This is a genomic window from Clostridium neuense (assembly GCF_045310695.1).
GTDB lineage: Bacteria > Bacillota > Clostridia > Clostridiales > Clostridiaceae > Clostridium_S > Clostridium_S neuense.
Window position 1 is genome coordinate 1 of the sequence record NZ_JBJIAA010000001.1, and the last position, 57,671, is coordinate 57,671.

Annotated in this window: 52 protein-coding genes; 13 read left to right on the plus strand and 39 right to left on the minus strand. The window is 30.7% G+C overall.

Annotated features, from left to right (window positions below; all coding sequences use genetic code 11):
- Nucleotides 1-229: 229 nt before the first annotated feature.
- Together ACJDT4_RS00005 and ACJDT4_RS00010 are read right to left on the minus strand one after the other, a co-directional pair.
- Nucleotides 230-1,144: a carbon-nitrogen hydrolase family protein gene (locus ACJDT4_RS00005; protein WP_406785469.1), complete on the minus strand. Its 915-nt coding sequence runs from the start codon at nucleotides 1,142-1,144 to the stop codon at nucleotides 230-232.
- Between the two features lie 217 nt (nucleotides 1,145-1,361).
- Nucleotides 1,362-1,844, minus strand: a complete 483-nt coding sequence (locus ACJDT4_RS00010) for a flavodoxin domain-containing protein (protein ID WP_406785470.1) — start codon at nucleotides 1,842-1,844, stop codon at nucleotides 1,362-1,364.
- A gap of 257 nt (nucleotides 1,845-2,101) precedes the next feature.
- Here ACJDT4_RS00010 and ACJDT4_RS00015 point away from each other — a divergent pair, with 257 nt between their 5' ends.
- The gene (locus ACJDT4_RS00015; protein WP_406785471.1) at nucleotides 2,102-2,941 is read left to right on the plus strand and encodes a flagellin N-terminal helical domain-containing protein; all 840 of its coding nucleotides are present in this window, start codon (nucleotides 2,102-2,104) and stop codon (nucleotides 2,939-2,941) included.
- 14 nt (nucleotides 2,942-2,955) lie between these two features.
- On the opposite strand, the gene ACJDT4_RS00020 is transcribed toward ACJDT4_RS00015, so the two are convergent.
- The 5 genes from ACJDT4_RS00020 to ACJDT4_RS00040 form a co-directional block, all read right to left on the minus strand.
- The gene (locus ACJDT4_RS00020; protein WP_406785472.1) at nucleotides 2,956-3,681 is read right to left on the minus strand and encodes a histidine phosphatase family protein; all 726 of its coding nucleotides are present in this window, start codon (nucleotides 3,679-3,681) and stop codon (nucleotides 2,956-2,958) included.
- A 435-nt stretch (nucleotides 3,682-4,116) separates the two neighbouring features.
- Entirely contained in the window at nucleotides 4,117-5,436 is a 1,320-nt protein-coding gene (locus ACJDT4_RS00025) for an alpha/beta fold hydrolase (protein WP_406785473.1), read from the minus strand.
- 141 nt (nucleotides 5,437-5,577) lie between these two features.
- The gene (locus ACJDT4_RS00030; RefSeq protein WP_406785474.1) at nucleotides 5,578-6,279 is read right to left on the minus strand and encodes a histidine phosphatase family protein; all 702 of its coding nucleotides are present in this window, start codon (nucleotides 6,277-6,279) and stop codon (nucleotides 5,578-5,580) included.
- A 15-nt stretch (nucleotides 6,280-6,294) separates the two neighbouring features.
- Nucleotides 6,295-7,107: an alpha/beta fold hydrolase gene (locus tag ACJDT4_RS00035; RefSeq protein WP_406785475.1), complete on the minus strand. Its 813-nt coding sequence runs from the start codon at nucleotides 7,105-7,107 to the stop codon at nucleotides 6,295-6,297.
- A 32-nt stretch (nucleotides 7,108-7,139) separates the two neighbouring features.
- Entirely contained in the window at nucleotides 7,140-7,895 is a 756-nt protein-coding gene (locus ACJDT4_RS00040; RefSeq protein ID WP_406785476.1) for an MBL fold metallo-hydrolase, read from the minus strand.
- Between the two features lie 348 nt (nucleotides 7,896-8,243).
- Here ACJDT4_RS00040 and ACJDT4_RS00045 point away from each other — a divergent pair, with 348 nt between their 5' ends.
- The gene (locus ACJDT4_RS00045; protein WP_406785909.1) at nucleotides 8,244-8,705 is read left to right on the plus strand and encodes a GyrI-like domain-containing protein; all 462 of its coding nucleotides are present in this window, start codon (nucleotides 8,244-8,246) and stop codon (nucleotides 8,703-8,705) included.
- Nucleotides 8,706-8,833: 128 nt separating this feature from the next.
- Nucleotides 8,834-9,457: a flavodoxin family protein gene (locus ACJDT4_RS00050; RefSeq protein ID WP_406785477.1), complete on the plus strand. Its 624-nt coding sequence runs from the start codon at nucleotides 8,834-8,836 to the stop codon at nucleotides 9,455-9,457.
- Between the two features lie 64 nt (nucleotides 9,458-9,521).
- Here the strand turns inward: ACJDT4_RS00050 and ACJDT4_RS00055 are convergent, their stop codons facing one another.
- The 8 genes from ACJDT4_RS00055 to ACJDT4_RS00090 form a co-directional block, all read right to left on the minus strand.
- Complete coding sequence (locus ACJDT4_RS00055) at nucleotides 9,522-11,504, minus strand: FtsX-like permease family protein (protein WP_406785478.1); 1,983 nt, start codon at nucleotides 11,502-11,504, stop codon at nucleotides 9,522-9,524.
- Nucleotides 11,491-12,252 carry an ABC transporter ATP-binding protein gene (locus ACJDT4_RS00060; RefSeq protein ID WP_406785910.1) on the minus strand — a complete coding sequence of 254 codons (762 nt, stop codon included), beginning with the start codon at nucleotides 12,250-12,252 and terminating at the stop codon, nucleotides 11,491-11,493. Before ACJDT4_RS00060 ends, ACJDT4_RS00055 begins: the two co-directional genes overlap by 14 nt.
- Before the next feature lie 296 nt (nucleotides 12,253-12,548).
- A complete protein-coding gene (locus ACJDT4_RS00065; protein ID WP_406785479.1) occupies nucleotides 12,549-13,946 on the minus strand; it encodes a sensor histidine kinase in 1,398 nt (465 codons plus the stop codon).
- Between the two features lies 1 nt (nucleotide 13,947).
- Entirely contained in the window at nucleotides 13,948-14,670 is a 723-nt protein-coding gene (locus ACJDT4_RS00070; RefSeq protein WP_406785480.1) for a response regulator transcription factor, read from the minus strand.
- Between the two features lie 265 nt (nucleotides 14,671-14,935).
- Nucleotides 14,936-16,855: a serine hydrolase domain-containing protein gene (locus ACJDT4_RS00075; protein ID WP_406785481.1), complete on the minus strand. Its 1,920-nt coding sequence runs from the start codon at nucleotides 16,853-16,855 to the stop codon at nucleotides 14,936-14,938.
- Between the two features lie 107 nt (nucleotides 16,856-16,962).
- Complete coding sequence (locus ACJDT4_RS00080; protein ID WP_406785482.1) at nucleotides 16,963-18,069, minus strand: sensor histidine kinase; 1,107 nt, start codon at nucleotides 18,067-18,069, stop codon at nucleotides 16,963-16,965.
- Nucleotides 18,047-18,748: a response regulator transcription factor gene (locus ACJDT4_RS00085; protein ID WP_406785483.1), complete on the minus strand. Its 702-nt coding sequence runs from the start codon at nucleotides 18,746-18,748 to the stop codon at nucleotides 18,047-18,049. The genes ACJDT4_RS00080 and ACJDT4_RS00085 overlap by 23 nt, the downstream gene beginning before the upstream one ends.
- A 401-nt stretch (nucleotides 18,749-19,149) precedes the next feature.
- Nucleotides 19,150-20,022 carry a PHP domain-containing protein gene (locus ACJDT4_RS00090; RefSeq protein WP_406785484.1) on the minus strand — a complete coding sequence of 291 codons (873 nt, stop codon included), beginning with the start codon at nucleotides 20,020-20,022 and terminating at the stop codon, nucleotides 19,150-19,152.
- A gap of 135 nt (nucleotides 20,023-20,157) precedes the next feature.
- Here ACJDT4_RS00090 and ACJDT4_RS00095 point away from each other — a divergent pair, with 135 nt between their 5' ends.
- Nucleotides 20,158-20,778, plus strand: a complete 621-nt coding sequence (locus ACJDT4_RS00095) for a hypothetical protein (protein ID WP_406785485.1) — start codon at nucleotides 20,158-20,160, stop codon at nucleotides 20,776-20,778.
- 268 nt (nucleotides 20,779-21,046) lie between these two features.
- Here ACJDT4_RS00095 and ACJDT4_RS00100 read toward each other — a convergent pair whose 3' ends face one another.
- Both ACJDT4_RS00100 and ACJDT4_RS00105 read right to left on the minus strand, forming a co-directional pair.
- Nucleotides 21,047-22,939 (minus strand): oxidoreductase, encoded by a 1,893-nt coding sequence (locus ACJDT4_RS00100; RefSeq protein ID WP_406785486.1) that lies wholly within the window; start codon nucleotides 22,937-22,939, stop codon nucleotides 21,047-21,049.
- 86 nt (nucleotides 22,940-23,025) lie between these two features.
- Entirely contained in the window at nucleotides 23,026-23,907 is an 882-nt protein-coding gene (locus ACJDT4_RS00105; protein ID WP_406785487.1) for a LysR family transcriptional regulator, read from the minus strand.
- Nucleotides 23,908-24,101: 194 nt separating this feature from the next.
- On the opposite strand from ACJDT4_RS00105, the gene ACJDT4_RS00110 reads away from it, so the two are divergent.
- The gene (locus ACJDT4_RS00110) at nucleotides 24,102-25,115 is read left to right on the plus strand and encodes a hypothetical protein (RefSeq protein ID WP_406785488.1); all 1,014 of its coding nucleotides are present in this window, start codon (nucleotides 24,102-24,104) and stop codon (nucleotides 25,113-25,115) included.
- A gap of 97 nt (nucleotides 25,116-25,212) precedes the next feature.
- Here the strand turns inward: ACJDT4_RS00110 and ACJDT4_RS00115 are convergent, their stop codons facing one another.
- From ACJDT4_RS00115 to ACJDT4_RS00125, 3 genes are all read right to left on the minus strand, one after another.
- Nucleotides 25,213-25,794 (minus strand): hypothetical protein, encoded by a 582-nt coding sequence (locus ACJDT4_RS00115; RefSeq protein ID WP_406785489.1) that lies wholly within the window; start codon nucleotides 25,792-25,794, stop codon nucleotides 25,213-25,215.
- A 171-nt stretch (nucleotides 25,795-25,965) separates the two neighbouring features.
- A complete protein-coding gene (locus tag ACJDT4_RS00120) occupies nucleotides 25,966-27,390 on the minus strand; it encodes a DUF6179 domain-containing protein (RefSeq protein WP_406785490.1) in 1,425 nt (474 codons plus the stop codon).
- 12 nt (nucleotides 27,391-27,402) lie between these two features.
- A complete protein-coding gene (locus tag ACJDT4_RS00125) occupies nucleotides 27,403-27,840 on the minus strand; it encodes a DUF6323 family protein (protein ID WP_406785491.1) in 438 nt (145 codons plus the stop codon).
- Nucleotides 27,841-28,178: 338 nt separating this feature from the next.
- Here ACJDT4_RS00125 and ACJDT4_RS00130 point away from each other — a divergent pair, with 338 nt between their 5' ends.
- Together ACJDT4_RS00130 and ACJDT4_RS00135 are read left to right on the plus strand one after the other, a co-directional pair.
- A complete protein-coding gene (locus ACJDT4_RS00130; protein WP_406785492.1) occupies nucleotides 28,179-28,709 on the plus strand; it encodes a PadR family transcriptional regulator in 531 nt (176 codons plus the stop codon).
- A gap of 106 nt (nucleotides 28,710-28,815) precedes the next feature.
- Nucleotides 28,816-30,483 carry an MFS transporter gene (locus ACJDT4_RS00135; RefSeq protein WP_406785493.1) on the plus strand — a complete coding sequence of 556 codons (1,668 nt, stop codon included), beginning with the start codon at nucleotides 28,816-28,818 and terminating at the stop codon, nucleotides 30,481-30,483.
- A 47-nt stretch (nucleotides 30,484-30,530) separates the two neighbouring features.
- On the opposite strand, the gene ACJDT4_RS00140 is transcribed toward ACJDT4_RS00135, so the two are convergent.
- Nucleotides 30,531-31,181, minus strand: a complete 651-nt coding sequence (locus ACJDT4_RS00140; protein ID WP_406785494.1) for a response regulator transcription factor — start codon at nucleotides 31,179-31,181, stop codon at nucleotides 30,531-30,533.
- A gap of 11 nt (nucleotides 31,182-31,192) precedes the next feature.
- A complete protein-coding gene (locus tag ACJDT4_RS00145; protein WP_406785495.1) occupies nucleotides 31,193-32,401 on the minus strand; it encodes a sensor histidine kinase in 1,209 nt (402 codons plus the stop codon).
- 160 nt (nucleotides 32,402-32,561) lie between these two features.
- On the opposite strand from ACJDT4_RS00145, the gene ACJDT4_RS00150 reads away from it, so the two are divergent.
- Nucleotides 32,562-33,677 carry a DEAD/DEAH box helicase gene (locus tag ACJDT4_RS00150; RefSeq protein WP_406785496.1) on the plus strand — a complete coding sequence of 372 codons (1,116 nt, stop codon included), beginning with the start codon at nucleotides 32,562-32,564 and terminating at the stop codon, nucleotides 33,675-33,677.
- Between the two features lie 2 nt (nucleotides 33,678-33,679).
- Complete coding sequence (locus tag ACJDT4_RS00155) at nucleotides 33,680-34,819, plus strand: DEAD/DEAH box helicase (RefSeq protein WP_406785497.1); 1,140 nt, start codon at nucleotides 33,680-33,682, stop codon at nucleotides 34,817-34,819.
- Between the two features lie 326 nt (nucleotides 34,820-35,145).
- Here the strand turns inward: ACJDT4_RS00155 and ACJDT4_RS00160 are convergent, their stop codons facing one another.
- From ACJDT4_RS00160 to ACJDT4_RS00225, 14 genes are all read right to left on the minus strand, one after another.
- The gene (locus ACJDT4_RS00160; RefSeq protein WP_406785498.1) at nucleotides 35,146-35,952 is read right to left on the minus strand and encodes an HAD family hydrolase; all 807 of its coding nucleotides are present in this window, start codon (nucleotides 35,950-35,952) and stop codon (nucleotides 35,146-35,148) included.
- Nucleotides 35,953-36,225: 273 nt separating this feature from the next.
- Nucleotides 36,226-36,891: a hypothetical protein gene (locus ACJDT4_RS00165; RefSeq protein ID WP_406785499.1), complete on the minus strand. Its 666-nt coding sequence runs from the start codon at nucleotides 36,889-36,891 to the stop codon at nucleotides 36,226-36,228.
- A gap of 12 nt (nucleotides 36,892-36,903) precedes the next feature.
- Nucleotides 36,904-37,461 carry a sigma-70 family RNA polymerase sigma factor gene (locus tag ACJDT4_RS00170; RefSeq protein WP_406785911.1) on the minus strand — a complete coding sequence of 186 codons (558 nt, stop codon included), beginning with the start codon at nucleotides 37,459-37,461 and terminating at the stop codon, nucleotides 36,904-36,906.
- Between the two features lie 124 nt (nucleotides 37,462-37,585).
- A complete protein-coding gene (locus ACJDT4_RS00175; protein WP_406785500.1) occupies nucleotides 37,586-38,560 on the minus strand; it encodes a D-2-hydroxyacid dehydrogenase in 975 nt (324 codons plus the stop codon).
- A 14-nt stretch (nucleotides 38,561-38,574) separates the two neighbouring features.
- Nucleotides 38,575-39,486 carry a sugar phosphate isomerase/epimerase family protein gene (locus ACJDT4_RS00180; protein WP_406785501.1) on the minus strand — a complete coding sequence of 304 codons (912 nt, stop codon included), beginning with the start codon at nucleotides 39,484-39,486 and terminating at the stop codon, nucleotides 38,575-38,577.
- 12 nt (nucleotides 39,487-39,498) lie between these two features.
- Entirely contained in the window at nucleotides 39,499-40,263 is a 765-nt protein-coding gene (locus tag ACJDT4_RS00185; RefSeq protein WP_406785502.1) for a DeoR/GlpR family DNA-binding transcription regulator, read from the minus strand.
- A gap of 128 nt (nucleotides 40,264-40,391) precedes the next feature.
- Nucleotides 40,392-41,318, minus strand: coding sequence for a 1-phosphofructokinase (locus ACJDT4_RS00190; protein WP_406785503.1), 927 nt, complete (start codon nucleotides 41,316-41,318; stop codon nucleotides 40,392-40,394).
- Nucleotides 41,315-42,169 carry a tagatose bisphosphate family class II aldolase gene (locus ACJDT4_RS00195; RefSeq protein WP_406785504.1) on the minus strand — a complete coding sequence of 285 codons (855 nt, stop codon included), beginning with the start codon at nucleotides 42,167-42,169 and terminating at the stop codon, nucleotides 41,315-41,317. The genes ACJDT4_RS00190 and ACJDT4_RS00195 overlap by 4 nt, the downstream gene beginning before the upstream one ends.
- A 40-nt stretch (nucleotides 42,170-42,209) precedes the next feature.
- A complete protein-coding gene (lacB, locus tag ACJDT4_RS00200; RefSeq protein ID WP_406785505.1) occupies nucleotides 42,210-42,731 on the minus strand; it encodes a galactose-6-phosphate isomerase subunit LacB in 522 nt (173 codons plus the stop codon).
- Nucleotides 42,732-42,749: 18 nt separating this feature from the next.
- Nucleotides 42,750-43,178, minus strand: coding sequence for a galactose-6-phosphate isomerase subunit LacA (gene lacA, locus ACJDT4_RS00205; RefSeq protein WP_406785506.1), 429 nt, complete (start codon nucleotides 43,176-43,178; stop codon nucleotides 42,750-42,752).
- A gap of 207 nt (nucleotides 43,179-43,385) precedes the next feature.
- Nucleotides 43,386-44,150 (minus strand): DeoR/GlpR family DNA-binding transcription regulator, encoded by a 765-nt coding sequence (locus tag ACJDT4_RS00210; protein WP_406785507.1) that lies wholly within the window; start codon nucleotides 44,148-44,150, stop codon nucleotides 43,386-43,388.
- Between the two features lie 230 nt (nucleotides 44,151-44,380).
- Entirely contained in the window at nucleotides 44,381-45,808 is a 1,428-nt protein-coding gene (gene lacG / locus ACJDT4_RS00215; RefSeq protein ID WP_406785508.1) for a 6-phospho-beta-galactosidase, read from the minus strand.
- A gap of 18 nt (nucleotides 45,809-45,826) precedes the next feature.
- Complete coding sequence (locus ACJDT4_RS00220; protein ID WP_406785509.1) at nucleotides 45,827-47,509, minus strand: lactose-specific PTS transporter subunit EIIC; 1,683 nt, start codon at nucleotides 47,507-47,509, stop codon at nucleotides 45,827-45,829.
- A gap of 23 nt (nucleotides 47,510-47,532) precedes the next feature.
- Complete coding sequence (locus ACJDT4_RS00225) at nucleotides 47,533-47,850, minus strand: PTS sugar transporter subunit IIA (RefSeq protein ID WP_406785510.1); 318 nt, start codon at nucleotides 47,848-47,850, stop codon at nucleotides 47,533-47,535.
- A 523-nt stretch (nucleotides 47,851-48,373) separates the two neighbouring features.
- On the opposite strand from ACJDT4_RS00225, the gene ACJDT4_RS00230 reads away from it, so the two are divergent.
- Nucleotides 48,374-49,900 carry a PPC domain-containing protein gene (locus tag ACJDT4_RS00230; protein WP_406785511.1) on the plus strand — a complete coding sequence of 509 codons (1,527 nt, stop codon included), beginning with the start codon at nucleotides 48,374-48,376 and terminating at the stop codon, nucleotides 49,898-49,900.
- Between the two features lie 66 nt (nucleotides 49,901-49,966).
- On the opposite strand, the gene ACJDT4_RS00235 is transcribed toward ACJDT4_RS00230, so the two are convergent.
- From ACJDT4_RS00235 to ACJDT4_RS00245, 3 genes are all read right to left on the minus strand, one after another.
- Complete coding sequence (locus ACJDT4_RS00235; protein WP_406785512.1) at nucleotides 49,967-51,151, minus strand: 4Fe-4S binding protein; 1,185 nt, start codon at nucleotides 51,149-51,151, stop codon at nucleotides 49,967-49,969.
- A 5-nt stretch (nucleotides 51,152-51,156) separates the two neighbouring features.
- Nucleotides 51,157-52,104 (minus strand): FAD:protein FMN transferase, encoded by a 948-nt coding sequence (locus tag ACJDT4_RS00240; protein ID WP_406785513.1) that lies wholly within the window; start codon nucleotides 52,102-52,104, stop codon nucleotides 51,157-51,159.
- Nucleotides 52,105-52,291: 187 nt separating this feature from the next.
- Nucleotides 52,292-54,484, minus strand: a complete 2,193-nt coding sequence (locus ACJDT4_RS00245) for a DNA topoisomerase III (protein WP_406785514.1) — start codon at nucleotides 54,482-54,484, stop codon at nucleotides 52,292-52,294.
- A gap of 265 nt (nucleotides 54,485-54,749) precedes the next feature.
- Between ACJDT4_RS00245 and ACJDT4_RS00250 the strand changes: the two genes are divergently transcribed.
- From ACJDT4_RS00250 to ACJDT4_RS00260, 3 genes are all read left to right on the plus strand, one after another.
- Nucleotides 54,750-55,202 carry a ribonuclease gene (locus ACJDT4_RS00250; RefSeq protein WP_406785515.1) on the plus strand — a complete coding sequence of 151 codons (453 nt, stop codon included), beginning with the start codon at nucleotides 54,750-54,752 and terminating at the stop codon, nucleotides 55,200-55,202.
- Nucleotides 55,203-55,227: 25 nt separating this feature from the next.
- Nucleotides 55,228-55,503 (plus strand): barstar family protein, encoded by a 276-nt coding sequence (locus tag ACJDT4_RS00255; RefSeq protein ID WP_406785516.1) that lies wholly within the window; start codon nucleotides 55,228-55,230, stop codon nucleotides 55,501-55,503.
- Nucleotides 55,504-55,704: 201 nt separating this feature from the next.
- Nucleotides 55,705-57,603 carry a glycosyltransferase family 39 protein gene (locus ACJDT4_RS00260; RefSeq protein WP_406785517.1) on the plus strand — a complete coding sequence of 633 codons (1,899 nt, stop codon included), beginning with the start codon at nucleotides 55,705-55,707 and terminating at the stop codon, nucleotides 57,601-57,603.
- The last annotated feature ends 68 nt before the right edge of the window (nucleotides 57,604-57,671 follow it).

A 57,671-nucleotide genomic window follows, 5' to 3' on the forward strand; every position in this document is an offset into this window, starting at 1 on the left:
ACATATAAACACATCCTTATCTTATCTATATTTTAATGTGTTCGGTCTTTCGTGTCTACAATATTATACTAGCATCAACTGTTTAAATAAAATTTTATAAATCTTAGAGGAAAATATCCAAAATACTTAGAAGTTTTAATTGTCTGAACGATAGTGAGTTATTGAAACTTCTTAGGATTTTGGATATTTTTCTCTTAGATTTATTAATTTTATTTAATGTTCCAAAATATTATTGCTTCGCTTTTCCAAAGTTAGGATCATCTAAAATATCTTGATACATTTTAATATACATGTCTGGTCTAAAATCTGTTCCATCAACTGCTTCATTGTACTTGTACAAAAATCTTGTTGCTAAACCTAAATCAATGGTTTCCGTGTACATTTTTTCTTGATCAGCACCTTTTTCATTGAATGGCAAGCCTGTATAATAATGTACCTGCCAGGTTTCTCTTGCAGGCCCCATTATGCTGCTGCCGCCCCAAAAATAATTATCTACATCTAAGCCGCATAAATTTGCTGAAGCAATGAAAATTCCATTTGTTATACAATTAGCTTCCAAATTTGTTCTTGCAAGACTTGGTCCATGACAATGTGCATATGCAGTGCTATTTATATAAAGCCTTGCTCCCTTAGCTACATAATAACGCGTCATTTCAGGGAAACAGTATGAATCATAGCAAATTGCAACACCAATTGGCCCCCAAGGAGTATCTATAAGCATTGGCTCGTCTCCTCTTACTGCCCAGTTTGGTTCTGGTGCTGGAAGATGCATTTTTCTATAAGAACCATATAAACCTTCTGGAGTAAATATAGCAAGCGAATTATATATTTTACTTTCATCGTCCTTATCTCTTTCTGGCATTCCTAAAACAACATACATTCCAAGTTTCTTAGCTAAAGCTTCAATTTCATCTGTCGATGGTCCTGGAATTGTTTCTGCAAGCTTAGTTTGCATTTTTTCAGCTTTTGGAGTTGATGCTATATCATCATAGCTTGTAAGACTCATTTCTGGGAAAACAATAAAATCCGAACCTTTCTTTGCAGCAGCTTCTATATATCCCTTAATTCTATTTAAATTTGTTTCTTTATCTCCCCATACAGCATTAAAATTTACAACTGACAATGTGATTATATCCTTATACATAAAATTTCCTCCTAAGTATTTTTTATTTTACTTAATCTTACGTTTTATGTATAACTTTATCAAACGTCAAAAGTTATCTTATTCTAATATTTTTAGCGATTTTATCAATATATTTGGTCTATATTTATTAATTTATTAAAATTAATCGTATTTTTATTAATTTTTAATACTTTCAAAAATTTCATATTAAAATACAATGCTAATAATGCACTAACAACTAAGCTTTTGTATTCATTTTTGCTGCAAATTCATCAATATTGTCCTCTTTTAAATTTAGAACGTCCTCATTTGTCTTGCATATGTGCCTAACAATAAATCTTTCAAAAAAATTCATAGTTTTGAACACAAAGCTTCCTCCAAACTCACCTTTGGCTAAAGCATTATTTCTGAGTTTTTCTGGAAAAGACTGTTCTAAAAATAAATTCATTTTATCCTTATCGCTCATGCCGCACACAAATAATCCTATTCTTTTATCACTTAATTCCTTTAAATTTTTTTCACAAAATTCTTTTACTTCTTTTATAATTTGTCCAGCATAAATTGGTCCTCCAATAATAACATTGTCATATTTCTCAAGTGTAGAAACGTTATTTTCTTTTAAATTAAGTATATCAAAGTCACCATCAAGTTTTTTGGATAATTTAATTACACATTTCCTTGTAAAATCATGCTTAGTAGCATAAACGATCAACGTATTCATGAATGTGCCTCCTATTAATTTATTAAACATTGATATATTATTAAACACTGTTTAATAAATTATAACAATAATTTCTATTAGTGTCAAAGCTATAGTTGTAAAAATAAAACACTTTTATTATAATATAAATATATATTGGCACCAATTATATATAATTCCACATATACATTTTCTTTAACATAAGTATACATAGTTAAAAAATATTACAATCACAGTTTATTTCATTCGCTAATTCTTCAACACAGGGGGGGATTTTTTTGATAATAGGGCATAATTTAATTGCTGATAAAGCACTCCATTATTTAAATATAAATGAAAGACATATGCAAAATGCTATGCTTAGACTAAGTTCAGGCAAAAGAATAAACAGTGCTGCTGATGATGCTGCTGGACTTACAATATCAGAGCACATGCAAGCTCAAATTAATTCTCTAGAAATGGCAGCAAGAAATTCTCAAGATACAATTTCAATGCTTAATACTGCCGAAGGTGGATTATCTGAGACCCAATCTATACTTCAAAGAATGAATGAACTTGCTACTCAAGCAGCTAATGACACTAATTCCACTTTAGATAGAAGTTCTATAAATAGCGAACTTTTACAGCTAGAAGCTGAAATAACTCATATATCTAAATCAACAAATTTCAATGGTATAAACTTATTAGATTCTTCTGGTAATTTATCATTTCAGGTTGGCGCAAGTTCTAGTTCTTACGATTCACTTGGTTTAGATTTCTCACCTTTTAATATGGGATCTGTACTAACTAGTATAACAGATGGTTCTAGTTTAAATGTTAATAATTTTGACAGTGCACGTGCTTCAATGTCTATGATTCAAAAAGCAATTGATTCTGTATCATCTGCTAGATCTATAATAGGCGCTTATGAAAATTGTCTCAATTTCGATATAGATAATTTAAATAACGAAGCTAATAACCTAACAGAAGCAGAAGCACGAATTACAGATGCAGACATGGCAAAAGAAATGATGGAATATTGCAAGTATAATATCCTTCAGCAAGCCGGCCAAGCTATGTTATCTCAAGCCTTGCATCATGATTCAAATAGTATACTAAAGTTATTGGATTCTCTTTAAGTTTATTAATTCCATCAATGCATAAAAATAACGTTATTTTTTCTTAACTCATGCCCTTTTTCTCTATAGCTTAAATCATTTACCGACAAAACTTCAAGCTCCCCATTTTCATATTTAACTTTAGAAACACTTGAATTTTCTATCATTTTAATATTTAAATTATTATCTAAATTTTTCAAAAATGTCATAAGCATTCCTCCGTGAACTACTAGAAGGACATTTCCCCCACCTTGAGATGAGATATCTTCACATATATTTAAAATTCCTCTATTAACTCTTTTTATCAAAGTATTAAAGTCTTCTGCATTTCCTGTTTCGTCTAAGGCTGCACATGTATCCGCATAAACTTTATAAAATTCTGGCAGTTTCATGGCTTCCTCAAAAGAATTAACCTCAAGATACCTAAGCATATCCCTTGCCATTATTTTTTCACTTTCACCTTCGTACTTTCCAAAATATGCTTCCCTAAGATCAGGGACTTCTTTTACTTTCAATTTATTGTTTACTCTATTTTCTTTTATTACAATTCTTGCAGTTTTTATAGTTCGTCCAAGATCACTGCTGTAAACAGCTTTAAATTCAATATCTCTAAGTCCCACAGCTGCATCTCTAGCAACTTCAATACCTTCCTCTGTAAGTACTCCATCGCACCAGCCTTGAACTCTCTCAGCCTTATTCATTATAGTTTGTCCATGTCTCATCAAATACAAAATCACCTTATTACTTCTTTCACAACTCATGCACATTCTCCTAATCTAAATCAAATTCATACCTCAACTCTAAATATAACTAACCGAAATTTATCAACATCATGTTTATAGATGCTAAACATGATTAGACAATATACTTTAGTAGCCATATATCATATATAGTAAAAAAATTTAATTGGTTATAAATATTCACGCCTAAAATTCCGTAGGTACGGAGGAATTTTTTCCTTGTACTACCGTGGGAGCGAAGTAATAATGCTGAAGGAACAGTTTAAAAAATTCTAATAAATCTTGGTAAAAAAATCGTAAAATACTTAGATATTTCAATTGTTTGAGCATTCTTTCAGCGAGTTATTGAAATATCTTAGGATTTTATGATTTTTTTACCTTAGATTTATAGAATTTTTTTAATGCGACGAAGCATTATTACTTCGCCTTTAATTATACTAATAATTTTTAATATAATCAATTTGACTTAAGAAGTACATTCACAATTGTGTTGCAAAATTTTTTAGGTTCATTCATCCATGGATCATGACCAGAATGTTCAAACCAAATTAATTTTTTGCTTGGTGCTTTAATCATCTGGTAGTATTCCTGTGTTAATTGGGTCGGTGTATTTACATCATGACGTCCCTCTAGAAAATATACTGGCACATCTATTTTTTTTATCTGCTTACGAAAATCTATGCCATATAACTTGGGATAAACATGGTCAAAAGTATTAACAGTTCCTAATATAAAATTCAACTTATCATGTAATCCATACTCCGGTGCAGCTATATCTCTTAAAGTATGGTATCCGGGATTCGATATATTGGGATCTTTAGACATACAATTGCTAAGATACATTAAATATGAAGCTGATTTTGAAGTTACTTTGCTATAGTATGGAGGTTTTGATTGGCTTTTTAGTTTTTGAACCATATTATTATCGCCTTTTTCTTTAGCTATTTGTATTGCAGTATTATAACAGTACAATTCCGTATCAACAAAACTAACCATTTGACCCGTACCAACAAAAGCATAAAAAAGCTCTGGATATTGTTTCACAAGCATTATACCTAGTGCACTGCCCCATGACTCACCACAGACATAAATTTTCTTTTTATTAAACCTTTTGCATAAGTACTTAGTAAGTTCATGTGCATCTTCAATATAACGTTTTGGTGTAAGTAAATTAATCCTTACAGCATTATATGATTTACCAGCTCCTGCTTGATCCCAGTTAACTATAACAAATTTATCTTCTAGTGCTTTTAACTGGTCACGAGTTTCTGAAAGTTGACTTCCCCCTGGACCTCCTGCTAAAAATAATAGTATTGGCTTATTTATATTTTTTCCACGTATAGTTATCCATTCATCACTACCACAAAGCTTTATTTTTTTAAGTTCAGCAATGCTTCCTGAAACAGTATTACCATTTCCATCAACAATTGGTGGCGTATATGTCATATGCTGAGAACTCACTGTAACAATACAAAGTACAAATATTAATGCAGCTGTAACAATAAATTGCTTACGGATTTTTAAAATCCACGGTTTTATACGTGACTTTTTTCTATTAAACAATACAACTCCTATAGTAATAATAATGGTAACAATCATAATTAAAAATGAAATAAACAGAGCTAAAATTGAAATAATCTCTATTGTAAATTCAATGGGTACAGTCCCAATAGTAGGTTTAAGTCTCGATCTAATAAAAATAAAATAAGCTGCTATAATAGCTATTACAAGTACAGCCATAATAACATATGTTTTTTTGCCAAGTGAACTTTTCATTTTAAATGCCCCCTTACATTAATAGTACATAAACAATCAGTCATAAAAAAGTTACTGTAGTCATACTTTATATTACTATTTCAAATGCAAAAATGCTGCTATACCAAAAGCTGGTACAGCAGCATCTTTTTATACACAAATTTATAAACATCGCTTATAAAATTTTTCTCCTTTTTCCTTATAACTCATATCATTTACTGACAAAACTTTAAAATTACCATTACCATATTCAATTTTACTTACACAACAATTGTCCATATCTGTAATACATAAATTTTTATTTAGTTCTTTAAGAAGTGCCCTAAGCATTCCTCCATGAACAACTAGAAGTACATTTCCACCACCATCTTGTGAATTTGCTTCGCCTATGGCTTTAAGCCCTTTCATAACTCTTTCTATTAAAGTATTGTAATCTTCTGCTTGTCCAGTTTCATCTAAAACAGCACAACTGTCAATATATGATTTTTCAAAATCACCTAGACTTCTAATTTCACTAAAAGAAGATACATTTAGATGTTTCATTATGTCGGTAAACATCATCTTTTCTATCTCACCCTCATATTTACCACAACAAACCTCTCTTAATTCTGGAATTTCCTTTAATTCAAGATCTTTACTTACTTTATTTTCAGCTATAACAATTCTTGCAGTTTTTACAGCTCTCTGCAAATCACTACTATATGCAGCTTTAAATTCAACGTCTCTAAGACCTGCTGCAACATATTTTACTACTTTTATACCTTCATCGGTAAGGACACCATCGCACCAACCTTGAACTCTTCCTGCTTTATTCATTATAGTTTGCCCGTGTCTCATTAAATATAAAATCACTTTATTGCTCATTCTAATTTCTCCTAACTAGCTTAAATTACCACTTGTTCTCATAATCCAGTCATTAACAAGCGAATTAAATACTTCCACTTGTTCCACTTGCAAATTATGTCCACCCATATCAATTACTGCAAAAGTTGCCCTTGGAAAGTTGTCTAATATACTCCAAGCATCTTTATATCCAACACAAGAATCCTGTTTTCCCAAAATTATAAGAGATGGTTTATCAAACTTTTCATCTAGGTTATCCACATCAAAAGAAAAAGAATAGCCATTCTGTCTAAACTTTTCTAAAAACTTGCAGTTTGAAATTTCTACTCCTGATAATATTTCATCTTTATATCTTCTATATGTTTTTTTAGTTTGAACAACTAAGCCATCGTCTATTTCCTTAATTTCTTTTTCTGATAAGTCACTATCCTGTACCAAAACAACAGTTTCTGGTACATTACGCTTTTCACTATCAGGTATTATAACAGGGCAAATTAATAAAAGCCCCTCTACTCTACTTTGCATTTTTTTAACTATCCCTCTTGATAAATATCCGCCATACGACTGACCAGCAAGTAAAAAGTTTTGATTTGGAATAATTTTTTCTATAAGTTCAATTATTATATCCAGCATAATATCAGCATTTTCAATGCAATCAGCAGTTTGAGATTTTCCCATTCCAGGTAAATCTATATATATTCTTTTATAATTGTTTTTATTCACGAATACTCTCTCCATACACCCATTCATAAGTCTATGGTCTACCGAATATCCGTGTATCATAACAATTGGTTTTCCTTCTCCAATCACTTCATAGTTAAGCGATATATTTTTAATTTTACATTCCATTTTATTCACTCCTCTTACCCATAAACTTCAATTTATAAGTAATTATTATTTGATAACTTATTATATAGTTCCTTTATAGCTTTATTTACATTATTATCATACATACCACCATGATAACATATTACAGTTTCTATGTCATACGCTGTAAGCTTCTTCAATGAATCTATATATAATTTCATATCAAAATTAGTAGCTGAGGACATTTGACAAAGCATACCATTTTCAACACTTAAAGCATCTCCTGCTATGAGAATTTTATATTGCTCAAGATATAGACAAATATGACCTAATGTATGTCCTGGTGTAAAAACAACTTTAATTCCTCCACAGTATGGCAGACTTTCACCATCAGTTAATGTTCTATCCACATTAACTTTTGATTTTTCAAACCCAGCTTTAAGTTTTTCATATACAATTTTCATTTGTGGAGATAATAAATTTAAGTTATTCTCCATTTGTGCTAATTTAATAGGACATTCTTCACCATCTATATAACTTTTTTCTTTTTCGTGAGCAATCACCTTAACATCAGGTAATTCATTTAAAATACTAGAAATGCTTCCTATATGATCAATATCATGATGGGTTAAAATTACTTTGTCTAGTTTATCAAAAGAAATACCGGCCTTAGCTATGGCATCTTTAATTTGAGGGAGCTGTCCAGGACATCCTGCATCAACTAAAATCATATTACTATCATCTCTAATTAATGTTGGATTAATAACAGCTTCATTTCCCATAATATTAAAAGATATTTCAAGCATTTCGATAAAATTATTTATTTTCATTTATTTATCCCCCTAAAAAATATATTTTTGCTATTGACAATGATTTAATTATATGGTATAATATAGTTTGATATAGCTTTATAATTATATAATATTAACTAATTAATGTCAATAAATTTTAAAAATAGTAAAATAGCTGTATCAAAATAGGTACAAACTCCTGTTTTGATACAGCCTTTTTTTAATTAAGCTCAGTTAATTCATATTCTTTAAAACTATTTTTGCTTTCTATATTGAAACATAGTCAAAACCTCTGAATGCACATACTCCCCATATTTAGCAAATCCCATTTTCTCATATAAATGATGATTTCTATAGCTTTTAAATGGTGTTATTAATGTTAAAGTAATTGAAAAAAAGGAAATTTACCTTGCTGGAATGGAATTAAAAACTAATGTTATTGAAAATATAAAGAAAAAAACTTTTCGTAATTTTGGGCAAAGTGTATTCTTACCCAATACATATAAGATAAAAAATATAATTGATCCAAGTAACAAAATATATTTTGAAATTACAAATCCAAAAACAAACGAATTATATCATCTAGCATGTTTTGAAGTATATTCTTCATTTATTCCTAATGGAATGATACTTAAAGTTATTCCTCCCCAAAAATATGCAGTTTTTACACCTGAAAAGCCTCTTTCAGCTTTAGAATACAGTTCCCTTATTACCTATGCTTACGGTGAATGGCTGCCAATTTCAGGCCACCAACTTGCTGATAATTTCACTTTTGATGTATCGGAACGTAAAAATATTTCAGGAAATTCAGTCACAAAAAATATGAAAGTGTATATTCCTATTAAATAAGTATACTCAATTTAATTTTTATGACACTATCTTTTTGGATAGTAACATACATTTTAGTAACTTATTTCTTTTCCTCATATATTGTTATATATTATATATGAGAATATAAACTAAAATGAGGTGTAAAAATGAAGGTATTACTTATTAATGGAAGTCCTAACGCTAAGGGCTGTACTTATACTGCTTTATGCGAGGTTGCAAAAGAATTAGAAAAAGAAAATATTGAAACTGAAATTTTTCAAGTTGGGAATAAAGCTGTAAGAGGATGTATTGGCTGCGGCGGTTGTTCTAAAACAGATAACAAATGCGTATTTGATGACGATACTGTAAATGCTGCTCTTGAAAAAGCTAAGAATTCCGATGGCTTTATCTTTGGGTCCCCTGTACATTATGCTGCTGCTTCTGGCTCTCTAACTTCCTTTCTAGACAGACTTTTTTATGCTGGAAATTGTTTTGCATACAAGCCTGGAGCTGCAGTTGCAAGCTGCCGTCGTGGTGGTGCATCTTCAACCCTTGATCAAATAAACAAATACTTTACTATTGCAAATATGCCTGTTGTATCTTCTCAATATTGGAACATGGTACACGGAAACAATCCAGAAGAAGTAAAACAGGATCTAGAAGGAATGCAGACAATGAGAACTCTTGGAAAAAACATGGCTTGGCTTTTAAAATCAATTGAAGCCGGCAAAAAAGCTGGAATTAAGCTTCCTGAAAAAGAAAACAGAGTTTGGACTAATTTTATACACTAATTTAAGAAGTGAAGGGTTTTAACTAGCAGCACAAGTTAAAACCCTTCATCAACTATGATCACTACTAGTTCTTTGAACTAACAATTTTAGTGTATGATTTAACTGAAATCACATAATAAAACAAATAAACTACAATGTAAACTGCTGTTATAGCAAAAGTACTTTCTACCACAAGCTTGCTTGCCCCCATTAGTTTAATAATGTAAGCCGCCAAGGCTACAGAACTATGCAGCAAACTTATAATTAAAGGCATGCCAAATATAAGCGCAAGCTGCTTAGAAATAATATGTCTTGTTTCTTTTTTCTTAGTACCAATTTTTCTTAATACGCTGTACCTTCCTCTATCAGAAAAAGCTTCTGTTAACTGTTTATAATAAAGTATACTTCCTGTGGAAAGCACAAATAAAATGCCAAGGAACATTCCTATAAACACATAGCTTCCCATTAACTTATATTCACTCGCATGTTCACTAAAATAAGAATCAAAGTACGCTTCTCCCGGAATCATCTTATTTAACTCAGAAACAAGCTTTTCACTTTTTAATGAATCATTTAAACTGTAGCCTCTAATTAACATGCTGCTATATGCATTATTGTTAGTTAACCTCTTAAAAGCTTTATCTGTAACTACAACTGTTGTTGTTCTACCCAAATTGTATCCAAGCACACCATTTACATCAGAATCCACAATATTTAAGTTAAAATCTTCTCCGCTAATCTCAGTAGACTCAATTTTAACCTTTTCTCCTTTGAGAAAGCCCCTTTTATCTGTAGCACTTACCTCTATAAAAAAGCAATCATTATCATTATTTAATTTCAATTTCTTAACCATCTTTAGGCTATCCGCAGACTTGGATAACTCCGAATATCTCAAGATTTCATTGTATTCACTTTGAGATATTATCTTAACTCCAAAAGGTGCTTTTAAATCTCTGCCATTAGGTCCTTTATATTTTTTTGTAAGTCCTGCCGCTTCTATAATTGAAATATCTGATTTATGAGTGATTTTCACTTCTTTGTGTTTATTTATCGCAGCATATACTTTGCTATCCAGTTCCTTATTGCCAGCTTTGTATATCAAAGAATACGGCGCACCTAATGCCGTTTGCTTTTCTAAAGACATATAAAGGCTAAAGGTAAAACCAAGAGCTGTAATTGCAACTGCAGATACTATAGCTATAGTTGCAAGAACATTTGAATTTGCTTTTATTCTATACAATATCTGCGAAATACTTACAAGATTTTCTCCCTTATAATAAAGCTTTTTATTTTTTTTCAAATTGTTAAGCAGTATCACAATTAAATTGTTAAATAAAATATATGTTCCAGCGACTACTAATACCAATACAAGAAGCCCAAAGTAAATCATTTTACTTCCACCTTGAAGAGTTTTTGTATAAGCAATAACATATCCAATCAAAATCATTAATATAGATATTAGTGCCATGCCTTTTGAGCCTTCATGTGATACCTCGCACTCTTTTTCTGCACTTAAAAGTTCTATAAGACTGTACTTATATACTACCTTTGAAGACCGTATTGAATTAAATACAAACACTACCGCAAATATTAGTATTGTAGCAATAACTGCCTTTGGTTCCAATGCAAATTTTATGTTAACATCAGATTTCATCATATTAACTAATAACTGCAAAATAAACCTAGACACTATAATTCCTAAAGGTAACCCTATTATAATTGAAAATAATCCAAGAAATATGTTTTCTGAAAATAAAAGCGTACCTATCTCTTTCTTTTTCATACCAAGTATTGAGTACAAAGCCATCTCTTTTTTCCTGCTTTTTATAAAAAAACTATTGGCATACCAAATAAAAAGTGCCGAAAAAATTATAACTATAATAGAAGCCGCCTTAAAAGCAGTATTAACCTTTATCTTTCCACCACTAAAGGCCTGTATCTGTTTATTAAAATATATAGAAAAGAACAAGAAAAGCATAAAAACAGAAAACACTGTGCTTATAAAATATGAAAGATATTTTCCAAAGTTATGCTTAACATTGGAAACTCCAAGCTTAAACAGCGTCACTTACGCCACCCCCTAAGGAAGAAAGCACTTGCAATATTTCATCAAAGAATTCTTTTCTGTTACGGCCATTTCTTTCAATTTCACAATTTAAAATTCCATCTTTTATAAATATAATTCTGTCACAGTAGCTAGCAGAAAAAGAATCGTGAGTAACCATTACTATTGTTGCAGCATTCTTTTCATTAAGTTCAGATAAACTATTTAAAAGTTCCGCTGATGATTTCGAATCAAGTGCACCAGTTGGCTCATCTGCTAAAATTAACTCTGGTTCTGTTATAATTGCTCTTGCTGCCGCTGCCCTCTGTCTTTGACCACCAGAAACTTCATATGGAACCTTATTTATTATTTTTTCAATTCCAAGTAGTTCACTTATCCTTTTTAACTTTTTTTCAATTAAAGAAACCTTAACCTTTGCAAGGGACAGCGGAAGAATAATATTTTCTTTAAGCGTAAGCGTGTCCAGTAGATTATAGTCTTGAAATATAAAGCCAAGTTTTTTTCGCCTAAAATCAGACAGCTCATCTTCATCAAGATTAACTATATTCTTGCCGCCAATTAGCACAGTTCCACCAGTTGGCTTATCTATAGTTGATATTACATTAAGTAAAGTTGATTTTCCCGCTCCAGAAGGACCCATTATTCCTAAAAACTCACCTTTTTTAACTGAAAAACTTATCCCCATCAAAGCTTGTGACGGAATTCCACTTGCTGCTGAACTATAAGTCTTTTTGACATCTCTAACTTCCATTACATTCATAAAATTACCTCCAAAATTCAACTTCATGGAGAGGTACCAGGTAGCTATTAAGTTATACATGTACCATAATGTCTTGAAAATTAACATTTTGGGACACCTACAACTTAAGTTTCGCCTTGGTGCCTCTTTATAGATAAACCATTTCAACTACCAAAATCAATTTGCATCATAATGCCCAGAAGACGTCATTTTTATACAAATTAATTTTGAAGTTTCAAGTGGTTTATCTTTAGTTAGAGTATAAATAACCGTTCTTAATTTGAATTTTAAATAATCTTAATTTCATCTTAAGTTTCTTTATCAAATTCTATTTTTATGCTTGTTCCTACATTCAATTTACTTTCAACATAAATATTACCATCGTGAGCCTCTATAATTTGTTTTGCAATTGCCATACCAAGCCCGGAACCTTGAACTTTAACTTCACTACTAGTTCCTCTATAATACCTCTCGAAAAGTTTATTAAGCTCCTCCTCTCCCACGCCTTTGCCATTATCCTTAATATTTATATGTATTTTATCAGCTTCTTCTATTGAAACTTTAAGTATAGTACTAGGTTCATTGTGAACTACCGAATTATAAATTAAGTTTGTAAAAGCTCTCCTTAAAAGTGTATTATCAAATTTAAAATTCACTTTATCCTGAGTACACTTAAACACAATTTTTCTTTCTTCGTATTTTGGAATATTTAATATATCTATTATCACTTCTTTTAATAATCGTACTAAATTTCCATCTTCATTTTTCATAGGTACTTTGCCATTTTTAAGCTTATAAGTAAAATTTAAATCAGTAACTATATTTTCTAAATTATTTGCATTTCTAAGTATTATAGTTCCATATTTTTGCGCATCTTTAGGATTAACTTCATAATTAAAATCAGCTAGTATTTCAGCATAACCTTTTATAGGTGATAAAGGAGTTTTTAAATCATGCGATATATTCGATATCCATTCCTCTCTTAAAGTTTGATTTTTCTTTCTCTCAAGCTCTGCCGCTTTAAGTTTAGTATCTAAAGAATTAAGATTTTCATATACCTCCTGGTAAATCCCATTTTTCTTCATAGGTACATATGAATTTGAAGCTAACTTTTTTATTGATGCTATTACTTGCAATAAACTATGATTCATCTTAATTCCATACGCAGCAATTATAATCATAATTACAAGAGCTCCCCCTAATATAAGGAACTTAAAGTTTGAAGCTTTATCATAGTCCACATATAAGGTCAATTTTGATACTTTCATAGGAAACGCAATTATGTATGTCCACCTAGTTCCACTTGATTTAACACTTCCAACAAATATGGTATGATTTTTTACATCTCCACCGCTTTTATATAATTGCACCATTTGTATAGGAGAATAATGCAATAGTTCGCCCTTGAGTTTATTGTAACTTTTAACCACATCACCATTTTCATCAATAATTTGAAAAGAAAGCTTATACTTTTTTAATTCATTTATTCCTGAAGCCGTTAATTCTGGCTTCCTATTATTAAAAATAATTTTATCGCTGAACTTTTCTGTAAAAGATATTGGCCAGCTTGCCCAACTAGCTTTACTGCCATTATCACTTTTTAGCAAATAAGTTGTTATGCAAACAAACAAAAAAATCAATATTATAAATAAAACAAAAAATATAGAATACACCCGAGAAATAAATTTATAATTTAACTTTTTCATTTTATTCTTTTCCCTTTACAAGTTTGTATCCAAGCCCTGTTATTGTAACTATAAGCTTTGGATTAGATGGATCTTCTTCAAGCTTTTCACGGAGATGCCTTACGTGAACAGAAATAGTATTATCATACCCCATATATTCATCCCCCCACACAACTTCGCAAATTCTTTCCTTGTTAATTATCTTATTTGCATTTTCCGCTAAATATAGCAGCAGCTTATATTCCTTTGCTGTAAGTTTAGCCTCATCATTTCCCTTGTATACCTGACAATGTTCTGTATCTATAGATATATTAGATATTTTTACAATTTTGTTTTCCTTACTTTCTTTTACACTATCATACTGCTGTCTTCTAAGCTGTGCCTTAATCCTAAACGCAATTTCTTTTGTACTAAAAGGCTTTGTAATATAATCATCACCACCCATACTTAATCCAAGAATTTTATCAATATCATCACTTTTTGCCGATAAAAATAAAATTGGGCAGTAAGAAAATTCTCTTATTCTTTTGCACACCTCTATACCATCAATATCCGGAAGCATTATATCAAGCACAATTACATCAGGAGCTTCATCTTTACAAACAGTCACAGCTTCTAATCCACAATGAACCTTTTTTATATTTTTAAAGCCTTCCTTTAGTAAAACATCTTCTATTAAATCAGTTATATCTTTTTCATCATCTATAAGCAGTACCTTCTTATTTGAGAAATTTACTAAATCCATTTTATTACCTACTCTCTACTCTCTTTGTATTGTTTTATTAATAATAACATAGTGTATTACTTTAACCCACTTGTTTAGTATATACATTCTTTTTAGTTCAGTAAATATACAACTTTTTTACAAAATAATACTGTTATAATCCATTTAACACCACCTCAAACTTTGGGATTTCTTTACTTTTACTTGATCTTTTTATAACTCTAACCTCTAAAAAATCAACTAAAAATCGCTAGAATCTAAGATTCCAGCGATTTTTGAAGCTGCCTTAATATCTAAATCCAATTAAATTCCAGTTAAATATGAAAAATACAAAAGCGTACATAACTAAAATACTAATAGAATTTAAAATTTTATAAGACAGTTTAGTTTTTTCTCTTTTAATAACAAGTATAAATGCAACGCTGCTGCCTATAACGAGAATTGTTGAAATTATGAAAATTATCGGTGCAGCTTTTATGTACCAAGGCACACTGTAATACATATCAAAGGACATCATCCAATATAAAATTTCAAATAAGGCACCTATATTTAATAGACTTATAGCGAAAACTAATACTTTAAATATTCTAATTACACTAATTTCACTATTTTTAAAAATACCTTTTCCTTTAATTAATTTCTTAAATCCTATGAACACATTCTTAACTATTTGAAACATGAAAAATAGCATTGCAACTATAATTATAGCTAAGCTCAACTTATAATTATCTTTAAAATTAACTCTTTCAAAATTATCAAAAGGTCTATTATTAAGAAAAATATATTTAATTTTATTATTTTCTTCCCTGAAAGCGACTAACTCATTATTATCAGCTCTCCTAAAGAGATTATTAGAAACCTTTATAAGCTTTGTATCTTCTTTTTTCTTCATATGACTGGTGCCGTGATAAATTAGTGAATTCTTGCTTTTATTATATTCAATTTGTACATCTTCATTTTCGTCAATGGAACCTAAAAGATTTATGAACTTTAAAATATTGCCTTTTGCATTATCCTGATATAATCTATAAGTTCCCACATATTTATAAGCTTCTTTATCACTTATCTTGCTTTCACTGTATTTTTTAAGCTTGGAACTTGAATAATATTTATTAAAAAAAGCATTTTCTATGTCATTTATTGCAGGTGCAGCTGAAGTTAAATTATTTGATACAATATATACCCCTAGATTATCTTCTGTATCTAAAAGCATATCATCAAAATATCCTACTGAAAGTGCTCCTTCATGTGAAATTATTCTTTTTCCATTAATGTTTTTCTCCCAAAATCCATAACCAATTCCACATAAATTTTTATCGTTTGAAAAATGATGTTCATGCATTAATTTTGCTGTACCTTCATTCAAAATTTTGTTATTCTTATAAACTCCATTTTGCAAATGCGCCATCATAAACTTTGATATATCTAATGGTGTTGAGTTTATGCCTCCTGCTGGGCTATCATTGTAATAAACATAACCTGTTTTTGTGAGAGAATCATAGTTTTTTGTCATATTATTTAATGGCAAAGAAACTTTACTATTTTTCATACCTAATATGTTAAAAATATTTTTTTGTATATAGTCTTCGTATTTCATACCAGATACATTTTCTATAATATGTCCCAATAAATCTAATCCGATATTTCTATATAAGCACACTTTTCCTGGCTCACTTGTAACTACTGGTTGATGTTTTTTCAAATACTCTGATAAAGATATGATATCCGCTTTAGTTTTTGCAGCAGTATACGGAAGTGTAGCCTCGTCAATTCCAGAAGTATGTGTAAGCAGGTTTTCTACAGTAACTTTTTTTGCAAACTTATTTTGTATTTTAATGTCACCTAAATATTTATTAGCATCTTCTTTTAAATCTATTTTTCCCTGCTCATAAAGCTGCATAATTGCAGTTTCTGTAAAAAGCTTTGATGTAGAACCTATTCTATAAACAGAACTGTTTACATCAGCCTTAATTTTATTTTTAACATCCGCATAACCTAAAGCATTTTTATAAATTATCTTTCCATCCTTAACAACTATCATACATAAACTTGGCAACTTATATTTTTGAAAGTTTTCCTTTGTTATCTTGTCTAAATATGAATTTAAAGCCTGCCCTTCTACTATCTTTGCAGATGCGTTGATTGGCTTAAATACACTTGTAAATAACAAAACTAAAATCAAAAAAAATTTATTAATATGTTTCATAATTTGTTTCTCCCCTTTTTTAAGATGACTTAAACTTAACTTTGAAATAAGTTTAAAAAAAACATCTTACGAAACATTTAATAAATTCTTACGAAAACCTTACGATTTTAAACCGGCAGTAATATTTGAAAAACTGTTTCAGCATCGCTGCTCGTAACTTTAATATCACCCTTATGAACCTCTGCAATACTTTTAGCTATAGCAAGTCCCATTCCCTTACCACCGGTATTGCTGTTTCTCGATTTTTCACTTCTAAAGAACCTTTCAAATATATAAGGTATATCTTCTTTTGGTATCTTCCTACCATAATTTTTTATACTCACAGACGCCATGCTGTTAAGCTCACTAATTTCAATATCGAGCTTCTTCCCTTCGCTTCCATAAAAAATATTGTTATTAATAATATTTTCAAAAAGCCTTACTATTAAATTAACATCCCCATTAATGAATATTCTTTCAGCTGGAGCTTTAATATTAAAGGACATATTAGACTTTTCAAGCGTTGGAATAAAGCCAATCATTATCTGCTCCAATAAATCCGTTATGCTTAGCTTCTCTTTTTTTATATTAATTCCCTTAAAATTAATGCTTGTATACTCAAGTAAATCATTCACTAAATTTTTTAGTTCATCACATTTTCTTAATATAATGTCCATGCAATTATCTGAGGCTTCCTTATCCCTGTAATCTATTTTTTTCATAGCTTCTACATATCCTATAACTGATGTCAATGGAGTTCTTATATCATGGGAAATATTACTTATCATTTCATTTTTCATTTTTTCATTTTCACGATCTTTTTCAATTAGCTCCTCAAGCTTTCTTGACATAATATTAATATTATTAGCTATCTGCCCTATCTCATCTTTTGTATTTACTTTAATATCGACCTTGAAATTTCCCTTTGAAATCTCATTAATGTTTTCATTTATATCATTTATGTTATAAATTATTTTCCTTGTAAATATGTAAAAAAACGTAGTAGTTATAAGAACAAAAACAACAAATGATACAAGCATGATATATGCAGTAAGCTTTAAATGATTATTAGCCCATTCACCACTACTATTATAATCGACATTATATGCTAACTTTAAAAATTTAAACAATATAAAAATAGTTAATATTGCCGATAAAAAAATGCTTAGCATAAAAGCTTTTAGTACTTTAAATTGAATTCCTTTAAATAAATTAGCTTTCAATTTTATATCCAACCCCCCAGACAGTTTTTATGATTTTAGGTTCTCTAGGGTTTTCTTCAAGTTTTTCTCTAATTCTAGCTATATGAACCATAACTGTATTATTACCCTGGAAATATTTTTCCTTCCATACTCTTTCAAAAATTTCTTCCAGTGGAAAAACTCTGTTAGGATTTTCAGCCATCAAAAGAACAATTTCATATTCTGTTTTAGTGAGATTAATTTCCTTTCCATAAACTTTAACCTCAAAAGTTTCTTTATTAATTTGCAGGCCATTAAGGTTTATTAAAGTATCTTTTGATTTTTCATTGTTATTGCCACTTAAATACATATACCTTCTAAGCTGAGCTTTAACTCTTGCCATAAGTTCTACTGTACTAAAAGGCTTTATTACATAATCATCTGCCCCTGTACTTAAGCCAATAACTTTATCTATCTCAGAGGATTTAGCACTGAGTATTATAATTGGAATGTTTTTCGTCATTCTAACCCTTCTGCAAACCTCTGTGCCGTCAACCTTAGGCATCATTATATCAAGTATTATTAATTGAATATCTGTGCTTTCTACAAGCTTAAGAGCTTCCTCACCATTACAAGCTTTTAATATGCTATAGCCTTCATTTTTTAAGTTAAACCCTACTAAATTAAGTATTTCTTTATCATCATCTACTACAAGAATTTTTTCACTACTCATACTACATACCCCTTAAAAATTTAAAATTCGTTTTTATTATATCATGCTTGTATACGTTCATAAATATTACTGAAACATATAAGACCTTGAAACTTGTAATGTACACTTATAAGTTAACTAGAACAAGCCGACCTCAATTCTCTATGGAGCAAAAGATAATTTATGTGAGTTTAATGTAATATCTGAATTTGCAAAACAATTCAACTGCAACCTAAAAATAATAGAAGATAGAGAACATTATTTTCATAATGATGATTTTTCTCCGCTATCGCTTCAAAAAATCTTAAACTTACCGGCACAAAGCACTTAAAATATAGTATTCAGCTCAGCTGGCATTATTAAGTTTTAAGATTTACCTGAGGGAAACAAAAGGTAAACCCACATTCATTATACTCTGATTTTTAGTTTGCATTATTTATAGATTTCCTGCTTATAATCCTAGTATAAACCTCATAAGATATAAATAGATTGTTATTTTTTCCAGTTCCAAGCTTTATTTCCGGCCTATTTGCTCCATGATAGTCCGTTCCACCAGAAAATATCAAATCATATTTTTTTATTAAATAGTCTAGAAATTTATAATCATCTGCATTAAATGAAGGATAATATCTTTCAACTCCATCTAAGCCAACACTTATTAAATATTTTATCTCATCCTCTATTTCATCATTATTAAGTCCAGCAAAGCCTATTGATTTATTATAATGAGCTAAAAAAGACAATCCTCCTGCCTTTTTTATAATACTAATAGCAGTTTCTGCCTTCATAAGTTCACCTTCACCATAAGGAATTGGATCTAAATACTTGTCCCAAATTTCTTGAGCTGTACTGCACAATTTATTTTGAGTAAAATATCTATAAATGTCGTATCTATCTAAATACTTTTCAAAAGCCTTTTCTTTTAACTCTTTTATGCTTATATCTATTCCTTTGCCTCTTATTGTAGACAAAATGTATTCTACTCCGCTGTCCCTAGCCTTTTTCATCTTATTATACTGGTATAAAAAATCTTCATTTTTAGGGTCAATTCCAATTCCTAAAATATGAAGTATTCTCCCATTTTTGTATAGAGAACTTATCTCTATTCCATTCAAAAAATCTATATTATTATCTTTTGCAAGTAATTTAGCTTCTTTTAAGCCACCTATATTATCGTGATCTGTAAGTGCTACTGCTTTAACCTTTTCTAAAGTAGCTGTTTCTATCAATTGTTTGGGAGTGCTTGCTCCATCAGAAATATTAGTATGGGTATGTAAATCTATTTTATACTCCATATAATCACCTCAGTTCTAGTATATACATTCTTTTTAGTTCAGTAAACACACAACTTTTTTACAGAATAATACTTATAAACAAATTAATAACACCGATTATATAAATATGAACATATAGAATGGAGTGATAATTATATGAACATAAATCCAATACAAACAGTATCAAAATTTAATAAAAGCTCAAAAACTAGTAATAAAACCTCAAGGATAGATATTGATTTTTCTGATGTCTTAAGCAATACTAACTTAGTTCCTTTAAGTCTTAAGGAGATTAAAGATGAATGTTGGAGTAACATTTTAAACCAAATTAATAGTGAACCACCTGAAGATAGGGAAGAAGATTTAAGAATTTTTGGTGACTTTAGAAATAAGGGCTACACTTTTTTTCCAGATTCACTTGATGCACAAAAAAAAATACTTCCATGCTTTCCACCTGCTACAGTGCCCGGCCATATAAGAGAGCAATTCAATAATTCTTTTAATAATCTAAATATAACACCCGATCAAAAGGATGTGATAATTGATTGCTTAAAAAAGGGATATGCTCAATATTTTAAAGAACATAATAATAACAATTTAGCCCTATATGATAAAAATAACTTTAAAGACTCGATTTCTTTCTTGATAAAGTATGTTGAAGAAAATAGACAATATCTAGCCGCAGATACTAAAGTTGATATAGAAAAAGGCCTTTATAAAGATCTTTACGAGCCAACAAAAGATTTTTTAAATAATTTCCTTAAACACTTAAAATGAACTTGAATTTTATTTTTTCCTTGCACTCCCGTGGGGGTGAAGTAACAATGCTGAAGGAACAGTTGACGGCATTTTCAAAAAAATAACAAGTCCATCTAGTGGTTAATTTTGTGTAATATTTCGTCAACTGAACCCGCTAAGACTGCCTAGTATTAACGGAACCAGTTTCCTCGTATTGCACAAAATCATCTCACAATATGGACTTGTTATTTTCTTTCAGATTTATAGAATTTTTTTAATGTGACGAAGCATTGCTAATTAGCCTTTTTTATATTTCCATTGCCGCATCAAAACCAGTTCTTGTTGCATTCCACAAGGTGCCACCTTTTGCATTGCAGTCTCCAATAGCATAGGTTTCTTCTACTATATCTTTAAACAATTCAACCTGTTCTTTATCTGCTCTCACACCTAGAGATAAAATTACAGTATCGCATGGAATAACTTCTTTTTTTCCAAATTTATTTTCTACAACTGCACCTTCTTCTGTAACATCAGCTAATTTAACCTCACAGGTGAAAGTTACCCCTTCTTTTTTAAGAAGTTCTTTTAGCGCAAGCATACTTATTTGTATACCATCAGCACCTATTCTCTCTTCTGGAAGCATGTCTATAACTTTAACTTTCTTTCCCTCTCTTGATAAGCTAAGTGCCGCTTCAAGACCTGTAAAGCCAGCTCCTACTATTACAATATTTTGTCCGACTTTTACTCTTTTAAGTTCCACATCTCCAACCCACGCAAGCTTTTCTGTACCACTTAAAGCAAACTTAGGAATGATTGGCTTTGCTCCAACTCCTATTAAAACTGCATCTGGTTTTTCACTAATTACATTTTCTCTTGTTGCTGCTGTATTAAGTTTTACTTCTATTTTAGGATTGTTCATTACAGTTCTAATTGACCAATCCAAATACTTTTTCATGTCTTTTTTAAATGCTGCAGTAGAAGCCATTCTTAAAGCTCCGCCAAGTTCATTATTTTTTTCAAAGATAACAACCTTGTGACCTTTTTTAGCTAATACCCTTGCTGCTTCAAGACTTGATGGTCCCCCTCCAATTATAACTACCTTTTTCTTTCGAACTTCTTCTATAATTTTAGGAAATTGAATTTCTCTTCCTATAAGTGGATTAACAGCACATCTTAAATGTAAAAACTGTGTATGAGTTCTATTAATGCAAGTGTTACAGCGTACACAAGGTCTTGTTTCTTCGCTTTTTCCCTTATACGCATTGCTTACACAATTAGTATCCGCTAAAATATTTCTTATCATAGCAACCACATCAACATCACCCTTTGATACAGCTTTTTCTGCCGTTTCCAAATCAAAGCTGCCAACTACCGACACCGGAATGTTAAGTTCTCTTTTAAATCTTTTAGCTGCCTCTAAATTCATTGCACGTGGAAAATAAGTTGGCTGAAATAAATATGGAAGAAGAGAATTTTCTGAAAGAAGTCCTCTCGAAACATGCATCATATCTACTTTATCTTGAATTTTCTTTGCATATTCTAAAGTTTCCTCTATTTCAGAATTTCCTTCTAATAATTCCTCTGCACTTATACGATATTCTATTGCAATTTTATTTCCAACTTTTTTGCGTATTGCCTCTAATAGCTCCGTGCCAAACCTACATCTATTTTCAAAACTTCCGCCATATTCATCTGTTCTATGATTATATTTTTTAGAAAAGAACATTGCTGGAACATTTCCATGTGCGCCATGAAGCATTATCATATCAAAACCAGCTATCATGCATCTTTCTGCAGCATTTGCGAAAAGTTCTATGAGGTGTTTTACTTCTTCTTTACTGCTTTCTGTTGCCACAACCTCTGGCGGCATAAGCATATATTTTCCAGACACTAATTCTATACTAGCTAAGGCTCCATATGTATGAATTATCTCTGCTATATCTGCTAAATCTGCTATGCATAAGGGACTTCCAACACTGGTTATAGGTGCCCCTGAAATTTCTTCATCTATTGATGAAACCCCTAAAGTAACAATTCCAGCTCCAGATCTAGCGAGAGACCTTGTATATGCTAAAAATTCTGCATTATTTCCACCATCTTTTGAGCATAAAAATGATCCTGCTGGAGAAACCTCTATACGATTTTTAGCTGTAAAATTTCCTATCTTTATAGATTTAAAAATATTAGAATTCTTGTCCATATGATTACCTCCCATTACTTGTATACACCTATTATAATTCTCATTTATTTTAATTAGAAATACAATAAAATAATGCAACCATAAGATTATCTTATAGATGCATTATTTATAAATAAATCTACGCATGGATTTGTATTTCCTTTTAAATATGCTGCACTAAATTTAATTGAATGTGGTTCTCCTTCTATTTCTACAAATGAAACTTTTTCATTATTTAGTTCTTTAACTTTTTTAGGAACAATACTTATTCCCATATTTAAATCTATCATTAAGCTTAAAATTGGACTATCTGCAGCAGTTATTATAGACTTTGGAATAATATTGTATTTGTTGTAGAAGCTTAAGAAGTGTTCATATGTCTTTGTTTTTTTCTCATTTGCTACAACTATATTATTTTCCCTTGAAAGCTCCTCTCTTGATACCTTTAGTTTACATGCTAATTTATTACTAGAATTCATCATAGCACACACATTGTCTTCAAATATTATTTTATAATCAATTCTATCTAATTCCTCTATATCATATGGCCAGGTAAATACTACATCATAAATTTTACTTTCAAGCTCTTTACTTATTTTTTCAAAGGATGCTCTTTTAAAATTGATTTCAACTAAAGGATACATTTTTTTAAATTTATTTAGTATTTGTGGCAAAAATAATTCCTCTGTTCCGCCGCATATCCCTATTGTTATCATTCCTTTATATCCATAAGCCACACTTTCAGCTTTTTTTACTGTGTTTTTATACTCTTTCACTACATTTTTTACACCATCATAAAATACTTTCCCAGCTTCAGTAAGCTCAACATTTTTGCTAGTTCTTGTGAATAACTGAAATCCAAGCTCTTGTTCTAAGGAATTTATTTGCTGGCTAATAGCTGACTGTGCCAAATAACATTCCTTTGCCGCCTTAGTAAAATTCAAATTATCAGCCACACTTATAAAGTAAATAAGTTTATTCATTTGCATATAACCATCCCCCATCATCTACCTCATAAAAATTTAATTTATACCCTTATACTATATCATTTTCAAATACATTCAATATATTAAAATTTATTTACAATATATTGAAATTCATTGTTCAATATATTGTAAAGTGATATACTAACTCCTGAAGGTGCTACAAATGCATAATTTTTTTATATTAAGGAGATATATTAATGAAAAAAATTTATTTAACCACCATATTAACAATATGTATTCTAACTTTCAGTATTGGTATAACAGGTTGTTCAAATACAAACCAAAAATCTGATGTTACTAAAAGTCAATCTTCTACGGTTAAAAAGACTAATGGAACAAGCGTTTCAAATTCTTCATCTACTTCTAAGGATACTGCATTAGCTGAAGCAAGTAATTCTTCATCAAATAGTGGCACTAAAACAATTGACTATAATCAATATATTAAAAAGGTATGGGTTGTAAAAGGATCAGCTAATAAGGCATATAATTATTCCTCTTTCTGCATTTCTAAAATTGCAAATGGAAAAATAGAAGGAAAATTAGCTACAAATGCAATAGCTGAACCAAGCTATTACTATTATATACCTAATCATCTAGGATATTTGGGAAATCTAACTGGAACAATTAATAATAATACAGCCGAATGCCAGTTTAGCGATAATGATGGAGACAAAGGAAATGTTACATTAACTTTTAAAGCAAATGATGAGATAAAAGCTACCATTAAATATACAAATAAATCAAACGCTTATAAAGATTTATCTCTAGATGGAGCCTTTTTGTTTATACCAAATAATCTTAAAGATATGAACAATTTTACACCTTTTAAAGACCAATGTTTCACAGTAAATTTAAATTCGTGGGGAAATGTTAACTTTGTATCAGGAAAAGTAACAGGAGGAAAACACATACCTACATTATTTTATTTAACAAATAAAAACGGAGATATTCTTTACAATTTTGATTCACCATTTCCATACAGTGTGACGCCTAAAGCTGTCTCATTTAAAGATATAAACAAGGACGGACTAAAAGATATAATCATTATCGTTTCTGCTAATGAGGACAGTTCTTCATCAATAGCTAAAGTTTTCTTTCAAAAGGCTGATGGTTCATTCAATAATGATGGTAAGTTGGATGAAGAAATAAATTCTTCAGGTAATAATAAAGATATAAAAACTGTATCCGACTATCTTTCTAAAAAGTTTTAACTAAGGGTAAAGCCACATTTTTGTTTGACTATTAACGAAAATGTGGCTTTACTATTAATAAAAATGGACTTATCCTGTATGGCAAGTCCATTTTTTATTATTTATTATTTACTGTATTCTCAAAATCACGCATAAATTCAGCAAACTGTTCCTTTTCATCTTTTGCTGATGATCCTTTAAAGAAAAATTCATTAAGAGTACCAAAGTAAAATTTACCTTTTTCTTTATATACCAAAGTAATTGATGAATGGGAACCATTGCTTTTAACCTTCTTCACATCCTCCAAGGATACTTGTGTAACCTCCTCTAAATCTGCTTTTATTTCTTTAGTATGAAACTTCTCATAAATTGGTACAAAGAACATTTGCATGTTTCCATAAATCAGAACAAAGTTTTGATCTGGTTTATAAGTAAAAATATAATGACCTGTTAACTTTGATAATGCTTTATCCTTTAAAGTCTCTACAAACATGCTTCCAGCACTCTGCTTAGATCTAGCCGGCACTGCTTTGTACCCTGAAGCGTTATTAACAACTTTTCTTATAATTTCATTAATTTGTCCTGGTATATTGGCATCCTCTACCTTGACAGTTTTAAGTCTCCATCTTACAATAAATACCATAGCAATAACAAATACTCCAAAGAATATTCCCATAGCTATATAACCTGCTTGTGACATAAATTCTCCCCCTCATATTTCATATATAACCACTAATATATTATCATAATTTTCATATACAGACAATATATATCAAAATAAGTTTATATGGCCTTATCATCCTACATATAATCTATTTTTTTCCTATATTCTTTATTTTTCGCTTTTTTCTTCTATTAGAAATAAGTATTATCAATAAAATTTGATTTCCTCATAATCTACTTTATCAAGCATTTCTTCAATTTTAGTCACTCTCTCCCTGCATAACCCCTCCATAAATTTAATAAAATATTCCTGCCATTCAGTCTCAACATCTCTCTTCTGAGATATAATAGTTGATAAATCAGCTTTTTCATTTCTAAGTTCCTCATAAAACACTACTTTTACAAAAATAGTAAGTTCAATATCAGAAAATGAATTAAACACATTTTCGAATTCTTCTCCAAAAAAGCAATCGCAATTAAAAATATCTATAAAATCCTGAAGTGAATGAATATTTGAATTTATAATTTCAATCTTATCCTCAATTTTTGATACCTTCATTATTCTTTTTACCATTGAATTGAATTCACCTTCACTCATCCTTTTCCCTTCATCAAAAACAAAAGTGTATTTTACCTCTTCTTTACTCTCTACCACTATAAAAATATCTAAGCGGTCATTTTCCAATACGCTTATAAGTCTCTTTTCAAATAATTTCTTATAGTTATCTATGTATCCTATAAGAAATTTATTTTTTATCTTTAAATCATAAACCACTCTATTTACAGCCTCATTTATAAGCTCGTCTATGTTTGTAACACTTTTAAGTTTTTCATTTATCTTATTAAATTGATATTTTGTTATATTTAGCTGTCTTGCTTTATTACCACACAAAACAGAAAATATAGAGTTATTTATTAAAATTTCAAATATGTTTATTAACTCTATGTTATGACTTAACCTGCACATTTTTTCATAGCCAACTAGAATTTTATTAATATCTTCTTCACTAAACAGCCTGCAAAATTCAGTTTCAATTTCTAAATGCTCTAAATAATTTTTAATATATGAAACTCCTCTTACTGTCATATCGTCAAATACCAAGGGGTAATCTATGCTTCCCATCCCATTATGTGCTCCAAAAACTATATTATATTCTTCAAAAAAGCATGATATTTCTTCTATAGTAGTATTATAAGGTTCAAGTTCAATCCTAAGCTTGTTTCTCTTTATTCTTCCATACAACTTTTTCGTATCAATTATACAAGCTCTAATAAGTTCAATGCCGTTTTCGTATATTTGTCTTATACTCTTTTGCTTTAGTTCCATAACTGCTGCTTCTGGACTATCCATTTTAAGCATATAAAAGTCTATCGCATATAAAATAGAATTAATCAAACTTTCAGAGGTTTCTACAGTGACAGAAGTACTTTCTCCTTTCGTATATCTCAAAATTAAATCCTTTAGTAAATTCATTATATCAACTTGAATTCTAATTATTTCATTCTCATTCATTAATCCAATTTTTATTGCTTCTTTAAAAATCGAAATTATATACTGATTTTTATTTAACTTTTTAACATTTATCTTTCTCTCGCTATTTGCCAATAACTTATTTTCAAGTTTCAAAGCCACACCATCATCTCCTTAACTTAAATTCTTTCTAAAAGTTCTTGAAAATTCCTCCAATTTACTATTTAATAATTCAACAGACCCCTCACAGGAATTTTCAAACAAATTTTTCATTATATTAATTAACTTATCATCGCCAATTTGATCTTCTGTTTCATTCTTTAAATAATAAAAAGTTTCCTCAAGACCAGTTATAATATCTACATAATTTTTATCATCTATAAAAGTTGATGAACTAAAAACCCTTATTATTTTTTTCACAGCATCAAAATTCAAATCAATTCTCCCGTAGCATTTAAGTGTTCTATTTCTTTGTTTTATAATTTGCTTTGCATCCTCTAAAGTTAACATTAATCCATATTTTTGAGTTTCTTCATTAGTTTGAAGTAATTCATTAGTATAAAATTCGCTAAGACTTGATTGTTCTAAATTTAAAATATTAGGTAAATTCATAAAAAGCACCTCTTTTTTAAAAATTATATTGACTTTTTCAATTAAATATGTTATAATTTTATTTTAATATCGTATTCATTATAATCATGTTTTATATACAAGTCAACCCAAATCTAAATTCATTTGATAATTCTGTAATAAAAAAACACAGCCAACCTCAACTAGCCTTGGAACAATAGTTGTACCTATATCTTAATTAGTTAGCAAAATGTATTAATCAAGCTACAGCTAAACTTCTCCACTATCAATGGAAAAGTTGAAAAAATTATTTTTAGCTATTGACATAAACGCATCATGCCACTATACTTTATAGTAGTATAAAACATAGAGGTGATAATTTGTCTCAAATAGATTTAATAATACTTGGATACTTGCAGAACAAAGAAAAAAGTGCCTATGAGATGGTTAAGGAATTCGAGACCTGGAAGCTCCATTACTGGTTAAAAATCAGCAATCCTGCTATATATAAAAACATAGTTAAATTATACAAAAATGGCTATTTAGATTCAAGAACTGTTAAAGAAGGAGAAATGCCAGAAAAAACAATTTATTCTATAAATAAAAAAGGACTTTCTTATTTTAGCGAACTTATGGAATATAGTTCAAATAACATCGGACGCATATATTTTGACTTTAACGCTTTCTTAACTAATGTAGAAAACGTCCCTTTGGAAAAAAGAAAGGAACTTTTGTTAAACTTTAAAAAAAATCTTGATGAAACCAAGACTCAAATGAATTTTAACTATGATAAGCAACTAAAAATTAAAGGAACACCAGACCATGCATTTTTACTTCTTGATCTCTACAAAGATTTATATGATCTTTTAGAAAGCTGGTCTTCAAAAGTATTAAAACACTATAATGTTTAAATTACATATTCTTTATAGAAAGTACTTACTTTCTATATTTTTTAGCTCACTACTATATCTTATAGTAATTTATTATATATTAATATATTTTATTGGAGGCTTTGCTATGAACACTAAACACAGAATAATATCATTTATAGCCATAATATTAGGATTTTTTATGGCTCTCCTAGACACAACTATTGTAAACATTACTTTACCTAAAATGACTGAATACTTTGGCACAACAATGAATCATATTTCTTGGGTTGTAAATGCTTATAATTTAGCATTTGCTGCAATGATAATAACTGCTTCAAGGCTAGCTGATCAATTTGGAAGAAAAAAATTATTTATGTGCGGTGTATTTTTATTTACACTAAGTTCTTCTTTATCTGCCGTTTCAACTTCAATTGAAATGCTCATATTATTTAGAGCACTTCAAGGTTTATCTGCTGCTTTTGTCGTTCCTGTTACTGTTCCTTTATCCGTAGAAATATTTCCACCAGAAAAAAGAGGTCCAATAATGGCACTTTGGGGAGCTTTTGCAGGTCTCGCTGCTGCAAGTGGTCCTTCTCTTGGAGGTTTCATAACTGAATTTTTAAACTGGAGATATGTGTTTTTTATAAATATCCCTATTGGCATAATATGCTTACTTTTAACCTTTAAATTCATAAGTGAATCTTATGATTCTACTGCCAATAAAAGTATTGATGTTCTTGGAATTTTAACCATATCAGCTTCTATGTTTACACTAACCTTTGCTCTAATAAAAGCAAACGAAAAAGGATGGACATCATCATTTATACTTTCTCTCTTTGCAATTTCATTTATCACTTTAATTCTATTTGTAATTACAGAGCTAAAAGTAAAAAATCCTATGCTTCCTCTAAGTTTATTTAAAATTATACCTTTTACAAGCGGTGCCATTGCACTATTTTTACTTGGACTTGGAATGATGTCTGGCTCATATTTTTTATCATTTTTTCTCATTCAAGTAAAAGGTTTGAGCCAGCTTAATGCAGGTATTATAATATCTTCAATGGCTTTAGGCTCAATGTTTTTCTCTATGCTATCTGCTATCTTGGTAAAGAAAATCAAAGCAAGATTGCTAAGTGCTTTAGGTTTGTGCTTACTTTCACTATCATGCTTTTTATACAGTTCTCTTACTAAAGATTCAACTACCATGGAAATAATTCTAAGATTAATTGTAGGCGGCGCGGGAATGGGATTAAGCATGTCTAACTTAATGAATTCTATGGTAAAAAATGTACCAAAAGACAAAATAGGAATAACCTCAGGTGTTAACAATATGACAAGAACTCTTGGTACTGTACTGGGTGTTGCTATTTTTTTAAGTATATTTACTTCAAACATGACTCTGCAAATGTCTAATGCTAAAAACTCTGTAATAAAAACAATAAACGCTGATACTGCATTCGATTCAAATGCAAAAAAAGAGATGATTATATCCTTAAAAACTAGCAGCGAAAAAAGTAAAACTCTCTCTGATACAATAAAAGAAATTGATAAAAAAGAAGCTTTAACTTTAAAATCAATCCCTCCTATGCTTCAAAACAAAGTTAAGCTCAGTTTTGATAAGCAAAAGAAGGAAACTAAAAGAATTTTTCCAGTAATTCAAGATTCCTTTAAGACCTATACAGTAAAAGCTTTTAGCTTCACCTTTAAATGTGGATGTTTATTTTTAATACCTGGTATACTTTTTGCTTTTTTCAGTGACAAAGAAAAAAAGCCTCTTCTTAAGTATGAAAATACTACTGAAAATATAATATAATAAAAGAGGCTGCTTTACTAGCCAGCAGCCTCTTTTATAAATTTTATTTATACAAGATCATTTTTAAGTGCAAAAATTGCAATTTGAGTTCTATCTCTCATCTCAAGCTTCGATAAAATTTCTGTAATATGGTTTTTTACAGTTCCCTCTGTTACATAATGCTTTTCAGCTATTTCCTTGTTAGAAAGTCCAGAGCCTATGCATACTATTATTTCTATTTGTCTATCTGTAAGCTTGTATTTATCTTTTATGCTTTCTAAATTATTTGAAGGTGCTTTATTTATGCTGCTAACCATTAGAGATGCCACCTCTGGATTAACCACTACATTTCCCTTGTATACACTTTTTATGGCATCAATTATCACATCATAGGAGGTATCCTTTAAAATATACCCATTAGCCCCAAATTTCATGGCATCAAAAATATATTCATCATCTTTAAAGGTTGTAAGAATTAAAATTTTCACCCCCGGAAATCCGCTTTTAATTATTTTAGTTGCCCTAACACCATCACAAACCGGCATTCTTATGTCCATTAAAATTACATCAACCTGCTCCTTCTTGCAAAATTCTATAGCCGCCTCACCATTTTCTGAAGTTCCAATTACACTTATATCGCTATTTGCATTCAATATTATCTTTAAACCCTCACGTATAAGCTTTTCGTCATCAGCAATAAGAACCTTTATTTCGTCCAAAATCATCCCTCCTACTCTCTTATCATATCTGTTTTATCATCACTTATTTTAGGTATATTTACAGTAACTTCAAAACCTTTATTTTTTTCACTTTTAACCTCTAGGTTTCCACCTAGCTTTTTAACTCTTTCCTCCATACCAGTAATCCCAAAGCTTTTATTTATCTTATCTGTGCCAACTCCATTATCCTTTATTCTCATGTAGAGTTTATCCTCTAAAAACTGAATTGACACCTCTATCAAGGAAGCATGTCCATGCCTTATTGCATTATTTAAGGCTTCTTGTACAATTCTATAACTAATAAAACTTTCATCAGAACTTAATGGCCTTTTTTCTTTTGAAAGTATTAGTCTTATTTCAGCACCTGTTAATTTTTTATACTTTGTTATCATTTCCTCTATAGCAAAAATGCCTTCATACCTATCAAAATCCGTTGGTTTAAGCTTCCTAACTGTCCTTCTTACATTTTCTATGCCATTCTTAACAAAGGAAGTCATTTCACTTATCATACTTATACCCTGCTCATTATTTTTATCCACAACATAGTTTAGCGCCTGAAGCTGTATTAAAACTGCAGACAAAGTATGTCCAACAGAATCATGTATTTCTCTCGATATCCTGTTTCTTTCTCTTAAAATACTCAGTTCTTCTACAGTCTCAGAATATCTTTCAAGCTTTTCATAAGCTTCCCTTAGTTTGTCTTCCGATACTCTCAACTTATCATAAAGCCCTTGAGCCTCCAGCTTTCTTTCTTTTTCATCTCTGACACTTTGTCCCATAAAGCCAAAAGTACCTATCAGCATAATATTAAAAAGAATGCTCATAATATTATATGCGGTATTTAGTCCTAGCGGAAACTTTAAAGCTTCAAAGCTTATAGCTATACAGAAAAATCCAAGTATGATAGAAGAACAGCGCTTAGACAGCATAACCGCTGCATCTAGTGTAGATATAAAATAATACAAAATAATAAAATTATTAATGCATTTATACATAAGACCGCATAATATAAAATCTAAAATTATGGACAGCAGCTTATAATTTTTACTCTTTAAATAATAAATTCTAATTTGAGTATTTATAATATATATAAAAAAAATTGCTATAAAACCGTAAATTTTTTGATAAGCCAAATGAATATAAAAAAAAGCGCTTATTGCAATTAAAATATAAAAAATGTACCTTATAGATACTAAAAATCTATCACTTTTACTTGGCAAATAATCAACTCCATTCCTACTAAAAGGTTTCTCCAACAATTATATCATGTAAAACTATTCTATGTATAATACTAATAAAATGATTTTAAAATATTACAATAAGTACTGATTCATGGTATCATTAATTGGTTCATGCATTTTAAAGAAAGGTTTGATAAAAATGGATTTTAAAAAATTAGGTATTGACGTAAGTATAATTGACATACTAAAAACATCAGGAATCAACAGACCAACTGAAATTCAAGAAAAAAGCATTAAAAGCATAAAAGCTGGAAGAGATGTCATTGCAGAGGCTCAAACAGGTACTGGAAAAACACTTGCTTTTTTGCTTCCTATTTTTGAAAATATATCACCTGAAATAGACTCTATTCAAGCATTGATTATAACTCCTACTAGAGAGCTTGCCATACAAATAGCAGAAGAAGCTAATAAGTTAAAAAAAGTTAAGGATATAAATATTCTATCTGCCTATGGTGGCAAGGATATAGATTCTCAGCTAAAAAAATTAAAAAGAGGTGCTCATTTAATTGTTGCAACTCCCGGCAGACTTTTAGATCATCTTAACAGAAAAACAATTGATCTTGCCAAGTTAAAAACTTTTGTAGTAGATGAAGCTGATCAAATGTTACTCATGGGTTTCAAAAAGGACATTGAAGATATTATTAAGTTTTCATCAAAAAAACACCAAACATTATTTTTCTCTGCTACAATAAGTCCCGAAGTTAAAAAATTGGCTTATAGATACATGCTAAATCCTGAATTCATTACAACTAAAAAAGAAGAAGCAACGCTTAGTAATATTAAACAGGAAATAATAGAGACTAATTTAAATGAAAAACAAAGTACACTGCGCAGCATTTTAAATGAAGATAATCCTTTTATGGCTATTATATTTTGCAGAACAAAAAGAAGAGTTGATGAGCTTGAAGTAATGCTTCACCAGCATGGCTATAACTGTATAAAGCTTCACAGCGATATAACTCAAAAAAAGCGTGAAAAAATAATGAAAGCTTTTAGAGCTGGGGATATTCAGTATTTAATTGCTACAGATGTTGCTGCAAGAGGTCTTGATATAAGTGGCGTTAGTAACATTTACAATTATGACGTTCCCGAAAACGCTGAAGCCTACATACATCGCATTGGAAGAACGGGAAGAGCCGGTGAAGCAGGTTACACATGTTTGTTTGTAACTCCAAAGGATCAAATGACCCTAAAGGAAATAGAAAAAGCTATAAAAATAAACATACCTAAAAGACAATTAAAAGGTGGTATGTAATAATGAATGATTTATTTGAAAAACTTGGGCTTAATCGTGCCATTTCAGATTCATTAGAAAAAATGGGATTTAAGATACCAACAGCTATACAGGAAAAAGTAATTCCTTTAGCCTTAACAAGCAAGGATATCATTGGAAAATCAGAAACTGGAACAGGAAAAACTCTTGCATATTTGCTTCCAATCTTTCAGAAAATAGATGCAAGTAAAAGAGAAATGCAAGCTTTAATACTTGCCCCAACTCATGAACTGGTTATGCAGGTATATAAAACTATCAATTTGTTTTCAGATAATTCAGAGGTTAAAATCACTTCAGCAGCAATAATAGGCGATGTAAATATCACAAGACAAATTGAGAAGTTAAAGGAAAAGCCTCACATTATAGTTGGAACTCCCGGCAGAACTTTTGATTTAATTAAAAAAAGAAAAATTTCAGCTCATACTATAAAGACCATAGTAGTTGACGAGGCTGATGTACTTCTTGATAGTTCTCATATAGACGGAGTAAAGGCAGTTATAAAAACAACCTTAAAGGAAAGACAGCTGCTTTTATTTTCTGCAACTATATCAAAGGACACAATTACAGAAGCAAAAAAACTTATGAAAACACCTGAATTTATAAGTGTAGAAAATAAAAACGAAGTAAATTCCAATATAACTCACTATTATTTCACCTGTGACAGGAGGGATAAAATAGAAATTTTAAGAAAGCTTGTTCACGCAATTAACCCAGATAAAGCAATAGTATTCATAAACAAAAGTGATGATATTGAAATAACCACCTCTAAATTAAAGTATCACAAGCTTAAAGCAGAAGGTATTCATGGAAGTAACATAAAAGAGGATAGAAAAAAAGTCCTTGAAGCTTTTAGAAATGGTAAAATCAATCTTTTAGTTGCTTCTGATATTGCTGCTCGAGGACTTGACATAAAAGGTGTAACTCACATATTTAATTTAGATTTGCCCGTAGAACCCATAAATTATTTACACAGGGTTGGAAGATGCGGCAGAGCTTCTACAGAAGGCACTGCAATAACTATTGCCTCTCCTAATGAAATTAGATTTATAAAAAAATACGAAAAAGCCTTTGATATAAAAATAGCTCATAAGGGCATCTATAAGGGGAAAATCGTAAACCTATAGACATGATGAAATCTTAAAATTGGTAATAGCAAATTCATCCTTGCAAACTGGAATTTGAATCAGAGTACAACTGACAGAGTACAGAGCACAGTGAAGGTAGATTTACCTTTTGCTACGCTCAGGTAAATCTTAAAACTTAGTAGTATCAGCTACGCTGAATACTATATTTTAAGCGCTTTGCGCGCATTAGTTTAAGATTTTTCAAAGCGACAGCGGAGAAAAATCATCCTTCACTGTACTCTGTACTTTGTACTCTGTGCTCTGAGTCAACTTCCAGTTTATAGGAATGCACTTGATATTAGCCATTTCAACCTTTCCGCTATTATCTATATATTTTCAATCGCCCATTCCACAACATTTTCAATTGCATGTTCATCATTTGGAGCACAAATATTGCTGCACATGTTAACTAACTTCTTGTTGCCATTTGATACACAAAAGCCATAACCAGCTTCTTTAATCATCTCATAATCGTTCATTTCATCACCAACAGCAATAATATTTGACATATCCATATCTATAATTTTGCAAAGTTTTTTGATGGCTGAGCCCTTTGAAGTTTTTTCTGGAAGTATTTCAAGAAAATTTTCACCGCTTCTAATTAAATTTATTTTTTCAAAAATATTTTCAAAGTTTTCTTCTAAATAATCCATCTGATCCTTTTCTCCAACTATAAGAACCTTTGTCCACTTTTGTTCCCACAAAGTTTCTGGAATATCAAAATAAACATCATAATTTCTATTTTTAAATCTCTTTGAAAATCTGCAAGGACTGTAAATATACGTATTTTCATTGCTGTATATTTCAATTCCCAAGGTATTATCGTACTTTTTAATCTCTTTTACAAGCTCTTTAACCTTTTCTTCAAGTGGTATTTCAAATAAAACCGTTTCTTTGTCAAAATCATATATTTTAGCACCATTATAAAGTATTACAGGTATATCCACAGGAAGCTTATCTATATATCTTTTAGCTGATTCTACAGTTCTTCCTGTTGCTACACCAAATTTTCCACCGTATTCTTGAAATTTCTTTATGGCCTTTACATTATTCTCTGATATTTTTCTATCATTTCCAATTAAAGTTCCGTCCATATCTGAAATAAGCAAATATCCTTCAAATCTTTTGTTCAACTGAAGTGCACCCCCTACATAATATACATCAATTATATCAAGGTTTAAATCAATGCACAATTCACATTTCACAATGCGCAATTAAGGATAATTTATCTTTTGCTTCGCTCAGGTAAATCTAGAACTTGATAGCGTCAGCTTCGCTGAGCAATATATTTTAAACGCTTTGAGCATATTAAGTTTAACATTTTTTGTAGCGCTAGCGGAGAAAAATCATCCTTCATTGTGAATTGTGAATTGCATTAGTTTACAGTTTATAGGGGTGATTTAGTATTAGAGTCTATCCCACAAGTTACCCAAAACTAGCATTCCACATATTAAAAGTAAAATTATCGAATATATTAGCAGTATATTATCATCTGAGAGCCTTCTTTTTTCATAATAAATATTTATACTCTTTACGTTATTATTTATATAATCAAAGAACTTTGTATATTTATCATTGTATACACTCATCATGATTGCTCTTTCATTAACAGGTTTTATGCTAATAATACTCTCTCTTTTTCCATTTTGGGTATGCTTAATATACTCAATTTCACTAAACTTATAATTTTTAACTTTAAGAAAACCAAAAGCATCATTAGCATAAATAACAAAAATTCTTTTATTAGTTGTAATCACAATAGTTTTTGTTCCCCAATCACTCCAAACACCAGCTGCAAATGCTGAAGGACCTGTAAAGCCAACTGCAACCTTTGTTTCTCTAACTCCATAGGATTCGGTTAAATATATGCATTTTACACTTTCGTTCTCTAAAAATTGCTCCTCTACCTTTGACAATCCATCATCAAAATTTGCTCGTATATAAATGCTGTCAACCTTATTCTTCATTCTTTTGAGAACACTGTCCTGTACTTTCTCACTCTCATATTTTTCAATTTCTTCATTAGAAAAAGTTATATCATTATATGACATTAACAAAGCTCTATTTTCCATAATTTATCACTCCTATTCAAAATTTATATTTTGTTCTTTGAGGATTTTCTTTAATTTTCTCCGCCCTCGGCTAAGCCTGTTATAAACAGTTATAGAAGTAACATTCATACTTTTTGCAATTTCTCTTGTACTATTATCCATAAAATATCGTCTTATAAAAATTTCACTGTCCTCTTTATTTAAATTATCTTTAATTAAATTTATAACTTGCTTTTTCTTTTCACCTTTCAAATAATCAGCTTCAATATCATAGTTTAATTTAATTTTTAAATTATCTATATCAACATTATTATTTGATTTGCTGCTGCGCTTTTTATAGGTAAGCGCTTTATTTTTAGCAATAGCAACAATCCACCATTTAAAATTCCCCTTTTCTTTAGAAAAACAATCAACGTTCTTCCAAAGACACATAAGCACATCATCTTCACATTCATTAATACTTTCATAATCATCTTTGAGTATAAAAAATATAGTATTGTGAATTATAGTTCCATATTTATTAATCAGTTTGGTTAGTGCATACTTATCTTTTTTAAGTATGCCATCAATAATTTCTTCATCCTCAATCACCAAGCTAACCACCTCCTGTTTTGTCCTACACTATATATACTTCACAAGGTAAATTTTTCTGTCATAGCCTTTTCAAAAAAACAAAAAAAATACCGCATAAATTACTGCGGCATATATATGTGGTCTACTTATTTACCACATTAATAGGATTTCCTTCAATATATTTTTTTAGATTATCTTCTGCAATATCCATTAATCTTTGTCTTGCTTCTTTAGCTGCCCATGCAATGTGTGGAGTTATTATGCAGTTTTTTGCATATCTTAATGGATTATCCTTTTTTATAGGCTCTGTAGATACAACATCAACTGCTGCCGCATATACTTTTCCACTTTCAAGCGCATCACAAAGATCTTTTTCCACAATTAATCCACCTCTTGCAGTATTTATGATAATAACTCCATCCTTCATTTTTGATATTGAGGCCTTATTTATCATTCCTTTGTTATTATCAAGAAGTGGACAATGAAGAGAAATTACGTCTGCTTTAGAGAATAGTGTGTCTAAGTCCACAAACTTCATATTATCATTTTCGAGAGAATACATTGGATGAGGCGTAAAAACAAGAAGTTTCATACCTAAAGCTTCTGCTGCCTTTGCCATAGCCTTACCTATGCTGCCGTATCCAACTATGCCCATTGTCTTTCCGCAAAGTTCAATAATAGGCTTTTTCCAGTAACAAAAATCTGCACAGTTTTCCCATTCACCATCATGTACAGATTTATTATGAAATCCAACACCATCACAGATTTCAAGCAAAAGTGCTATGGACATTTGAACAACAGATTGAGTTCCATAAGCCGGGATATTTGTAACTACAATTCCTTTTTCTTTCGCTGCCTTTAAATCCACAACATTATATCCTGTAGCAAGTACCCCTATGTATTTCAAATTAGGAAGTTTATCAATTATTTCTCTTGTCATAGGAGTTTTATTAGTAAAAATAACTTCTGCTCCCTTTGCTCTCTCAATTATTTTTTCTTCATCTTTTCCGGTATAATCTGTTCTATCATATACAGTAAACTCTCCAAGCATTTCTATTCCCTTCCAGGATAAATCTCCTGGATTTAAAGTGCAACCATCTAAAACAACAATTTTCATATATTTTGTCCTCCTTAAACTCTTGCCCAAGCTTCATTAAGTACTTTTTTTGCTCCTTCTATTACAGCTTCTGGATTTTCATCTTTATAAGGTTTAATCTCAAAGCTTACTATTGGTGGATTTTCTTTATTCAAAACCCCTATAAACTTTAATATTCTTAAATATTCCGTGAGCTCTTCAACATCACATTCGCTGTTTGGAAAACCAAATCTAGGATGCTGGTCTCCATAGCCCTCCATACTTGGATCTTTAATTACGCAATTCCCCATATGAGCATGAAGTATATATTCTTTAACTGGTAATATTGATTCTTCTATAGTTTCATGTAAAAGTGGAATATGGCTCAAATCAACTATAAGTCCAAAATTATCATACTCACTTTTTATTTCCTCCGCAAATATTTTTGCAAGCTTTGCTGGTCCTATGAGTGCTTTTTTATCTACATCATAATCAAATACTTCAAGAAGTACATTTATGTCTCCTTTTGATTTCGCATATTTACAAAGTTCCTTTGTGGAATCAACCAATGCATCAAAAGCCTCACTTTTTTTATCTAAATTATATTTACCACTTAAAAAAGCAAAACCTTTAGCCTTCATTTCATAAGCTTCATCGATTCCATCTTTAAGTGTTTTTAATGCTTCAAGTCTTTTTTCTCCATTTAAGTCATTTATATTAAGTCCTGTAGTTAGGAGTCTTGGTTGTGCTCCATAAGCTACTGCAAGCTTTGCCTTTTCAATTATCTTCTTAGCATTATTCCTTACATCTTTGTCTTTTATCCAGGTAATTTCAACAGCATCAAAGTAATCATCTTCTGCTATTTTTTTAAGAGTTTCTTCTATTGGACCTTCACCGCTGCCGCATTCTGGATATGCCATAAAGTGAATTAACCCAACCTTCATATATTTATGTATTGATTCGTCCATAGTTTTTCCTCCTTAAGCTATTATGACCTTTACAATTTTTTCGTACTTTTTTTTCAATCCTTCATCAATATCTTTATCCGTAATAATTGCAGTTACATCCTTTAAATTATAGAAACTAAAAAAATCCTCCTTTTCAAGTTTAGTACTGTCACAAATTATATATCTTTTTGCTGCATTATCCATTATTATTTTCTGGCAGACCCCCTCCTCTTCATTAGAGGTTGTTATATTATCGTTGTAAATGCCATTAGTTCCAACAAAGGCTATTTTGACTCTCATGCTTTTTAAAATTTCATTAGTAAAGCTTCCAACAAAGACATCTGTATGATAACGATATCTACCACCTACCAATATGATTTCATATCTTTTATCCTCTTTAAATCTCAAAAATACAGGCATTGAATTAGTTATTACCTTAGCATATGGAATATTTAAGTAGTCATATATTAGTTCGTTCGTAGTTCCTGGACCTATATATATTATATCTCCTTCTTCTACCATGCTTGCTGCAACCTTAGCAATATACTTCTTTTGTTCTATATTTATTTTTCTTTTTTCATTGCTTGAAAGTTCTCTAAAATTCGTTTTAACAGGCTTTTCTATTTTTTTTGCTCCGCCGTAAATTCTCTTTAAAAGCCCTTTTTCTTCAAGAACCTTTAAATCTCTTCTTATAGTTATTTCAGTTACCCCAAGTTTTTCATTTATATCCGTAATTTTTATTATATTGTTTTCGTTTAGCATATCTAGTATTTTTTGAAATCGTTCTTCCTTTAACATATCCAATCCTCCAAAAATAGAATAATTGTATGCTTATATATTATCACTTATAATTAACAATTTTAATATACATAGATAAAAAATGTAACCTTTATTATATATTTTATAATAAAGGTTACACTAAAAAATTATATTCTTTGTATTTTTACCTTTTCCATTATCTCATTAACTGTTTTCATTTCAACCCAGCCATTCTCTTTTATCATAGCATTGGCTGTACCGCAGGCTGCCCCCAAGGCTATAATTTTTTCTATTGGATAATTTCTTTCAATTCCAACGGCAAAGCCTCCAACGAGAGAATCACCTGAACCCACAGGATTTACAGCCTTTACTTTTGGTATTGTTACTTTAAATATATTTCCGTTAAAACATACTAAAGAGCCCTGTGCGCCTAAAGAAACAATTACACACTTAATTCCACTTTGATTTAGAGTTTTTATATGCTTCAATATATCTTTTTCATCTATTACTGCTTTTCCTGTAAGCATCTCAAGCTCGTCCTTGTTCGGTTTTATCAAAAATGGCTTAGCCTTTATTCCTTCTTTTAGCAATTCACCGCTTGTATCTAAAAGAAACTTTTTATCTGCTCTATTAGCCTTTTCTATAAGCTTTGCATATATATTAGCTTCAATATTTTTAGGCACACTGCCTGAAGCCACTATAACATCCGAATTTACCAATAAATTATCATACATATTTATAAATATACTTTTTTCTTCCTCTGTAACAAATGGTCCAGGTTCAAGAACTTCTGTCTGAACTAAATCATCAGTTATAAAAGCTAAACATTCTCTAGTTGTCCCTGATATTTTCACAAAATTGCTCTTAATTCCAATTTCCTTTAACCTGTTTTCAATAAATTCACCAGTTGTTCCACCTAAAAATCCTGTAGTAATAATATCTTCACCTAGTATATGTGCTATATTTGCAACATGAAGTCCCTTTCCTCCTGCTGCACTGTAAACTCCTTTAGCACGCATTACTTTCCCTTTAATTATATCCTGTATCTCATACCTCTTATCAACAGAAGCATTGAGATTTATAATTGTAATCAAGCTTTTCCTTCACTTCCACACATCTTAATTTTCTTAATAACAATTTCTTTCATAGCTTCTTTTCCAGGAGTCATATAGTGTCTTGGATCATTTGCATCTGGATTTTCCTTAAAGTATTCTTTTACTGCATTAGAAAAAGGTATTTTAAGATCTGTTGCAATATTTACTTTACATATTCCAAATTTAATTGCCAGTTTAACTAAATCCTCTGGTACATCTGAAGCTCCATGAAGCACTAAAGGCACGGACACTTTTTCTCTTATTTCTTTAAGTCTATCAAAGTCAAGTTTTGGCTCTCCTTTGTACAAACCATGAGCAGTGCCTATTGCAACTGCAAGTGAATCAATTCCAGTTTTATCTACAAACTCTTTTGCAGCATCCGGATTTGTATAAACAGCAGCTTTATCGTCTACAACCACATTTTCTTCTCTGCCGCCAAGCATTCCAAGTTCAGCTTCCACAACAGTGCCATTCAAATGCGCATATTCAACAACTTCTCTTGTAACTTTAATGTTATCTTCAAAAGACATTCTTGATGCATCTATCATAGCTGATGTAAATCCAACATCAATGCAGTGTTTAAGCCTCTCTACGTTTTCAAAATGATCTAAATGCATTGCTATTGGTATATTTGAGTGTTTTGCTGCTGCTGATTTAGCAATTGCAATCAAATAATCCTCTCCACTATAATCTATAGTTCCAGGAGTTCCTGCAATTATTACTGGAGAATTTAATTCTGCAGCCGTTTCAACTACAACTCTAAATGTTTCAAGATTGTGTATGTTAAATGCTGGTACTGCATAATGTTCTTTCTGTGCTTTAACCAATAATCCTTTCGTTGTAACTAACATACCTTAACACCTTCTTATTGTAATTATTTAAATTTTCTAACTATTCTTTCGGATATCCACCGTTATTCCATTTTTCAATAAATTCATCGAAGAAATGTTCATTTCCAAACTGACCTTTATCATCTTTTATAAGCTCATCAATTCCCTTTATTATTTCTTCATTTTCCTTAGTAGGCTTGTACTCTGATTCGAGGAAAGCATCTATTATATTTTCTATAAGACCTATTCCTGTTATTCTTCCTCCAACAGCTATAACATTTGCATTTAAATATTCCTTTGCATATCTAGCTGTTCCTACATCTCTAACAAGTGCTGCTCTTATTCCCTTTACCTTATTTGCTGAATTTGATATTCCAACTCCAGTTCCACATAATATAACTCCTAAATCCGCCTTACCAGATGCTACTTTTTCAGCAGCTGCTTTTCCGAATATAGGATAATGAGTTCTTACAAAATCGTAAGTTCCATTATCTATAACTTCATGACCTTTTGACTTTAAGTACTCTGAAATTTTCATTTTAATATCTGGAACAATGTGATCTGATCCTATTGAAATTACCATTTTATTACCTCCCAATATTTATAGCATCTTATTTAACATATCAACTCTTATTTGATGTCTTCCACCTGCATATTTTTCCTTTATATATGCATCAAGCATTCCCTCTGCAAGTTTTTTTCCAACAATTCCTGCTCCAATAGCAAGCATATTAGCTGAATTATGCTGGCTTGTCATTTTTGCTGAATGTTCATCCGAAACCTCAGCACATATTATTCCCTTATGCTTAGCACCAACCATAAAAGAGCCTGCACCATATTCATCTATTGCAACTCCTCTGTCTGCTTCCTTTTTCATAATTGCCTCTGCAACTAAGCTTGATGATTGTACAAGATTAAGCCCCTTTTCTGGAGTTTTATCTATCACTTCGATGCCTTTTCCTTCTAAATACTCTTTTAAATACTCTTTTAACTCAAAACCATCTGTATCGGCTCCTAATGCTATTTTCATAAAATTACCTCCTCTGCAAATCTATAATTTTTATATTTGGCTTTCTTTTAAAACATAGCCATTATTTAAACTTTTATATTATTATCTTCTGTGGTATAATTTATATTGCTTATGTATAATTTAATCCACGGAAGAGTAGAATAATCATCTTAATTTTCTCTTCTTTTATTTATTAATCTCATATTGATAACAATACGAGATTATTTTTTATTCATTTACTATTTCTACTATTTCTTCATACTTTTCTTTTAATTTACTATCTATATTTTTATCTGTGATAACTGCTGTGACATCCTGCAAATTATAAAAGCTAAAAAAATCTTCTTTCTCTATTTTGCTGCTATCACACAACACAAACTTTTTTACGGCATTATCCATTATAATCTTTTGGCATACGCCCTCTTCTTCATTTGAAGTGGTTATATTATCATTACAAATACCATTAGTTCCAACAAAAGCGGTTTTAACTCTCATATTTTTTAGGTTTTCATTTGTAAAGCTTCCAACAAAAACATCCGTATGTGAACGATAACGCCCGCCTACTAATATTATTTCATATCTTTTATCATCTTTAAATTTTAAAAATACAGGCATAGAATTAGTTATAATCTTTACATATGAAACATTCAAATAATCATATATTAATTCACTGGTAGTTCCAGGTCCTATATAAATAATGTCGTTTTCTTGTATTTGCTGGCTGGCTAGTTTAGCAATATATCTTTTTTGTTCTATATTGATTTTTCTTTTTTCATTATTAGAAAGTTCTTTAAAGTTTGTCTTACTTTCTTCCATTACCTTTTTAGCTCCACCATAAATGCGGTCAAGAAGTCCTCTTTCCTCAAGAACCTTCAAATCTCTTCTAACAGTTATTTCTGTAACACCAAGCTTTTCATTTATATCTGTTATCTTTATGATGTTATTTTTATCGAGCATTTGCAATATCTTTTGGAATCTCTCTTCCTTTAGCATACTGTACTCCCCCATAAATTATCACAATATAATCATATTCAATCCTTATCTGCAAGTATATATTATCACTTTTTTATATCACATTCAATATCATTTGTGATTATTTTTATTCTTTTCTTGTTCTATTTATGTTGCTATATTTTGAAAACTATCAAAATTCACAAGTAACTGCTACAAACAAGAATAACATTAACTTTACAACAGCTACTTGTGAACTCCTAAATCTGCTTTTAATAAATTATCTTATCTGCACTTATTAATTCTTTAGCCTCAGATATAGCTTTAAACCAATAAGCACTTTTCTTCGGATATCTCTTTTGAGTATGGAAATCCACATAAAACAATCCATAACGCTTATTGTATCCATTGCTCCAGGAAAGTACATCCATTAAAGACCATACAAAATATCCTTTTACAACAACACCCTCAGCTTTAGCCTGCAAAATAGCTGCAAGGTGCTGTTTAATATATTCTATACGAGGGGTATCATCTATCTTTCCAGCTTCAAAATCATCTTTATATCCCATTCCATTTTCAGTAACATATATTTTTTTGTAGTTTGGATATTCATTTTTTATTCTAACTAACATATCATGAAGTCCCTTCGGGTAAATCGGCCAATCCCAATCTGTTGTTGGAACCTCTGGATTATTAACACGCTGACCTATTCCCTTAAGTGCAAAAATACTTGTTCCTTTTTCACCTGTCCCATTATGATGTATTTTACTTTCTCCTGCATAACCTTTTAAGAAATGACTAGAATAATAGTTCATTCCCAGAAAATCAATTTTTTTTGAAGCAGCCTTAAGCACTTCTAAATCCCCATCATAAATTTCAAGTTTACCACCGTTTTTAGACATAATTTCATCAATAGTTTCCACAGTTTCTTTTGGATATTTTCCTTTAAAACACGCATCAAGCATAAATTTATTTGACAGCATATAGTCTAAATAAGCAGCTCTTCTATCTTCTTCTGAGTCCGTTATTGGGTATTTGCCTTCAAGCGTATGAATTATTCCTATTTCTCCACTAAGCTTCATGCTCTTATATAGTTCAACAACCTTAGCATGTGCTACCATCATGTTGTGCATAGATTGAACAGCCTTTGGTATATCATATTTTTCACTTGGAGGAAAATTTCCTATTATATAACCGTTTTGAGCAACTGCCCAAGCCTCGTTAAAGGTAACCCACTTTTTAACCCTATCTCCAAATCTATCAAAACAAACCTTTGCAAATCTAACAAAGTGCTTTATATTCTCCCTGTTAAGCCAATCTCCATTTTTAAATAATGGAAGTGGGGTATCAAAATGATGTAAGGTTACAAAAGGTTCAACACCATTTTTTATACATTCATCAATAAGATCGCTGTAAAATTTAATTCCTTTTGGATTTACTTCACCTGTTCCATCTGGTATTACACGAGACCATGCAATGGATATTCTTATACCATTTACGCCAAACTTCCTTGATAGTTCTAAATCTTCTTTATACTTATGGTAAAAATCACTTGCTGCGTCTCCATTAAATCTGCTTCCAGGCTGATTAAGATATTCATCCCAAATGCATGGTCCTTTTCCATCTTCTTTCGTAGCTCCTTCTGCCTGATAAGCTGCTGTTGCTCCTCCAAACACGAAATCATTTTCAAATCCACTCATAATTTTTGCCTCTTTCCATTATCCATTTATTATATCTAATGCAAATTTTAACGCTCCAGCAGGATCTCTAGTTAATCTTACATATTCCTTACCTGACGTTGTAGCTGCTTTGGTTCCTTTTGATGCACAATCAGCTTTTAATTCTTCATACATAGATGCCATTTGTGGTGCTAATACGATTAAATCGTAATCTGATATTACATCCTTGTGCTGACCATATGCCATAGCTATAGATTCCAAATTTATGCCTTCCTGCTTTGCTCCTTTTGTTATTGCATTTGCAAGCATACTACTTGTAGCTCCACTTGCACAAAGTACTAATACAAGCTGTTTTTTATCTGTTTTGTTTTCTACTCTAAGCTTTTCTACTGGTTTTTCAACCTCTTTTACAATTGTTTCCTCTTTAACTGCTGCAACTTCCTCGTGATTAGCCCTTTCAGCCTCTTCCTCTACCAATTGCTTATCATACACTTTAAAGAATGGATAGTACATTGCAAAATCAACTACTAATAATAAAGGTGCTAATACAAATGCTAATTTAGCAAAACCTGTTCCTAATATTAATCCTATAGGTCCTGGAGCTGTCCAAGGAATTATATAAATAAATCCGTTCATACCCAAATTATCTATAAAAAATTTAAATAACCATACGTTAACTATTGGAGTAAGAATAAAAGGTGCAAATAACACAGGATTTAAAACAATTGGTGCACCAAATAGCACTGGTTCATTTACTGCAAAGCATACTGGAATTATAGACGTTCTACCAACTGCTTTTAATTGCTTTGACTTAGCTAAAAAGGCAAACATAACGGTAAGCATTAAAGTAGCACCAGTACCTCCTAGGGTTGCTACGAAGTACGAAGTTCCATGAGTTAATACATATGATGCATGATGTCCTGCTTGATATAACTTTAAGTTAGCTTCAACATTAGCAATATATATAGCTGTTACTGCTGGTTCTACTATTGAAGGTCCGTGAATGCCAACAAACCAGAACATTGCCATTGCTCCATATATTATAGCTAATCCCAAATATCCATCTGCAGCCGTAAATAAAGGTTTTAAGACATCTAATATCCACTGACTGAAAACTTCCCCTGCCACCTGTCTAAATATTAAATCAAATAACCAGAAGAATAAAATAGATGCTGCTAACGGAAGCAAATCTTCAAAAGTTTGGGCCACATTATGAGGTACCTCATCTGGCAATTTAATTGTTATATTGTTCTTTACAAATATTTTATATATGTTAGGAACTATAAATGCAACTACAAATGCTGATAATAAACCTTTAGTACCCATATAGCCACTAGAAAATCCATCCTTAACTGAATCTACAGCTATTAATAAGAAACAGCTGATAGAAACAATCATTACTGATACATTGTTAATTTGTCTCAGCTTAGGAAGCTTACCATTGATGTTATCAGTTAAACTCTTAGCAATTGTAGCTACCATTAACACCGCTAAAATTCCCATAGAATAGTTATATGCTTTCATAAGAGTATTAGTAACATTGTTTGGCCAGTAAAATCCCCATATATTAGGTACATCTGCTATGAGTAAAAAGATACTAGAAAACAAAATAATAGGCATACAACTTAAGAAACCATCCCTAATCGCCCTTAGGTAAGGGTTGTTTGAAACCTTTTCAAAAAAAGGCTTCGCTTTTTCAATTAGCGCAATTAACTTTTTCATTATAACTTTCCCCCTAAATATTTTTATTGGTTAGCTTTTTTATATAAATTGATTAAATTTTTTACAAGATCCCTCAAAAGCATTACCGTCATCAAATGATCTTGAGCATGTACCACCAAGAAACCTACTTCTATTTTTTCCCCTGACGCTTCCATTTGGATCATTTTTGTTTGAACATTATGAGCTTCCGTTATAAGATCATTTCCTTCTTTTACTAAGGCTTCGGCTTTGTCATACTCTTTATCATTAGCAGCATTTAAAGCCTCTATATATTTTGATCTTGCATCTCCTGCATAAGCAACTATCTCCATTGTGGTTAATTCCAATTCTTCCTTAGTCATACTATTATACCTCCACCTTTATAATTATTTTAACTTTGTATAAAACAATATTTATGCACTAGTTTGTTCTTTTATGTTTTGTTTTCGTTTACATTTATATAATATATCTTAACCAATAACTTGTCAATATCATTTGTGTAATATTTTTATTCGATTTTTGTTCGCTAATAGTATAACATAATAAAAACATTACATTACTTATTATAAAAGCGCCAAAGCTATGCTAAAAGATATGGTATCAACAAAGTATCAGTCTGAAAATTACATAAAACTAAGCATATTTATTATTTTTATATCTTAATTTAAGCCAAATATATGATCACTCATTACTAGAATGATCACTTTGCTGTTTCATTTTATCCCTAACATTGTCTTTATATTAACTGCGCATTTTGAAATATAAATCTTCCCTTATATATTATTGTATATCATTCATCATTTTACTACACACTTTTTTAGAATTTATTGTTACATTAAGGCGATTATGCTAAAATTAATTTAAAAACCTAAAGGGGGAAAACAAATGAAAAAATTAGCATTAAGTTGTATTATTTCAGCGGCTTTATTATTAACTTCAACTAATTCTGCTTCTGCAGCCCAAACACTTCAGTTTAGCAAATCAACTAGTAAAACTTTAATGGCATCGCCTTCTTCATTTATTGAACTTCCATCAAAAAACAATGTAAAACTAGACAAAATTTGGACAATAACCTTCTCAACGGATATTAGTACAGATAAAATTGAAGGCATACTAGTTCAACAGGATTCAGACTTCGTTCCTGTAAGCATAGCTGTATCTGGCAAAAACACAATATCTGTAAAACCAACAAGTTCTTATGCCCCAAATTCAAAATATACCTTAAAAATATTTTTAAGTAACGGAAGTAAATACAGTATGAGTTTTACAACTGAAGATGCTTATAAGAATATTGACAGTTCAAATAATGACAGCTACAGCTCAGCTAGCACTGTAACCTTAGGAGACAAACTAAACGGAAGTCTCGATGGCAAAAATGACAGTGCTGATTGGTATAAGTTTGTTGTTCCTAAAGATGCTAGCGTCACTATTTCTGCCAAAAACACAACAGATACTAATAATATTAATCTTTACTTATATGATAAAAATGGAGACAATGATAATTACATTGCTGCCGATTCTTATGGTGATCCACATTACTCAAACAAGTCTGTAAGAAGTGTTACTGAAGGGTTAGCTGCTGGAACCTACTATATAAAATTGAATTCTAGCGACACTCTAAATTATTCAATTACCCTAGCTTACAATTATGAAGCTTCTAATAACGATATTGAAACAAACAACAGCTATTTAAATGCACAAGATCTTAATCTAAATAATGAAACAACTGGTCACATAGGCTATATGAACGAAGATTCTTCAAAGGATTCAGCAGATTATTATAAATTCACTTTAACTAAAGATGGTGAGGCTAATTTTAATTTATCTAATAACACTGGAGATAATATAAATTTATACCTATACTGCAAAAACGGAGACAATGACAGCTATATTGCAGCGGATTCTTATGGTGATCCACATTATGAAAATAAATCTATAAGAAGCATTGATAAGTATCTAGCAGCCGGAACTTATTATATTAAAATTACAAGTGATAATCCAGAAATGTATTCACTTAAATCTACTTTCACAGAAGACTCACTGCAAAATGACATTGAAAATAATGATTCATATATGAAAGCTTTAACCATTAATTCCAATGACACAAAAACCGGACACATAGGTTATTTTAAAGATGATACTTCTCAAGATAAATCGGATTGGTATAAGATAACTATAGATCAAACTAAAGATTTAAATATAAATCTCAATGGTGAAAATGGCAATAACATAAACTTGTACTTATATGCTGAGAATGGCGATAATGATAATTATATATCAGCAGATAGTTATGGTGATCCTCATTATTCCAATAAATCAATAAGGCATATTTCAAAAACATTGGACAAAGGAGTTTATTATATTAAGGTAAATTCAGATAGTTCAACAGGCTATACACTGACAACTAACTAACAAAAATAAGCTGCCTATATCCAAAAATTGAACATAGGTAGCTTATTTTTATATTTAGCTTAAAACTTATACGGCTTTACTGAGTGCACTCTGAACAGCTTCCATTATTCCTCTGCTGCTGAAGGTGGCCCCTGAAACCCCGTCTACATTTGAACTCTGGTTAGTTATAATTTCCTGAGAAACTGTAGTAAATGCTCTATCATAAAACTCCGAAGTATCTTCATTAGAAACAGTAGTAATATCTGTTATCTTACCATTTTTAACAACTACAGAAACCTTTGTTGTACCTCCCCTAAAGCCTGTACCTGAACCTTCATAAGTTCCATCCTTATAAGAACCCTTGGCACTTTGAGTTTCTTGTGTTTGTACTTGTGCAGTATTTAGACCTGCCGCACTTACCCCTAATTTACCTACATAATATAACCCTGTCATAACAGATGCGGCCGCTGCTCCTGCAATAAGAGGACGCACATCCTTTTCTGATACTGTCAAGGTTACATTACTCCTAGGACATGAAGTAACACACTGCATACAATTTATACATTCACCACTCTTTACAACATCATACTTATAAAGTGGTATACCCATAGCACAATTATTTGTACATATTCTGCATTTTCCACATTTTGCTCTTTCTTTTTTTACTTTTACAATTCTTAATTTTGATATAATAACAAATACGGCTCCAAGCGGGCAGAGATATCGGCAGAAAAAGCGTTCAACAAAAACAGAAGCAATAGTAATAAGAATAAATAATATAAATCCTACTGTTAAATTTGCAGCTGCATAAGAAAAATCCGGAACTTTTCCTACAGATACTATTACTCCAAAAGCATCCCAAGGGCTAAAGGTACTAAAAGCATTAATTTTAAAAGTACATACTACAAAAATTAAAAATACTAAAACTACATATTTAAAGTATTTTAGTACCCTATCTGTGTCTTCATTTAACCTAAAATCTATTTTAAATATCTTATGTGATATTTTATAAACAAAATCCCCAAAAGCTCCATAAGCACACATCCAGCCGCAAAAAAATCTTCCTGCTATGATTGTAAGTGGAATAATAGCAAATACCTCAACTAATTGAGGAATAAGCTGAGTCAGTGAAATATTCTGGAAAACTACAGCACTGTAAATATCTTTTATGCCATGAAATGTATTTATATATAGTGATGGTAACCATATAAAAAATAATATTTGAATCAAAATTCTTGAAACCTGTATTATTGAAATTTTACTCTTTTTCATAATTTTTAGCCCCTTTCAAAGTTATGTCTTAAACCTTCTGTAACAAAAATATCTTTATTTTCCATAATAAATATAGCCTCTGCTCTTATGCTTTTTAATAAAGGGATTGCTTCATTAATATCCTGTATAAAAAGAGCAGTTGTAACAGCATCTGCATCAATTGAAGCTTCACATATGACAGTTACACTTAGAAGCCCGTTTTTTGCTGGATATCCAGTACGAGGATCTATAATATGATGATACCTAACTCCATCCTTAATAAAAAACTGTTCATTGCTGCCAGAGGTTACAATTGTTTTATCCTTAACTGTTACTGTACCAACATAATTTCCTCTAGAAGAAAGAGGATCTTGAATGCCTATACGCCAAGCTGACCCTGATGAATTATGTCCCATAGTTAAAATGTTTCCTCCTAAATTAATTAGTGCATCTTTAATTCCGTGCTTCTTGAAAATTCCTTTAACCTCATCAGCTGCATAGCCCTTTGCAATACCACCTAAATCAACAGCCTGTCCTTTACTTTTTAAATATGCTGAATTATCTTTATCATTTAAAATTAAATCCTCATAATTTACTAGTTTCAACCTTTTATTAATATCCTCTTTATCCGGTATAAGATTTCTTTTTATTCCAGACTTCCAAAGAGCAGTCAATGGACACACCGTTATATCAAAGGCTCCCCTCGAAGCTTTTGAAAATTTTAATGCTTTTCTTAACACCTCAGAGGTATCAGCATTAATTTGTTGCTTTTGTATTCCAGCACTACAATTCATCTTCATAATATCGCTATTTTCTTTAAAGGCTGACATTCTATAATCAATTTCAAGAACTCTTTCATAGGCATTATTAACAGCTTCTTCACCCTTCATACCAAAAGCAGTTATTGTATTTATTGTGCCTAGAGCAAAGAATGTTTTTTCATACTTTTTTCTCGCAAATTCTTTTTTTAGCAATTTATGCCCTCCAATCTAATGAATAATTCTCGAAACATGCGCTATAGATTTTATTATAAAGAAGAAAGCTTAAAATTAGCTTAGAATTAACTTAGAATCTCCTTAGAAACATTAATTAATTATAAAAAAATTGCGAAGTAACCTTAAATATTGTTACTCCGCAAAATCAGAGATAAAATACATATTTTTATTTATTATTTTTAAACATTGCTGCTAAATCTCCAAACGGATTGTTCATTGGAGCTTCAGCTTCCTTTTTCATCTTCTTCATATAATTTGATACTTCTTTTTTATTTAATTTATTGTTATTTTCCTTAAATCTTTTTTGGAAGGAAGAATACTTTTCTCTAAAGCTGCATGTTGTACAAACATATATTTTTCCTTCCCCTTCGCCCCTAAGTTCAAGCTTTTTATGACATTCTGGGCATCTTACATTAGTAAATCTGCTTAAATTTTCTCTATAGCCACATTCTCTATCCTGGCATACAAGCATTTTACCATTTTTGCCCTTCACCTCAAGCATATACTTACCGCATTGTGGACATTTTTTACCTGTAATATTGTCATATTTAAATTTGTCCTTGCTACTTTTGACATCATCTACAAGTTTTGAAGCATAGCTTTTCATGCCATCAACAAAGTTTTTTCCGCTTAACCTTCCCTTGCTTATAGACTCCAAATCCTTTTCCCACTTTGCAGTTAAAAGAGGAGATTTTAAATCCTGCGGTACAAGTTCTACTACCTGTTTTCCCTTTGAAGTTGGAATCATTTCTTTTCCGTTTTTCTCTACATAAAAGGTATTATAGAGCTTTTCTATTATATCTGCTCTTGTAGCAACTGTTCCAAGGCCTCCTGTTTCTCCAAGCGTTTTCGAGCTTACTTTATCCATTTGAACATATTTTTGAGGATTTTCCATAGCAGAAAGAAGTGCAGCCTCTGTAAATCTTGCTGGCGGTTTTGTCTTTTGATTACTCATATTAACTACAGAAAAAGCAACTTCTTCCCCCTTAACAACCTTAGGAAGTATTTGGTCCTTTAACTCCCCTTCGCTCTTGTCGTCAAAATCCTCTTCCTTATCATATACCGCCTTCCAACCTTTGGATTTAACTACTTTTCCTGAGGCCGTAAAGATTTCTCCATTTACCTCTGCCTTTATAGTTGTTTGAATATACTCAAAAGATGGAAGCATAATGCTTAAAAATCTTTTTACAACTAAATCATATATCTTCATTTCCTCGCTGCTTAAAAGTGAAAGAGAAACCTTTTCCTCTGTTGGAATTATAGCATGATGATCAGATACCTTGCTATCATCCACAAAGCTTTTATTTGCTTTTATCCTTCCCTTTAATACTTCCCCAGCAAACTTACTGTACTTGCCAACAGATATAGCTTTAAGCCTATCTGGAAGCGTTGGCACGATATCCTGAGAAATATATCTTGAATCCGTTCTTGGATAAGTTAAAAACTTATAATTTTCATACAATCTCTGCATTATAGACAATGTTTGCTTTGCAGAAAATCCAAAAAATCTATTTGCATCCCTTTGAAGCTCAGTTAAATCATAAAGTGCAGGTGAATACTTTTTCTTATCACTTTGACTAACCTCTACAATTTTTCCCTTTTGCCCTCTCACTTTAGAAACTACGGCTTTTGCCTCTTCTTCATTAAAGGTATTAAAGCTTCCATTTTTGTTCTGCCAGTGCATTGTATAGCCATTAGCCTTTGCTGCAATATTGTAGTAATCTCTTGGCTTAAAGTTCTTTATTTCCTCTTCCCTTTGAACTATCATTGCAAGCGTTGGAGTTTGTACTCTTCCTGCTGAAAGCTGAGCATTATACTTACAGGTTAAAGCTCTTGTTACATTTAAACCTACATACCAATCCGCTTCTGCTCTACACTGTGCTGCCATGTATAAATTATCATATTCTTTCCCTGGCTTTAATTTTGCAAAGCCCTCTTTTATAGCCTTATCAGTTTGAGAGGAAATCCATAAACGTTTTATTGGTTTTCTAAAACCTGCCTTTTCAATTATCCACCTTGCAACAAGCTCTCCTTCTCTTCCAGCATCTGTTGCTATTACAAGTTCATCTACGTCTTTTCTCATCATAACCTTTTTAACCTCTGAAAACTGCTTTGAGGTTTTTGGTATTACATTTAACTTCATTCTATTTGGAAGCATAGGTAGTGTTTCCATGCTCCAGCTTTTATACTGTTCTCCATAGGCTTCTGGATCTGCTAAGGTAACCAAATGTCCAAGTGCCCAGGTTACTATATACTTATCTCCTTCTAAATAGCTTCTTTTATTTATATTAGCTCTTAAAACCTTGGCAAGAGATCTTCCTACACTTGGTTTTTCAGCTAAAACTAATGTCTTTCCCATTTTAATTTAAACAACCTTTCCATATATAGTTTTGTCACTTATGCTTATTGTATCATAAAAGCAAAATTTTGTGATGATTTACCTTTTTCATAAATGTTAAGCTAACATAAAAATTCTTTAATTAATAAATATTAGCCTTTCATTATACAAATTATATGTCTATAAAATAATTTAAAATTAACCTGCAGTTAACATAAACATGTTGGATTATAATTGAAAAGATGTATATAATTTATTTATATTTAATTGATCAGGAGGGTTTATAATGAAAAAAAAATTTTCTAGTATTTTTATTTATTTATCCTTAATTTTATGCTTTAGCTTAGGATTTTCTGGAAGCTTAGTAAATGCCAAAAGTGTTACCACATCATTAAATAAGTATAACTATAGCTATGCAATTACTACTTTTCAAGGAGTCGCAAACTATATACACAAATATGGCACCTTGCCAAATAACTTTATTACTAAAGAAGAAGCTGAAGAATTAGGATGGGAACCAGGTGAAAATTTGTGGGATTATGCACCAGGAAAAAGCATTGGAGGAGATATATTCACTAATTCAGAAGGAAGCTTACCTGATGCTGATGGCAGAGTATGGTACGAATGCGATATTAATTATCATGGTGGACATAGAGGAAGTGATAGATTGGTCTATTCCAATGATGGGCTAATTTATGGAACAACAGATCATTATGAAACTTTTACAAGATATTATTAATACTATAGCTAGAGGCGAATAATAAATGAAAACAATTGTTATAGATGGAACTGCTTTTGAAAACAAAGAAACTTTTCACAGACTCTTAAAATCAAAAATGGGCTTACCGCAATATTATGGTAATAATTTAGATGCTCTTTGGGATTGCCTTACAGGTGAAATTGCACTACCATTAAAAATTATTTGGAATAACTTTAATAGCAGTAAAATTACACTAGGTGATTATGCAGATAAAGCAGCTGCAGTTTTTATTAAGGCTGAAAAAAAATTGGGTCAGAAATTTATTTTTGAAATTCATTAATTAAATAAAAAAGGGTCTGCCACACTAAGTAAAAAATATTATTAGTGTGATAGGCTCTAATTTTTTATATATAATTAATATACAAATTATTAACAAAATTTCTATTGAGTTGCCATAAATTATATATAAAATATATTTAGTATCTATAAATTGCAATTATATATTTTTTACGCTTTATTCTGATTAAAGGGAGGATTAAAATTGAAAAAAAGCTTTAATATGTCTAAAGAAAGAATATACTTATACTTAATTTTGATGTTATCATTTATATTAAACTTTGCAAATCTAGGTATTGAAGGTTATGGTAATACCTACTATGCTGCTGGTGTAAAGAGCATGCTTATGAATTTAAAAAATTTCTTTTTTGTGTCCTTTGACCCTTCTGGCTTTGTGACTATTGATAAACCACCTGTTGGATTTTGGCTTCAGGCAATAAGCTCAAAAATTTTAGGCTTCAGTGGCTTTAGTATAATACTTCCTCAAGCCCTCTGTGGAGTACTTTCTGTTTTTTTAATATATCATATCGTCAAAAATACCTTCGAAGAAAAAAAAGCTTTAGTAGCTGCCCTTTGCCTTTCAGTAACCCCAATCTTTGTAGCTGCAAGCAGAAATAATACCATTGATAATGACCTTGTTTTATGTTTACTCCTTTCAGTACTATTCTTTGTAAAATCAGTCAAAACTCAAAAGTTAAGCTTTCTTATAATCAGCTTTGTCTTTATTGGCATAGGCTTTAACGTAAAAATGTCAGAAGCATACTTAATACTTCCCGCTTTATACCTAAGTTATTTTCTCATTTCATCTTTAACCTTGAAAAAGAAAATATTGAACCTATGCTGCGCAACCTGTGCATTGATTGTAGTATCCTTATCCTGGGCCATAGCTGTAGATGCCGTACCAGCAGCAAATAGACCATTTATTGGCAGCAGCACAAACAACACTGTTACAGAGCTTATTCTTGGTCATAATGGCTTAGATAGAGTAAAGCTCACAAATATATTAAAAAATCCTACAATAAAACAACCTAAAAAAGTAGATTACTCAAATAAAAACTTTTCTTCTGGTTTAGGTAACGAAGCTGCACCTGGGCTAACAAGGCTTATAGGGGAAAATTATATTTCAGATCAAATAGGCTTTCTTATTCCTATGGCAGTACTGGGATTTTTAGCTGCCGCCATAAAGGAAAAGCTGACGATCTCTATGGATAATGAAAGAAAAACAATCTTAATGTTATTTTTTATCTGGTTCTTAACAGAATTCGTGTTTTTCAGCTTTACAAGAGGCTCTTTCCATACTTATTATTTAACAACAATGGCACCACCAATTGCAGCCTTAACCGGAATAGGTGTAATTGATATGTGGAATCTTTTTACAGCAAAAGGCAAAAAAGCTTTGCTTTTACCAACTTCCATAGTTATAACAGCTGCAACTGAAATGTCCATTTTGTACTATAATCATGCAAAGTCAAAAGCCTATCTACCTATCATAGTGTTTATAGGTTCGATTTGTTTTGTATTTTCTTCTCTTCTCATGGTTAAAGATTTTGATGAAAAGCAAAAAAAATACTTTGCCTCCTTAGCCTTTATAGGAATTTTAACTGCTCCTTTTATTTGGTCTTGTTCTCCAATATTTTTAAATATGAATTCTTCAAGTCCTTCTGCTGGTCTTGAGCTTTCACATAATTCTCATCCTTTCAGAAGTAAACCTCTAGTTAATTCTAAGCTAGCAAATTATCTAGAGAAAACTCAGTCAAAGGAAAAATACCTTGCAGCAGTCCCCTCTGCCAATACTTATGCTTCAAGCCTAATACTAGAAACTAGCAAACCTGTAATGGTCTTTGGAGGCTTCAGCGGTAATGACAAGATTATTTCTCTTGCTGCTTTTAAAAAAGATGTTCTTTCTGGAAAAGTTAAATATGCCATACTTCCTTTGCAAAATAACAAACTTGGAACAAAAAACAATAAAAACTCAGCTATAATAAATTGGATTAAAAAAGATGGGAAAGTTGTATCAACTTCAAAATGGGAAAATGCTAAAAAACTTCCTTATAAGCTATATTATTTAGGAGAAAAATATAAAGATAAACTTTATTATTATTAGGAAAAAGTTCAAGGTGTATTTCTGAAATTTTTATGATATAATTTTATGTAACTGTAAATTTTTATCGA

Coding starts and splice junctions, on each gene's coding strand:
- ACJDT4_RS00005 (WP_406785469.1), bottom strand. CDS start 1,144: ATGTATAAGGATATAATCACATTGTCAGTTGTAAATTTTAATGCTGTA.
- ACJDT4_RS00010 (WP_406785470.1), bottom strand. CDS start 1,844: ATGAATACGTTGATCGTTTATGCTACTAAGCATGATTTTACAAGGAAA.
- ACJDT4_RS00020 (WP_406785472.1), bottom strand. CDS start 3,681: ATGAGTTGTGAAAGAAGTAATAAGGTGATTTTGTATTTGATGAGACAT.
- ACJDT4_RS00025 (WP_406785473.1), bottom strand. CDS start 5,436: ATGAAAAGTTCACTTGGCAAAAAAACATATGTTATTATGGCTGTACTT.
- ACJDT4_RS00030 (WP_406785474.1), bottom strand. CDS start 6,279: ATGAGCAATAAAGTGATTTTATATTTAATGAGACACGGGCAAACTATA.
- ACJDT4_RS00035 (WP_406785475.1), bottom strand. CDS start 7,107: ATGGAATGTAAAATTAAAAATATATCGCTTAACTATGAAGTGATTGGA.
- ACJDT4_RS00040 (WP_406785476.1), bottom strand. CDS start 7,895: ATGAAAATAAATAATTTTATCGAAATGCTTGAAATATCTTTTAATATT.
- ACJDT4_RS00050 (WP_406785477.1), top strand. CDS start 8,834: ATGAAGGTATTACTTATTAATGGAAGTCCTAACGCTAAGGGCTGTACT.
- ACJDT4_RS00060 (WP_406785910.1), bottom strand. CDS start 12,252: ATGGAAGTTAGAGATGTCAAAAAGACTTATAGTTCAGCAGCAAGTGGA.
- ACJDT4_RS00065 (WP_406785479.1), bottom strand. CDS start 13,946: ATGAAAAAGTTAAATTATAAATTTATTTCTCGGGTGTATTCTATATTT.
- ACJDT4_RS00070 (WP_406785480.1), bottom strand. CDS start 14,670: ATGGATTTAGTAAATTTCTCAAATAAGAAGGTACTGCTTATAGATGAT.
- ACJDT4_RS00075 (WP_406785481.1), bottom strand. CDS start 16,855: ATGAAACATATTAATAAATTTTTTTTGATTTTAGTTTTGTTATTTACA.
- ACJDT4_RS00085 (WP_406785483.1), bottom strand. CDS start 18,748: ATGAGTAGTGAAAAAATTCTTGTAGTAGATGATGATAAAGAAATACTT.
- ACJDT4_RS00090 (WP_406785484.1), bottom strand. CDS start 20,022: ATGGAGTATAAAATAGATTTACATACCCATACTAATATTTCTGATGGA.
- ACJDT4_RS00095 (WP_406785485.1), top strand. CDS start 20,158: ATGAACATAAATCCAATACAAACAGTATCAAAATTTAATAAAAGCTCA.
- ACJDT4_RS00100 (WP_406785486.1), bottom strand. CDS start 22,939: ATGGACAAGAATTCTAATATTTTTAAATCTATAAAGATAGGAAATTTT.
- ACJDT4_RS00105 (WP_406785487.1), bottom strand. CDS start 23,907: ATGCAAATGAATAAACTTATTTACTTTATAAGTGTGGCTGATAATTTG.
- ACJDT4_RS00110 (WP_406785488.1), top strand. CDS start 24,102: ATGAAAAAAATTTATTTAACCACCATATTAACAATATGTATTCTAACT.
- ACJDT4_RS00115 (WP_406785489.1), bottom strand. CDS start 25,794: ATGTCACAAGCAGGTTATATAGCTATGGGAATATTCTTTGGAGTATTT.
- ACJDT4_RS00125 (WP_406785491.1), bottom strand. CDS start 27,840: ATGAATTTACCTAATATTTTAAATTTAGAACAATCAAGTCTTAGCGAA.
- ACJDT4_RS00135 (WP_406785493.1), top strand. CDS start 28,816: ATGAACACTAAACACAGAATAATATCATTTATAGCCATAATATTAGGA.
- ACJDT4_RS00150 (WP_406785496.1), top strand. CDS start 32,562: ATGGATTTTAAAAAATTAGGTATTGACGTAAGTATAATTGACATACTA.
- ACJDT4_RS00155 (WP_406785497.1), top strand. CDS start 33,680: ATGAATGATTTATTTGAAAAACTTGGGCTTAATCGTGCCATTTCAGAT.
- ACJDT4_RS00165 (WP_406785499.1), bottom strand. CDS start 36,891: ATGGAAAATAGAGCTTTGTTAATGTCATATAATGATATAACTTTTTCT.
- ACJDT4_RS00175 (WP_406785500.1), bottom strand. CDS start 38,560: ATGAAAATTGTTGTTTTAGATGGTTGCACTTTAAATCCAGGAGATTTA.
- ACJDT4_RS00180 (WP_406785501.1), bottom strand. CDS start 39,486: ATGGACGAATCAATACATAAATATATGAAGGTTGGGTTAATTCACTTT.
- ACJDT4_RS00185 (WP_406785502.1), bottom strand. CDS start 40,263: ATGTTAAAGGAAGAACGATTTCAAAAAATACTAGATATGCTAAACGAA.
- ACJDT4_RS00195 (WP_406785504.1), bottom strand. CDS start 42,169: ATGTTAGTTACAACGAAAGGATTATTGGTTAAAGCACAGAAAGAACAT.
- lacB (WP_406785505.1), bottom strand. CDS start 42,731: ATGGTAATTTCAATAGGATCAGATCACATTGTTCCAGATATTAAAATG.
- lacA (WP_406785506.1), bottom strand. CDS start 43,178: ATGAAAATAGCATTAGGAGCCGATACAGATGGTTTTGAGTTAAAAGAG.
- ACJDT4_RS00210 (WP_406785507.1), bottom strand. CDS start 44,150: ATGCTAAAGGAAGAGAGATTCCAAAAGATATTGCAAATGCTCGATAAA.
- lacG (WP_406785508.1), bottom strand. CDS start 45,808: ATGAGTGGATTTGAAAATGATTTCGTGTTTGGAGGAGCAACAGCAGCT.
- ACJDT4_RS00220 (WP_406785509.1), bottom strand. CDS start 47,509: ATGAAAAAGTTAATTGCGCTAATTGAAAAAGCGAAGCCTTTTTTTGAA.
- ACJDT4_RS00225 (WP_406785510.1), bottom strand. CDS start 47,850: ATGACTAAGGAAGAATTGGAATTAACCACAATGGAGATAGTTGCTTAT.
- ACJDT4_RS00230 (WP_406785511.1), top strand. CDS start 48,374: ATGAAAAAATTAGCATTAAGTTGTATTATTTCAGCGGCTTTATTATTA.
- ACJDT4_RS00235 (WP_406785512.1), bottom strand. CDS start 51,151: ATGAAAAAGAGTAAAATTTCAATAATACAGGTTTCAAGAATTTTGATT.
- ACJDT4_RS00245 (WP_406785514.1), bottom strand. CDS start 54,484: ATGGGAAAGACATTAGTTTTAGCTGAAAAACCAAGTGTAGGAAGATCT.
- ACJDT4_RS00250 (WP_406785515.1), top strand. CDS start 54,750: ATGAAAAAAAAATTTTCTAGTATTTTTATTTATTTATCCTTAATTTTA.
- ACJDT4_RS00255 (WP_406785516.1), top strand. CDS start 55,228: ATGAAAACAATTGTTATAGATGGAACTGCTTTTGAAAACAAAGAAACT.